Annotated in this window: 56 protein-coding genes and 2 pseudogenes (1 of these 58 cut by a window edge); 31 read left to right on the top strand and 27 right to left on the bottom strand. The window is 61.1% G+C overall.

All coding sequences use genetic code 11. The features are described from left to right. Positions 1–735, bottom strand: partial view of an adenylate/guanylate cyclase domain-containing protein gene (locus FJV77_RS05880; RefSeq protein WP_246691150.1) — the beginning only. Its footprint begins 1398 nt before the window's first position; the window shows 735 of its 2133 coding nt (coding positions 1–735); its start codon is at positions 733–735; its stop codon lies off the left edge, out of view. Between the two features lie 277 nt (positions 736–1012). On the opposite strand from FJV77_RS05880, the gene FJV77_RS05875 reads away from it, so the two are divergent. Continuing rightward, on the top strand, positions 1013–1321 hold the full coding sequence (locus FJV77_RS05875) for a metalloregulator ArsR/SmtB family transcription factor (RefSeq protein WP_246691149.1): 309 nt from the start codon (positions 1013–1015) through the stop codon (positions 1319–1321). Beyond that, positions 1318–1803, top strand: a complete 486-nt coding sequence (locus FJV77_RS05870; protein ID WP_142865914.1) for an SRPBCC family protein — start codon at positions 1318–1320, stop codon at positions 1801–1803. The genes FJV77_RS05875 and FJV77_RS05870 overlap by 4 nt, the downstream gene beginning before the upstream one ends. A gap of 81 nt (positions 1804–1884) precedes the next feature. On the opposite strand, the gene FJV77_RS05865 is transcribed toward FJV77_RS05870, so the two are convergent. Next, complete coding sequence (locus FJV77_RS05865; RefSeq protein WP_142865913.1) at positions 1885–2073, bottom strand: DUF1059 domain-containing protein; 189 nt, start codon at positions 2071–2073, stop codon at positions 1885–1887. A 161-nt stretch (positions 2074–2234) separates the two neighbouring features. On the opposite strand from FJV77_RS05865, the gene FJV77_RS05860 reads away from it, so the two are divergent. Together FJV77_RS05860 and FJV77_RS05855 are read left to right on the top strand one after the other, a co-directional pair. Further along, positions 2235–3356 carry a helix-turn-helix domain-containing protein gene (locus tag FJV77_RS05860; protein ID WP_185970204.1) on the top strand — a complete coding sequence of 374 codons (1122 nt, stop codon included), beginning with the start codon at positions 2235–2237 and terminating at the stop codon, positions 3354–3356. Positions 3357–3521: 165 nt separating this feature from the next. After that, positions 3522–4073 carry a class I SAM-dependent methyltransferase gene (locus FJV77_RS05855; RefSeq protein WP_185970203.1) on the top strand — a complete coding sequence of 184 codons (552 nt, stop codon included), beginning with the start codon at positions 3522–3524 and terminating at the stop codon, positions 4071–4073. A 53-nt stretch (positions 4074–4126) separates the two neighbouring features. Here FJV77_RS05855 and FJV77_RS05850 read toward each other — a convergent pair whose 3' ends face one another. Both FJV77_RS05850 and FJV77_RS05845 read right to left on the bottom strand, forming a co-directional pair. Then, a complete protein-coding gene (locus FJV77_RS05850) occupies positions 4127–4525 on the bottom strand; it encodes a rhodanese-like domain-containing protein (RefSeq protein ID WP_142865910.1) in 399 nt (132 codons plus the stop codon). Positions 4526–4542: 17 nt separating this feature from the next. Further along, a complete protein-coding gene (locus FJV77_RS05845; protein WP_142865909.1) occupies positions 4543–5208 on the bottom strand; it encodes a metalloregulator ArsR/SmtB family transcription factor in 666 nt (221 codons plus the stop codon). Positions 5209–5329: 121 nt separating this feature from the next. Between FJV77_RS05845 and FJV77_RS05840 the strand changes: the two genes are divergently transcribed. Both FJV77_RS05840 and FJV77_RS05835 read left to right on the top strand, forming a co-directional pair. After that, positions 5330–6061: an MBL fold metallo-hydrolase gene (locus FJV77_RS05840; protein WP_142866128.1), complete on the top strand. Its 732-nt coding sequence runs from the start codon at positions 5330–5332 to the stop codon at positions 6059–6061. Next, a complete protein-coding gene (locus FJV77_RS05835; RefSeq protein ID WP_142865908.1) occupies positions 6058–7344 on the top strand; it encodes an MFS transporter in 1287 nt (428 codons plus the stop codon). Before FJV77_RS05840 ends, FJV77_RS05835 begins: the two co-directional genes overlap by 4 nt. Positions 7345–8073: 729 nt before the next feature. Here FJV77_RS05835 and FJV77_RS05830 read toward each other — a convergent pair. Genes FJV77_RS05830 through FJV77_RS05820 form a run of 3 tightly spaced genes read right to left on the bottom strand, consistent with a single transcriptional unit; the run spans position 8074 to position 10874 of the window. Beyond that, positions 8074–8922: an alpha/beta hydrolase gene (locus FJV77_RS05830; protein ID WP_142865907.1), complete on the bottom strand. Its 849-nt coding sequence runs from the start codon at positions 8920–8922 to the stop codon at positions 8074–8076. A gap of 49 nt (positions 8923–8971) precedes the next feature. Next, positions 8972–10249, bottom strand: coding sequence for a beta-ketoacyl-ACP synthase II (gene fabF / locus FJV77_RS05825; protein ID WP_142865906.1), 1278 nt, complete (start codon positions 10247–10249; stop codon positions 8972–8974). A gap of 46 nt (positions 10250–10295) precedes the next feature. Beyond that, on the bottom strand, positions 10296–10874 hold the full coding sequence (locus FJV77_RS05820; RefSeq protein WP_142866127.1) for a TetR/AcrR family transcriptional regulator: 579 nt from the start codon (positions 10872–10874) through the stop codon (positions 10296–10298). A gap of 85 nt (positions 10875–10959) precedes the next feature. Between FJV77_RS05820 and FJV77_RS05815 the strand changes: the two genes are divergently transcribed. The 3 genes from FJV77_RS05815 to FJV77_RS05805 all read left to right on the top strand — a co-directional run bounded on the left by FJV77_RS05815 (position 10960) and on the right by FJV77_RS05805 (position 15945). Then, positions 10960–12066: an efflux RND transporter periplasmic adaptor subunit gene (locus FJV77_RS05815; protein WP_142865905.1), complete on the top strand. Its 1107-nt coding sequence runs from the start codon at positions 10960–10962 to the stop codon at positions 12064–12066. Next, on the top strand, positions 12066–15176 hold the full coding sequence (locus FJV77_RS05810) for an efflux RND transporter permease subunit (RefSeq protein WP_142865904.1): 3111 nt from the start codon (positions 12066–12068) through the stop codon (positions 15174–15176). Before FJV77_RS05815 ends, FJV77_RS05810 begins: the two co-directional genes overlap by 1 nt. Positions 15177–15321: 145 nt before the next feature. Further along, positions 15322–15945, top strand: coding sequence for a TetR family transcriptional regulator (locus FJV77_RS05805; protein ID WP_142865903.1), 624 nt, complete (start codon positions 15322–15324; stop codon positions 15943–15945). Positions 15946–16033: 88 nt separating this feature from the next. Here the strand turns inward: FJV77_RS05805 and FJV77_RS32215 are convergent, their stop codons facing one another. The 9 genes from FJV77_RS32215 to FJV77_RS05760 form a co-directional block, all read right to left on the bottom strand. Next, positions 16034–16489: a hypothetical protein gene (locus tag FJV77_RS32215; RefSeq protein WP_246691148.1), complete on the bottom strand. Its 456-nt coding sequence runs from the start codon at positions 16487–16489 to the stop codon at positions 16034–16036. Between the two features lie 114 nt (positions 16490–16603). Beyond that, positions 16604–16909: an RpiR family transcriptional regulator gene (locus FJV77_RS05795; protein WP_142865902.1), complete on the bottom strand. Its 306-nt coding sequence runs from the start codon at positions 16907–16909 to the stop codon at positions 16604–16606. 21 nt (positions 16910–16930) lie between these two features. Beyond that, complete coding sequence (locus FJV77_RS05790; RefSeq protein WP_142865901.1) at positions 16931–17953, bottom strand: Gfo/Idh/MocA family oxidoreductase; 1023 nt, start codon at positions 17951–17953, stop codon at positions 16931–16933. A gap of 40 nt (positions 17954–17993) precedes the next feature. Continuing rightward, on the bottom strand, positions 17994–18794 hold the full coding sequence (locus FJV77_RS05785; protein WP_142865900.1) for a TIM barrel protein: 801 nt from the start codon (positions 18792–18794) through the stop codon (positions 17994–17996). 35 nt (positions 18795–18829) lie between these two features. Next, entirely contained in the window at positions 18830–19789 is a 960-nt protein-coding gene (locus FJV77_RS05780; protein WP_142865899.1) for a sugar phosphate isomerase/epimerase, read from the bottom strand. Further along, on the bottom strand, positions 19786–20790 hold the full coding sequence (locus FJV77_RS05775) for a Gfo/Idh/MocA family oxidoreductase (RefSeq protein WP_142865898.1): 1005 nt from the start codon (positions 20788–20790) through the stop codon (positions 19786–19788). Before FJV77_RS05775 ends, FJV77_RS05780 begins: the two co-directional genes overlap by 4 nt. Before the next feature lie 194 nt (positions 20791–20984). Continuing rightward, positions 20985–21788 carry an ATP-binding cassette domain-containing protein gene (locus FJV77_RS05770; RefSeq protein ID WP_142865897.1) on the bottom strand — a complete coding sequence of 268 codons (804 nt, stop codon included), beginning with the start codon at positions 21786–21788 and terminating at the stop codon, positions 20985–20987. 8 nt (positions 21789–21796) lie between these two features. Beyond that, positions 21797–22852, bottom strand: coding sequence for an ABC transporter permease (locus tag FJV77_RS05765; protein ID WP_142865896.1), 1056 nt, complete (start codon positions 22850–22852; stop codon positions 21797–21799). Between the two features lie 69 nt (positions 22853–22921). Continuing rightward, entirely contained in the window at positions 22922–23887 is a 966-nt protein-coding gene (locus tag FJV77_RS05760; protein WP_142865895.1) for a substrate-binding domain-containing protein, read from the bottom strand. A gap of 316 nt (positions 23888–24203) precedes the next feature. Here FJV77_RS05760 and FJV77_RS05755 point away from each other — a divergent pair, with 316 nt between their 5' ends. From FJV77_RS05755 to FJV77_RS33360, 3 genes and pseudogenes are all read left to right on the top strand, one after another. After that, on the top strand, positions 24204–25247 hold the full coding sequence (locus FJV77_RS05755) for a LacI family DNA-binding transcriptional regulator (RefSeq protein WP_348643811.1): 1044 nt from the start codon (positions 24204–24206) through the stop codon (positions 25245–25247). Between the two features lie 217 nt (positions 25248–25464). After that, on the top strand, positions 25465–25836 hold the full coding sequence (locus tag FJV77_RS32625) for a hypothetical protein (RefSeq protein WP_210246347.1): 372 nt from the start codon (positions 25465–25467) through the stop codon (positions 25834–25836). Next, positions 25721–26092: pseudogene (locus tag FJV77_RS33360) on the top strand (GMC oxidoreductase); the annotation flags it as partial. The gene FJV77_RS32625 and the pseudogene FJV77_RS33360, both read left to right, overlap by 116 nt. A 55-nt stretch (positions 26093–26147) precedes the next feature. Here FJV77_RS33360 and FJV77_RS05745 read toward each other — a convergent pair. From FJV77_RS05745 to FJV77_RS05715, 7 genes are read right to left on the bottom strand one after another with little or no spacing between them, the layout of a single operon-like run. Further along, positions 26148–26687, bottom strand: coding sequence for an NADH-quinone oxidoreductase subunit B family protein (locus tag FJV77_RS05745; RefSeq protein WP_142865893.1), 540 nt, complete (start codon positions 26685–26687; stop codon positions 26148–26150). Positions 26688–26706: 19 nt separating this feature from the next. Further along, positions 26707–28224 carry a nickel-dependent hydrogenase large subunit gene (locus tag FJV77_RS05740; RefSeq protein WP_142865892.1) on the bottom strand — a complete coding sequence of 506 codons (1518 nt, stop codon included), beginning with the start codon at positions 28222–28224 and terminating at the stop codon, positions 26707–26709. 19 nt (positions 28225–28243) lie between these two features. Beyond that, a complete protein-coding gene (locus FJV77_RS05735; RefSeq protein WP_142865891.1) occupies positions 28244–29695 on the bottom strand; it encodes a hydrogenase 4 subunit F in 1452 nt (483 codons plus the stop codon). After that, positions 29692–30354, bottom strand: a complete 663-nt coding sequence (locus FJV77_RS05730) for a hydrogenase-4 component E (protein ID WP_142865890.1) — start codon at positions 30352–30354, stop codon at positions 29692–29694. Before FJV77_RS05730 ends, FJV77_RS05735 begins: the two co-directional genes overlap by 4 nt. Beyond that, positions 30354–31310 carry an NADH-quinone oxidoreductase subunit H gene (locus FJV77_RS05725; RefSeq protein WP_142865889.1) on the bottom strand — a complete coding sequence of 319 codons (957 nt, stop codon included), beginning with the start codon at positions 31308–31310 and terminating at the stop codon, positions 30354–30356. The genes FJV77_RS05730 and FJV77_RS05725 overlap by 1 nt, the downstream gene beginning before the upstream one ends. Continuing rightward, entirely contained in the window at positions 31301–33319 is a 2019-nt protein-coding gene (gene hyfB, locus FJV77_RS05720) for a hydrogenase 4 subunit B (protein ID WP_142866126.1), read from the bottom strand. The genes FJV77_RS05725 and hyfB overlap by 10 nt, the downstream gene beginning before the upstream one ends. After that, positions 33319–33633 carry a helix-turn-helix transcriptional regulator gene (locus tag FJV77_RS05715; protein WP_142865888.1) on the bottom strand — a complete coding sequence of 105 codons (315 nt, stop codon included), beginning with the start codon at positions 33631–33633 and terminating at the stop codon, positions 33319–33321. The genes hyfB and FJV77_RS05715 overlap by 1 nt, the downstream gene beginning before the upstream one ends. A gap of 289 nt (positions 33634–33922) precedes the next feature. Between FJV77_RS05715 and FJV77_RS05710 the strand changes: the two genes are divergently transcribed. Continuing rightward, entirely contained in the window at positions 33923–34666 is a 744-nt protein-coding gene (locus FJV77_RS05710; protein ID WP_142865887.1) for a fused MFS/spermidine synthase, read from the top strand. 236 nt (positions 34667–34902) lie between these two features. Here FJV77_RS05710 and FJV77_RS05705 read toward each other — a convergent pair. Together FJV77_RS05705 and FJV77_RS05700 are read right to left on the bottom strand one after the other, a co-directional pair. Continuing rightward, positions 34903–35664, bottom strand: a pseudogene (locus tag FJV77_RS05705) (YoaK family protein); the annotation flags it as partial. A gap of 115 nt (positions 35665–35779) precedes the next feature. After that, positions 35780–36052 (bottom strand): helix-turn-helix transcriptional regulator, encoded by a 273-nt coding sequence (locus FJV77_RS05700; protein ID WP_142865885.1) that lies wholly within the window; start codon positions 36050–36052, stop codon positions 35780–35782. A gap of 54 nt (positions 36053–36106) precedes the next feature. On the opposite strand from FJV77_RS05700, the gene FJV77_RS05695 reads away from it, so the two are divergent. The 3 genes from FJV77_RS05695 to FJV77_RS32210 all read left to right on the top strand — a co-directional run bounded on the left by FJV77_RS05695 (position 36107) and on the right by FJV77_RS32210 (position 37006). Next, positions 36107–36364, top strand: a complete 258-nt coding sequence (locus FJV77_RS05695) for a hypothetical protein (RefSeq protein ID WP_142865884.1) — start codon at positions 36107–36109, stop codon at positions 36362–36364. Next, the gene (locus FJV77_RS05690) at positions 36361–36573 is read left to right on the top strand and encodes an alkylphosphonate utilization protein (RefSeq protein WP_142865883.1); all 213 of its coding nucleotides are present in this window, start codon (positions 36361–36363) and stop codon (positions 36571–36573) included. The genes FJV77_RS05695 and FJV77_RS05690 overlap by 4 nt, the downstream gene beginning before the upstream one ends. Before the next feature lie 133 nt (positions 36574–36706). Continuing rightward, positions 36707–37006 carry a hypothetical protein gene (locus FJV77_RS32210; RefSeq protein WP_185970202.1) on the top strand — a complete coding sequence of 100 codons (300 nt, stop codon included), beginning with the start codon at positions 36707–36709 and terminating at the stop codon, positions 37004–37006. A 735-nt stretch (positions 37007–37741) separates the two neighbouring features. On the opposite strand, the gene FJV77_RS05680 is transcribed toward FJV77_RS32210, so the two are convergent. Continuing rightward, a complete protein-coding gene (locus FJV77_RS05680) occupies positions 37742–38770 on the bottom strand; it encodes a LacI family DNA-binding transcriptional regulator (RefSeq protein WP_142865882.1) in 1029 nt (342 codons plus the stop codon). Positions 38771–39123: 353 nt separating this feature from the next. Between FJV77_RS05680 and FJV77_RS05675 the strand changes: the two genes are divergently transcribed. The 14 genes from FJV77_RS05675 (at position 39124) to FJV77_RS05610 (ending at position 53235) form a co-directional block, all read left to right on the top strand. Next, complete coding sequence (locus FJV77_RS05675; protein WP_142865881.1) at positions 39124–40737, top strand: extracellular solute-binding protein; 1614 nt, start codon at positions 39124–39126, stop codon at positions 40735–40737. A gap of 81 nt (positions 40738–40818) precedes the next feature. Next, positions 40819–41679 (top strand): carbohydrate ABC transporter permease, encoded by an 861-nt coding sequence (locus FJV77_RS05670; RefSeq protein WP_142865880.1) that lies wholly within the window; start codon positions 40819–40821, stop codon positions 41677–41679. After that, on the top strand, positions 41676–42632 hold the full coding sequence (locus FJV77_RS05665) for a sugar ABC transporter permease (protein ID WP_142865879.1): 957 nt from the start codon (positions 41676–41678) through the stop codon (positions 42630–42632). The genes FJV77_RS05670 and FJV77_RS05665 overlap by 4 nt, the downstream gene beginning before the upstream one ends. Next, positions 42629–43714 (top strand): ABC transporter ATP-binding protein, encoded by a 1086-nt coding sequence (locus tag FJV77_RS05660; RefSeq protein WP_142865878.1) that lies wholly within the window; start codon positions 42629–42631, stop codon positions 43712–43714. Before FJV77_RS05665 ends, FJV77_RS05660 begins: the two co-directional genes overlap by 4 nt. Positions 43715–43717: 3 nt before the next feature. Then, the gene (locus tag FJV77_RS05655; RefSeq protein WP_142865877.1) at positions 43718–44788 is read left to right on the top strand and encodes an ABC transporter ATP-binding protein; all 1071 of its coding nucleotides are present in this window, start codon (positions 43718–43720) and stop codon (positions 44786–44788) included. Positions 44789–44823: 35 nt separating this feature from the next. Continuing rightward, positions 44824–45912, top strand: a complete 1089-nt coding sequence (locus tag FJV77_RS05650; RefSeq protein ID WP_142865876.1) for a Gfo/Idh/MocA family oxidoreductase — start codon at positions 44824–44826, stop codon at positions 45910–45912. A gap of 26 nt (positions 45913–45938) precedes the next feature. Next, positions 45939–46853, top strand: coding sequence for a sugar phosphate isomerase/epimerase (locus FJV77_RS05645; protein WP_142865875.1), 915 nt, complete (start codon positions 45939–45941; stop codon positions 46851–46853). A gap of 63 nt (positions 46854–46916) precedes the next feature. Further along, positions 46917–47861: a substrate-binding domain-containing protein gene (locus tag FJV77_RS05640; RefSeq protein WP_142865874.1), complete on the top strand. Its 945-nt coding sequence runs from the start codon at positions 46917–46919 to the stop codon at positions 47859–47861. A gap of 47 nt (positions 47862–47908) precedes the next feature. After that, positions 47909–48928: an ABC transporter permease gene (locus tag FJV77_RS05635; RefSeq protein WP_185970201.1), complete on the top strand. Its 1020-nt coding sequence runs from the start codon at positions 47909–47911 to the stop codon at positions 48926–48928. Between the two features lie 2 nt (positions 48929–48930). Then, positions 48931–49704, top strand: coding sequence for an ATP-binding cassette domain-containing protein (locus tag FJV77_RS05630; RefSeq protein ID WP_142865873.1), 774 nt, complete (start codon positions 48931–48933; stop codon positions 49702–49704). A 4-nt stretch (positions 49705–49708) separates the two neighbouring features. Then, entirely contained in the window at positions 49709–50890 is a 1182-nt protein-coding gene (locus FJV77_RS05625; protein ID WP_142865872.1) for an aldose 1-epimerase family protein, read from the top strand. 85 nt (positions 50891–50975) lie between these two features. Next, on the top strand, positions 50976–52061 hold the full coding sequence (locus FJV77_RS05620) for a fatty acid desaturase family protein (RefSeq protein WP_142866124.1): 1086 nt from the start codon (positions 50976–50978) through the stop codon (positions 52059–52061). Between the two features lie 28 nt (positions 52062–52089). Next, on the top strand, positions 52090–52404 hold the full coding sequence (locus tag FJV77_RS05615) for a MocE family 2Fe-2S type ferredoxin (protein ID WP_142865871.1): 315 nt from the start codon (positions 52090–52092) through the stop codon (positions 52402–52404). Between the two features lie 30 nt (positions 52405–52434). Then, the gene (locus FJV77_RS05610) at positions 52435–53235 is read left to right on the top strand and encodes a 3-methyl-2-oxobutanoate hydroxymethyltransferase (RefSeq protein WP_142865870.1); all 801 of its coding nucleotides are present in this window, start codon (positions 52435–52437) and stop codon (positions 53233–53235) included. Between the two features lie 547 nt (positions 53236–53782). Here FJV77_RS05610 and FJV77_RS05605 read toward each other — a convergent pair. Continuing rightward, entirely contained in the window at positions 53783–55453 is a 1671-nt protein-coding gene (locus FJV77_RS05605; RefSeq protein ID WP_142865869.1) for a winged helix-turn-helix domain-containing protein, read from the bottom strand. Positions 55454–55542: 89 nt separating this feature from the next. Here FJV77_RS05605 and FJV77_RS05600 point away from each other — a divergent pair, with 89 nt between their 5' ends. Further along, positions 55543–55896, top strand: a complete 354-nt coding sequence (locus tag FJV77_RS05600; RefSeq protein ID WP_142865868.1) for a hypothetical protein — start codon at positions 55543–55545, stop codon at positions 55894–55896. Positions 55897–56305 lie beyond the last annotated feature (409 nt).

Raw genomic sequence — 56305 nt, 5'->3', positions numbered from 1 at the left:
GTCTGCGATCTGCGAGCAGCGGGCGACGGCGGCCGCGACGTTGGTGCGGCGGTACGGACCCAACTGAAGAGACGTGGTGAAATCCACCTCCTTCTCGACCGTATAGATCAGGCGACCTGATTTGGGATCGGCAATCATGAGATCGAAAAAGCCGACCGTGGTAGCCGCAGCGCGCATCAATGGATGATATATGGCATGCAGCCTGGAGTATTCGCTTGCGTCGCCGGCGTCGTCGAGAAGGTAGCGCCGCTCCGCGGGGTTGGGATTGTCCACAATGTAGTGATACTGCAGATAGTAGGGGGCACCATCGACCGGCAGGTAGTCCGACAGAGCCGGTTCCCTGCCAAGGGTGCGCGTCATTCCGGGGATGAAGTTCTCAGCGTACCAATCGCCGACCTTCTGCCGCAGGTCAGGTGGCGCGCCTGCCCGGTCGAGTTGGTCGGCCGCGGTCCGGAACTCGCGTGTCGCATCGACCACCATCTTGGAAGTGGCAAGCAGGCGCAGTTCCGCCTGGATTGTGCGGAAGTAGGTTTCGACCTGGCGCGTCTTGGTCTGACGGGCGGCCGTGAGTTGGTCGAAGACTGCTTTTTCGAGAGCGTCGCGGGCACGGAAGTAACCCAGCGCCCCGGTGACCATGACTGCGATCGCGCCAAGAAGGACGAGGGTTGTAAAGAGCTTTGCAGCCAATCCCCAGCCCGCGGGGCTGGGTGAGCCGGTCACATCTGAAGAAGACATGAGATCTTACTTTGCTTTTGCATCAGGTCTTCGGAAACAGGAGCGTCCGCGTCGCGCCGGATGGCAAGCCAGGATCGTGTTTCATCTGTTTCCCCCTCTCCCTCGCATATACATACCAAATTTACTGCGAGACGTGTGCGGGAATGCGTTGTCGGGTTCCCCGTGGGAACGTACGGCGAAAACGGAATTCTCGGATCGCTCCATCCTCCATTCGTGCATTCGACATGGTTGACATCGCGACGCGTTAGTCTATTCTGACGCGTTAGTGGAGACTAACTTGAACAACGGCTGGACCGCGCTCGGTGACTCGACCAGACGGACGATCTTCGAGCTTCTGGTCGAGTCACCGCGCTCCGTTGGTGAGTTGGCTCGTACCATGCCGGTCACCCGAGGCGCGGTCTCGCAACACCTGAAGGTCCTCAAGGATGCAAGGCTCGTCGTAGACACACGGGCCGGCAAACACCGCATATACCGGGTCGATCCCGAAGGGCTTGCTGGCCTTCGCGCGGAGCTCGACCGGTTCTGGACAAAGACGCTGGCGGCCTACAAGGCGGCCGTTGAGCAACCGCCGGAGGAATCCCAATGAGCACACAGACAGCAGACACGTCCGTGAGACACTCGATCGTGGTCGAAGCACCGATGGACCGCGCATTCAAGGTTTTCACCGAAGACTTCGGCAAGTTCAAACCCGCCGAGCACAACATGCTCCCCGTCCAGATCGCCGAGACGGTGTTCGAGCCTCGCATCGGCGGCTACCTATATGACCGTGGCATCGATGGCAGCGAGTGCCGCTGGGCGCGAGTTCTGGCCTACGAGCCGCCCAATCGGTTGGTCCTGAGCTGGAACATCAGCCCCCAATGGCAGATCGAGGCCGATCCCGACAAGACCAGCGAGTGGGAAGTGCGGTTTATTGCCGAGACGGCGGACCGGACCCGCGTCGAGATCGAGCACCGAAATCTTGGACGCCATGGCGAGGGCTGGGAAAGCGTGCGCGATGGTGTTGACGGTGATCAAGGCTGGCCGCTCTACCTCCAGCGGTTCGCCGACCTGATGGCCCGCCAGGCCTGACGGTCGCACCGACGGCGTTGCGCTTATCGAGGCGAAGGAAGCCGAGAAGCCGACCGTACGCGGCAGTTACAAGAAGCGTGCCTAACTAGCGGCAATCAGCTTCTGGAGTTGGTCCCGGTCATCTTGTGACCACTGCTTCGGGTCTTCCCCGTGGGCGATCTCGGCATGAAGTTCAATATGCTTCATCACCTCTGATGCGCTCTCTGCCGTGAAGCTCGCCGGGCAAGCCTCCATCCCCGGATAGTCTCTACATCGATACGTGTGCGGCATCGCTGCCTCCGTATATTAGAGAACCCTGTAGCAAAGCGAGCGAACGCGAGTTTTGTCAACGAAATTTCAAAACTGACTCATTGCCGGCTTCTGGCAGTATGTGCTCGCACCGTTCCGATCCTAGGCCAACTACATGCCTGGTCGAGGCGGCGTGGCCAGCGATGTGCTACTTCATCAGCATGGACGATGCAAAACTACTCGAGGTTCTGACAAGGGGTGCTGCCGTCGGCGTATTCCTGGGGTTTGCTATCGTCATCGGTCGTGGACGTCTTTCGTCGGTCCGGATCACCGGCCTGCTGTTTTGTCTTGCCGCGGCAGCGCACACTTTGACGCAAATGCCATTGCTGGCAGGGGCGCTGGCCTGGCTATGGCCGGCGGTGTGGGCATTCTCCGCGATGGGGGCGGGGTTTCTCTGGGCCTTCGCAGTGGAATTATTCGAGGATCGGGGGCGCGCCTTCACTCTCCGCCTTATGCCTGCGGCTGGCTTGCTCATAGTTAGCCTAGCGGCGGCTTTGATGCCGCCAGGCGCATCGAAGCCCCTGTGGTTGCTGCAAAATCTGATCGCAGGCTCGCTGGCAGGCCACGCTCTCTTCGTCATAGGGGGCGGTTGGCGCAATGATCTCGTCGAAACGCGCCGCGGTTTGCGAGGTCCGATCCTCGCGATGGCAGCGCTGTACGCGGTAGCCGTCATTGGCATGCAGATTCTGGAGCTGGCAGGATATCGCGTCGAGGCTCTGTCGCCGGTCGCCGCCGCTGCCCTTCTCGCTTTGGGACTAGCCGGCATCGGAACCTTGCTGCAGGTCGAATCTGATCTTTTCGCTCCGATATCTGAGGCGCGGCGAGGCAGCATCGAGTCGATGGTCGTACCGGCAGGAGAGGAAGCAAGGATTGCTAAGCGTCTCGACAGGTTGATGCGGGAAGAGCGCGTCTATCGTGAGCCAGGCCTGTCGATCGCAGTCCTGGCCGTGCGGTTAGGCATTCCCGATCACAAGCTGCGGCGCGTCATCAACAGACAATTGGGTCACCGGAACTTCAGCGCCTTCCTGAACCAGTGGCGTCTGCAAGATACCAAACAGGCCTTGCTGGACCCCGACCAGTTCGGCGTGCCGATATCGACAATCGCGCTCGATGCAGGATTCCAGTCCATCGGGCCATTCAACCGCGCGTTCAGGCAGGAAACCGGACTGACACCAACGGCGTTTCGCGCAAAAGCGGCTGCCTCTCCAGGGAGCATCCCGCCGTTACACCGCGGGACCAGTCACTCGGCTTCCGGAATCGGCTAGCCGATTTCTGAAATCGGCGAGCCGACGCCGTCGACAACGAGCAACGTTCGGTTCCTTCGGATTGAACCACGTTGAGGACTCATTTGCAAAATGCGTAGACCACATTTCATCGCTGAGCAGGCGCGCCTTGCCAAAGGGCCGATAGGACGTCTTATCGCCTTCATCATGGCGCATGAGACATGGAGCGAAAACCAGCGAGCGATTGCGAGTTTAGCCATCGAATCCGGCGAAAGCGTCCTCGATATCGGCTGTGGCCATGGGCGCAGTCTTGGGGCACTTGCCTCATTGGCTCAAGGCGGGCGGGTCGTCGGTCTTGACCCATCTATGCTGATGGCCGAGATCGCCGTCAAACGGAACCGGGAACTCGTAAGATCGCGGCGCGTCGAGGTGGTCATCGGCGGTGTCGATGCCTTGCCGTTTGCCGACGCGACCTTCGACAAGGCTTTATGCGTTCACGTCATCTACTTCTGGGATGAACTGCAGCGTGCCTTTAGCGAGATCGCGCGGGTGTTGAGGCCCGGCGGGCGGCTGGTGCTGGTGTTCCGCACGAATGCCGACGAAAAGGCAAAGCAGGCGTTTCCGAGCGACGTTTACCGCTTCCCGGCACTGACGGACGTACTCTCTGTTCTAGCAAAGGCCGGATTGGTCGGAGAGTTGAGCGGGTCGCCCAATGGACCGCAGCCGGAGCTCGCTTTGCTGCTTGCCCGAAAGCCATAGGCCAACCATCAGGCCGGTTCCTTTCACTGATCGGTTTCAGGCAAAAGTGCACGCTACTTGTGCATTTCGAACGGCACGACCGGGAGGCCTTCCAACAGCCAACGTTGCATCCCGCCCTCGACGTCAGTGACATTGCCTAGACCAATGCGCACGAGGTTCGCTGCCGCAAAACTCGACTGATAGCCTTGGTTGCAGAGCACTATGATGCGCTGCTTGTAATCATCCTTGTTGATCATCTCGTGGCGCCACGGAGCACTTGGGTCGCAGCGCCACTCAAATTCGTTGCGGCTGATAATGGCCGCGTCGGGAATCTCGCCATCGCGGGCTCGTTGCTCAAGGTAACGGATGTCGACGATTACGGCCCCTCGTTGCATCTCTGCGTAGGCGTCGGTAGGCGACAGACGTGGTGTCAGCATCGCACGAGCCTCACTGAGCATTTCATCGACCGTCATCTCAGCCCCGACCGTTGCTACAACATGACCTCCACGGGTAGTCCCGCCGCTTTCCATTCCGGCAGCCCGTCTTCCAAGCGCCGCGCCTGGAACCCGCGTTTTCGGAGCGCGGCGACAGCTTCGAAAGACATCACGCACCAAGGTCCGCGGCAGTAGGCAATGACTTCGCGATCCGGGTCGATTTCCGGTGGACGTTCTTGAAGACAGGCGAGCGGCACGTTGATCGCACCTGGCACATGACCGAGCGCGAACTCGTCCGCCGGGCGGACGTCGATCACGGTCACCAGCCCATCGCGCATCCGAGTTGCCAGTTCCTCCCGCGTTACCGGCTCCATGGCATCGCGAGCATCGAAATAGCCCCGCACGATGCGGTCGACTTCGGCCAGGTGGCGCTCAGCGACAGATCGAACCGACGCGAACAACGACAGCACCGTGTTGTCGGCAAGCCGATAATTCACGAACTTGCCTTCGCGTTCGGCATGCACCAGTCCGGCTCGGCGAAGCGTCTGCAGGTGCTGGGAGACGTTGGCGATCGGCAGGCCGAGCTTCGTCGCCAGAAGGTCAACGCTGCGCGTACCCTGCGCCAGATGCTCGATCAGTTCCAGCCGCTGCGGATGGCCGAGCGCCTTCGCGACGATCGCGAACTGTTCATAGAGCGCTTGCTTCGGTTTGCGGATTGACATCGGCTTCGCGTTTACGATAAATCATTCAATCGAATTATTGAATGACAGCTTCCTGCTACCCTGTCAAGCGTCGGCTCACGCTCTGCCGGGACAGGCTGCTGCGCCGATCGGAGAAGACAAAATGATCCTTCGACAATTCCTGCACTCCGACCCCGTTGCCGTTTCCTACCTGTTTGGTTGTGGCGGCAAGGCCTCCGCGGCAGTGGTCGACCCGGTCGGCGACATCGCGCCCTATCTCGAGGCTGCCCACAGAACCGGTATGCGAATCCTTTACGTGATCGACACGCACATCCATGCCGACCACGTCTCCACGGGGCGGGCGCTTGCCGAGGCTGCCGGCGCCGAATATGTGCTCTTCGAAAATGCGAGCGCCGACTTTCCATTCCGCGCCGTTAAAGACGGCGAGGGACTGGAACTCGGCAATGTGGTGGCAACGGTTATTCACACACCCGGCCACACGCCGGAACACCTGTCGCTGCTGGTCACCGACCGAACCCGTGCCGCAGAGCCATGGTTCGTGCTGACAGGCCATACCCTGATGGTGGGCGATCTCGGCCGCACCGAACTCGCCTCCAGCGCCGAGGACGGGGCCCGTGCACTGTTTTCGAGCGTGCAGCGACTGAAGGAATTACCCGATCACATCGAAGTGCTGCCCGGCGCTTTCTCCGGCTCGGTCTGCGGGCGCTCGCTGAGTGGGAAGGCAACGTCGACGATCGGCTTCGAGCGTCGGTTCAACAAAGCGTTCCGGATTGAGGACGAGGCGGCATTCGTCGCTGCGATGACTGCGGACATTCCGCCTCCACCGCCGGAAGCCGCACGCACTCGCGCCATCAACGCAGGAACCGCCGCGTGACAGCGGCGACAGGTGCCCCGAACGTCACGCTTGGCCTCGCTGCAAACTGGCGCCAGTTCGCGCTGCTCGTGCTGATAAATGCCTTTGTCGGCGGCATGGTCGGGATCGAGCGCACCGTCGTGCCGCTGATCGGCTCGGAGGAGTTCGGCATCACTTCGACTACGCTGGTGGTGTCTTTTATCGTCAGCTTCGGTGTGGTGAAGGCGTTCGCCAACCTCGTCTCAGGCCAACTCGCCGACAAGTGGGGCCGCAAACGCGTACTGGTGCTCGGCTGGCTGTTCGGGCTACCCGTGCCGTTCATGATCATTTGGGCACCAAGCTGGAATTGGATCATCGCCGCAAATGCTTTGCTCGGCATCAGCCAAGGCTTTGCATGGTCGATGACCGTCCTTATGAAGATCGACCTCGTCGGCCCAAAGGGGCGTGGGCTCGCCGTTGGTCTCAACGAATTCGCCGGATATCTCGCGGTCGGTGTCACCGCCTTCCTGACCGGCTATCTCGCGGCCCAGTATGCTCTGCGTCCAGTGCCTATCTATCTTGGGATCGGCTATGCCGTCTTTGGCTCCCTCCTTTCGGTGCTGCTGGTGCGAGATACGCGCGAGCATGTGCAAATGGAACTGGCTAACCATCCGAAAGAGGCATCAAAGCTCGGTTTTCGGGAGGTGTTTGCACTGACCAGCTGGTGTGACCGGAACCTGTTCGCGGCCTCACAGGCCGGGTTGGTCAACAATCTCAACGACGGCATGAGCTGGGGAATTTTCCCGCTCTTCTTCGCGGCCCACGGTCTCGGCGTCGAGCGCATTGGTATACTGAAAGCAGTCTATCCGGCGGTCTGGGGGGTGCTGCAGATCGCTACCGGGCCACTCAGCGATCGCTGGGGTCGCAAGGGGCTGATCGTCGCGGGCATGTGGGTGCAGGCCGCTGCGCTCTTTCTCACCGCTCTCACCGTCGATTTCGGTTGGTGGCTCCTGGCGAGCCTGCTTTTGGGGCTCGGCACCGCCATGGTCTACCCGAGCCTGATCGCGGCAGTCTCCGATGCTTCGCACCCATCCTGGCGCGCCCGCTCGCTGAGCGTCTATCGCTTCTGGCGCGATCTCGGCTACGCCATCGGAGCGCTATCGGCGGGCATCATCTCCGACCTGTTCGGTCTTGCATGGGCGATTGGCTGCATTGCGGCGCTGACCTTTGTCTCGGGCACGCTGGTGGCGGCGCTGATGCGAGAACGTCCGCCGGGAACGGCGTCCTGGCCTCCAGTATCCGAGCCAAGAGGGGATACCGCGTAAAAAACGCCTTCGTCCTCACCTGCTCAGGCAATAAGGAATACCAGCCGTGACCGACGAAAAGCCGCCAATTCTCGCCAACGAACACCACGGTTCGCCCTCCGCCTCCACTCCAGAAAGCCTGATAAGCGAGACTGGCCGCCAGAAGCCCCCGATATCACACAGGCGATCCTCTTGGTGGAAGAAGTAAGTCGATGGCTCGGCATTGAAATTACTGATTAATTTCTGCCGGGGGGCTACCATCTAGCTGCCTTTGCCTTGTAATTTCAATACCTTAGGAAGATTTTGGTAGCGGGAGAACGCTACCGCCTTTCCCCCCGCTCGGAGAGCATGCGATATTTTCTACAGTGCCGGGCGTGATCGGCTTGTCTCGGTGCCTCAAACATCGGTGGGTAACGGGAGAGTCTGACCCGACAGCTATCCACGACGCGAACGGAAGGTTTGCGCCTTATATCGGACGTTGAGCGGACCTTCGCACTTGACTGAAAGCCAGCATGGCCGGCCCGGTATCGCGCCGGACTGAACGACCTGACTGGTGCCGGGCAGGATCCGGCCATGGGTTGGACCGCCGGCGTGGCAGCGAAGGTCGCCGCGACGGTCCAGACATGACAACGGAGGACTCGAATTGTCTTGCATCTCATGATGCAGCAAAGCTCATGTACGCGCCGCGTCGCCTGCTGGGCCAGCCTAGGCGTCGCCATCTCCCGTCATAAGGCGGTTGAGATTCTGCAGCTAGCTCCCGAGTATGATGCGTGCCAGTCCCAATGGATTCTCCACCGCTGAAAAGTGTCCGGTATCCTTGAGAGTGAACATGCGCGCGTCAGGGAGCAGTGCCCTGGTCCGCTCCCTTTCGTTGGGGCGCGACCAGTCACTGTCGCCATAGATGAGCGTTACGGGCGTTGAGACGTGCCGATACTGGTCCCGCGCCTCGCTCCAGGATCGCCAACCTGCCAGCACTTTGCGCGCGATGCGCTTATATCCAGGGCGTTGCGCCACCCGGCCGAACTCGGCCAGAAGCTCGGAAGGCAGTTTACGCGGATCGTGATATCCGCCACCCATGATCTTGCCGAGTACCATCTGGTTTTCCATCCACGCATTGAACGGACCAAGAATTGGGATCTGCAAACTTCCGATGATGAGGTTCGCGAACCAGTTGCCACGTCGCAGGCCATCGCCATAACGGGTTTCGTAGTCGTAAGGATTGCTGGCGAAGACGCGCTCGACCCGCCGCGGAATGGCGGCAGCGACCGTGAGAGCCAACGCACCCCCGATCGATTCGCCAACAAGCGTGACGCCGGTGAGGTTGAGCTTCTCGATGAAGCCGATGACGCTCTGCCTGAAATACGGCTCATCGAAGGACGCGAGCGGGTCGATCGGCGAATGGCCGTGTCCAGGCAGATCGATGGCATAGACCGTAAACGACTTGGCGAGGAGCGGCGCCAAACCGCGAAAATATTCAAGCTGTGTGCGGATCGTATGCACAAGGATCAATGGCGGCCCATTTCCGCTCTTTTCATAACGCAGACTGAGCGCGTCCGATATTTGCAAGAGGCTTGGCTGGGATTTGGTAGACGTTAGCATTTCATATCTCTTCTTTGTTTGTGACGGCAAATGAGGCAAGCGCTCTCAATCAACCGGCGCGCCAATCCCACCGTCGGAACAGCGCGCTGGCGTTGACGCCTCCGAAGCCAAAGCCGTTGGAGATTGCGTACTCCATCTCCATTGGCCGGGCCCGGTTTGCGACGAAGTCTATCCCTTCACCCGCTGGATCAGGGGTGTTCAAATTGAGGGTAGGCGGTGCCACCTGATCCCTGAGCGCCAGGATCGCGAAGATCGCGCCAAGCCCGCCGGCGGCTCCAAGCAGGTGTCCGGTGGCCGCCTTCGTGCCGCTGACCGCTATGCCGTAATCTTCCCCGAAGACGCTTTTGATCGCGGCGATTTCTCCCAGGTCGCCGACTGGCGTGGAAGTCGCATGCGCATTGAGGTGGCTGATCTCGCGCGCCGAAATGCCGGCTTGGGTAATCGCGATCTCCATGGCTCGACGCGCGCCATCGCCGTCTTCGGGACCGGAAGTGACGTGATGGGCGTCCGCCGTCGTGCCGTAGCCGACCAGTTCGGCGAGCGGTTTGGCGCCGCGCGCAAGCGCGTGGCTCAATTCTTCGATGACCAGAATGCCGGCGCCTTCGCCCATGACGAAGCCGTCGCGCGACATGTCGAACGGGCGGGAGGCCTCATCAGGACGGTGATTGAAGGAGGTCGAAAGAGAGCGTGCCGCGGCAAACCCACTGAGGCTGACGATATTCATGCATGCTTCGGTTCCGCCGCACACCGCGATGTCAGCTTCATTGGCGCGGATAATACGAGCCGCGTCGCCGATCGCTTGAATGCCGGCCGCGCACGCCGTCACCGGCGCGCCGAGCGGACCTTTGAAGCCGTGACGGATCGAAATGTGTCCTGCCGCCAGGTTGACCAGGAAGGATGGCACCGTGAACGGTGAAAGACGTCGAACACCGCGCTGATCGACCGTTCGCACCGCTTCGGTTATGGCGGGGAACCCCCCAATCCCCGAGGCGATGATTGTTGCGGTGCGGACCCTGTCATTTTCCGAGACCGGCTTCCAGTTCGCCTGGGCAATCGCCTCTTCCGCTGCCGCCAGTGCGAAGAGAATGAAGCGATCCACCTTGCGCTGGTCCTTCAGCGCCAGGACGGTATTGGGATCGAAGCCGGCCTCGGGATCCACTTCCAATGAAGGAACCGTGCCGCCGATCTTCGCCGGCAGCTCTCCCACGACATCGTCCGGCAGACTGCGGATGCCCGAGCGACCGGCCAGCAGACGCGACCAGGATGCTTCCACATGTGCGGCAAGGGGCGTGACCGCTCCCATGCCCGTAACAACGATTCGTCGCATCTATTCTCCTATCGCTTGGGTGCGTCGCCAGCGCTGCGTGAGGCTTTCAAGCCGCGACTGCTTCGCGAACTTGATCGGACGCCGCACCCAGAAAAGCCTTCGCGAGGTCGGGATCATTGACGGCGCGCGAGAGGACGACCGCACCGACCATTGTCGAGAGAACGGCCATGGCCTTACCGCCGGCCTCCTCGCCGCCGGCTTTGCCAACCCATGAGCCCAGCATCTCGAGGTATTCTCGGATGCCGGCCTCAAATGATGCCTTCACCTCGGCGCCTTGCCTGGCAGCATCCGAGCCAAGCGCAACCACCGGGCAGCCGTCCATCTTTTCCTCGCGATGCCCCGTGCTGAGATAGAAGTCGATCACGGCGCCAAGCGGATCCTCAGGGCTCGCCGCGGCCGCCGTCAACCATCGGTTCGCAGCGCTCTCCAATGCCCGTCTGGACGCCTGCGCGACCAAGTCGTCCTTGGACGCGAACTGCTTGTAGAACCCGCCTTGGGTCAGCCCGGCGCCCTCCATCAAATCCTTGACGCCGATGCCATCGAATCCGCGCTCCCGAAAAAGCCGGCTCGCTACATCGATCACGGTTTGCCGGTTCTGCTCAGCTTGGCTGCGAGTCACACGCATCATTCGTCTCCTTTTTTGATTGCGTTCATAATCTATATCAGTTATAGAGTATGAATGCAATCTATTTTCACAGGAGGCGATGGGCATGAAAAAGCGACTTGTTATTGGACTGGGGAGCATCTTGGTCGTGGGGCTGGGGGTGGCCGCATTCATTACGCTTCGCACGCACACGGCCGCTGCCGCGGCTGATCCGAGGCAGGAACCTCCGATGGTCAGACTGGTGACGGCAGCGGGGGTCGCCGGATCTGAACGCGGCTTCACGGGCACAATTGCGGCGAGGGTGCAGAGCAATCTTGGTTTTCGCGTCCCCGGCAAGATCATCGAGCGACTTGTGAACGTCGGCGAACAGGTCAAGGCAGGCCAACCGCTGCTGCGGATCGATGATACCGATCTCGTTCTTGCGCTCACCGCGAAGCGCAACGCTGTCGCCGCGGCACGCGCTGTCCTGGTTCAGACGAGCGCCGACGAAAAGCGCTATGCCGTCCTGGTCCAGAAGGAATTGGCTGCAACTCCGCAGCGTTACGAGCAGGCGAAGGCAGCACTTGATACCGCGACCGCACAGCTCGCGGCCGCGGAAGCGGAAGCGAAGGTCGCGCAGAACGAGGCGGCCTATTCCATTCTGGACGCGAACGCAAATGGAACGGTGGTCGAAACGCTTGGCGAGCCGGGACAGGTTGTCACCGCAGGACAGACCGTGGTTCGGATCGCGAACGCTGGCCCCCGCGAAGCGGTTGTCGCGCTTCCCGAAACGATCCGACCGGCGATCGGCTCGGTCGCCGATGCGGGCTTGTATGGGGCCGATGGGCAGCATTTTACGGCGCATCTGCGGCAGTTGTCGGACGCTGCCGATCCCCAGACCCGCACCTATGAGGCCCGCTATGTGCTCGACGGTGAGGCCGCGGCAGCACCGCTTGGCGCGACGGTAACCATTCGGCTTGCAAGCCAGGCGAGCGAACCGGAAGTCCAGGTGCCGCTGGGAGCCCTGCTGGATGATGGCCAGAAGACCGGCGTTTGGATTCTGGACGGCGCAACCTCGACCGTACATTTTCAGCCCGTCAAGCTTGTTCGTTTGACCAGCGAAACCGCCGTGATCTCTGGGCTGAGTTCCGGTGATTCGATTGTTGCGCTCGGCGCTCATCTCCTGCAGGAGGGCACCCGCGTCAGGACTGCTTCTGGAAGCGGGAGCAACTGATGAACCTCAATCTTTCCGCGATCGCCGTTCGCGAGCGAGCCGTAACCCTCTTCTTCATCATTCTGCTGGTCGCCGCCGGTGCTTACGCCTTCCTCATGCTTGGACGTGCCGAAGACCCCAACTTCACCATCAAGACCCTGACAGTCACGACGGTATGGCCGGGCGCAACGGCGCGCGAGATGCAGGACCTCGTCGCCGAACCGCTGGAGAAGCGGCTTCAGGAATTGACCTGGTACGACCGTGTCGAGACGACGACACGGCCAGGCTATGCCTATTTGACAGTTACGCTGAAGGACAGCACCCCGCCATCCAGCGTGCAGGAGGAGTTCTACCAGGCCCGCAAGAAGCTCGGGGATGAAGCCCGCAACCTGCCGCCCGGCGTGCTCGGTCCCTTCGTCAACGACGAGTATTCGGATGTGAGCTTCGCGCTTTATGCATTGAAGGCCCAAGGCATGCCGATGCGGGAACTCGCGAGGCAGGCCGAGACCATTCGCCAAGACCTTCTGCATGTGCCCGGCGTCAAGAAGATCAACATCCTCGGCGAACGTCCCGAGCAGATATTCGTCGAGTTTTCCTATGCCAAGCTGGCAACCCTCGGCGTGTCGGCACAAGACATCATTGCCGCCTTGCAGCGGCAGAACACCGTCACGCCGGCGGGCTCGATCGACACCGAGGGGCCACAGGTCTTCATCCGGGTCGCCGGCGCCTATGACAGTGTCCAGGCGATCGCCGACACGCCGATCGTCGCCGCGGGACGGACATTGAAGCTCTCCGACGTCGCCCAGGTTCGGCGCGGCTACGAGGATCCTCCCACCCACATCATCAGGCATCAGGGTGAGCCGACCATCATGCTCGCGGCGGTGATGCAGGAGGGCTGGAATGGTCTCGAGCTCGGCAAGGCGCTGGAGGAGAGATCGGCGGCGATTGCACAGACGCTGCCTCTCGGGATGACGCTGGCCAAGGTCAGCGATCAGGCCGTGAACATCGGCTCGTCGGTGAACGAGTTCATGCTCAAATTCGCGATGGCGCTCGGCGTGGTGCTTTTGGTGAGTCTGCTCAGCCTCGGTTGGCGCGTCGGCATCGTCGTGGCGGCCGCCGTCCCGCTGACGCTCGCTGTCGTGTTTCTCATCATGCTGGAAACCGGCCGGTTCTTCGACCGCATCACGCTCGGTGCTCTCATCCTGGCGCTTGGCCTCCTCGTTGACGACGCCATCATCGCCATCGAGGTGATGGTGGTGAAAATGGAAGAGGGCATGGACCGCATCAAGGCGGCGGCCTATGCATGGAGCCACACCGCGGCGCCGATGCTCTCAGGCACGCTGGTGACGATCGCCGGGTTCCTGCCGGTGGGCTTCGCGCGCTCGACGGCCGGCGAATACGCCGGCAACATCTTCTGGGTCGTGGGATTCGCCCTTATCGTCTCCTGGATCGTCGCTGTGATTTTCACCCCTTATATGGGCGTCAAGATGCTGCCCGCGATCAAACCAGTCGAAGGCGGCGTTCACGCCATATACGACACACCGAACTATCGGCGCCTTCGCCGGCTCATCACCTTTGCCGTGCGCCACAAGTTCGTGACCTGCGCTGCCGTCGGCATCGTGTTCGCGCTTTCGGTTGTCGGCATGAGCGGCCTCAAGCAGCAGTTCTTCCCGACATCCGATCGCCCCGAAGTGCTGGTCGAGGTTCGCCTGCCGGAAGGCACCAGCATCGGGACGACGACCGCCACGGTCGAGAAGCTGGAACACTGGCTTGGCAGCCAGCCCGAGGCCAAGATCGTGACGAGCTATGTCGGTCAGGGCGCTCCCCGCTTCTTCTTCGCCATGGCGCCCGAATTGCCTGATCCCGCCTTCGCCAAGATCGTCGTGCTGACACCTGACGCGGAGGCGCGCGAGGCTTTGAAGCACCGGCTCCGTGTAGCGGTCGCGACAGGGCTTGCCCCCGAAGCGAACGTCCGTGTCACGCAACTCGTGTTCGGACCCTACACGCCGTTCCCGGTCGAGTTCCGGGTCATGGGGCCAAACCCGCAGCAGCTGTACACCATCTCCGAAAAAGCCCTCGACATCATGCGCAGCGTGCCGGACGTGCGGCAGGCCAATCGCGAGTGGGGCAATCGCACGCCGGTACTGCGCTTCATCCCGGATCAGGATCGACTGAACCTCATCGGCCTGTCGCCGGCGGAGGTGGCCCAGCAACTCCAGTTCCTTCTCACCGGCATCCCCGTCACGCAGGTCCGCGAGGACATTCGCAATGTCCCCATCGTGGCACGCAGCGCCGGCGGCGAGCGGCTGAATCCGACGCGTCTGGCGGACTTCTCGCTGATGAGCCGGGATGGCCGCCAGATTCCACTCGACCAGATCGGTCACTCGGAAGTCCGCCTGGAAGAGCCGATCCTGAAGCGACGCGATCGCACGCCGGTCATCACGATCCGCTCGGACATCAATGAGGCGACCCAGCCTCCAGAGGTTTCCAAGCAGATCATGACGGCCCTTGAGCCCCTGATCAAATCCCTTCCGGCCGGCTATCGCATCGAAATGGGAGGATCGATCGAGGAGGCGGCTAAGGCCAACACCGCGCTGGGCAAAGTCTTCCCGGCCATGATCGCCGCCATGTTGATCGTCATCATACTGCAGGTGCGATCCTTCTCGACGATGGCGATGGTCGTGCTGACCGCACCGTTAGGCTTGGTTGGCGTCGTGCCTATGCTGCTCGCCTTCAACCAGCCCTTTGGATTCAACGCTATTCTGGGCCTCATAGGATTGGCCGGCATCCTGATGCGCAACACGCTGATCCTGACCGAACAGATCAAGGAGAACCGTGCCGCCGGCCTTGACGACTATCACGCCGTCATCGAGGCCACGGTGCAACGCACAAGGCCCGTGATCCTGACCGCACTTGCCGCCGTGCTGGCCTTCATCCCCCTCACGCACTCCGTCTTCTGGGGTTCGATGGCCTATACGCTGATCGGCGGCACGGCGGCGGGCACGGTGCTAATACTGCTGTTCCTTCCAGCGCTCTATGTCGCGTGGTTCCGGATCAAGCCGGCTGCGGATGAGGTCCAGGAGAATTCAACGGAGGGACCGGAAGTGCCAGCAGCAATGGCGGCCGAGTAGCTCTCCGTTATCGCAGGAGACGGTTCAAATTCTTGCCCGTTGGCGCTGCCTGGACACAGGCAGGGCCAACGGCACGAACTTGCCGCTTACAGACGATCGTCCACGCGAGTCCGGCCGGTTCGCTTCATCAATTCTGGAGACATGCATGAATCGTCCAGTTCGAACACGAACTGATCCCGACGAGATGCGCGCGCGCATCCTGGCTGTGGCGGACGAGCAGTTTCGCCGCCTCGGCACCCATAAGACATCGGTGGCTGATATCGCCTCCGAACTCGGCATGAGCACGGCAAATGTCTATCGTTTCTTCCCCTCCAAGGGTGCGATCATCGAGTCCATCTGTGGGCGGGTCGTGAACGAGGTCGCTGAGATCGCCTCTGCGATCGCATGCACGAGCGCGCCGGCTCCGGAGAAACTCGACCAACTCCTGACCGCGATGCACCACCACAGCAAGACCACACTGGTCAAGGAAAAGCGCATGCACGAGATGATTGTCGCCGCCATGCGAGAGAACTGCGCGATCATCAAGGCGCATACCGAGCGGGTGGTAACGATCCTCGAAGCGATTATCCGCGAGGGCATCCAAGCAGGGGAATTCAAGGTCGAAGATTCCGTGGAAGCAGCGCGCGCGGTCAAGACCGCCTTCACGCCGTTTTTCCACCCGATTCTGATCGAGCACCGCCTTCGACACGGCGAAGATAACGAAGCTGGCCTGCGCGAGCAGATTCGCTTTATCCTGAAAGCTCTGGGAAAGTCCGACATGCCATCCTAGACTTTTTGCTTCGCTAATAATGCTGAAGTCAAAAATATGTCTGGCTGATCGGCGTCAAGACGGAAGGTACCAGCGAATGGCGTCTTTCTCATTGCTTCATTCCAGAACCGACCGTCTGCGCAGCATGTCGCTTCGAATCAATTCGCCGAACTCCTGCAATCTCCCCATCTGCGTTCCGGTCAGACGCTCGATATGACCGCCGAAGTGGGGTTCGCCCGACGATCGCGATGCCCGCATCCTCGCATTCTCTCTTGAACATTATGCTGCGGAAATCTAGGCGGTTGTCGACGTGCAATGTATCGAGCAGGCTGGTGACAGGCCATGGTTCCGCGATTTCACGTTCTCTCAGCCATGCCGATTTGTCGAAGACGGAGTGCAGCAGACACAGGCTGGTCGACAGCCGGAACGGCGCTTCCATCGTGAGGTAGAATCCGGTCATGATCCGGCTGCAGATATGCAACCACGGGCGGCCGATAGGCCGTCGGGTTTCCTCGTCGACGACAGAGATATCGGCCTTCGTATGGTCGATCTGGATCAGTTCCAAGGGATTCGAGCCAGCCGCACTCGGACGGCGATGGACAAGCTTCGCCCACCGATGTGACGCTCAAGTTCCGCAAGATGAAATCGAGAAAAAGAAAGCCGTCCCTCGAGACGATGTTCAGCAATTTGGTCGCCCGGCGTTGATGTCATGGCGTCTTCGCAATTCCTCGCGAAAAACACGTCTTGCCTCCTTCAGGTTTCGATTGCCGAGAAGTCTGGCAAACCTGGCGACGGTTGCCTTTGATACGCCTGCGCGCGCGGCAATCTTGTCTGCGCTCTCAAATGCCAGAAGTTCGGGTCGCGCAAGGGCGGCAGCCGCTACCTTTTCGACTTGCGGCGGAAAAACAAGCTGACGACCCGCGACGCGTCTCTGCAGATCTGCAAAGGTCACAATTCGAGTTGCGCAATCGTTCGAAGCCGCCATGTCCTGCCTTCGCTTATTGCTTCAGATTTCGTTCATCGACACTGTGCGCCTCTCTTCCACCGACTTGATGCAGGCAAGAGCGATCGCAAGCGCGGTGCGCGCATCCTGACCGGTCGGTCCCGTGACCACGCCGCTGCGAACCGCGCCGACAAAGGCGGCGAGTTGCGCGGTGTAGCCGTGCACGAAATGATCGGTGTCGCGCCGCCAGGTATCGCTGGAGACGCCGTTGCTATCGAAGAGGGTCAGGCTCGAACGGCGCACGTCGCCCATGGTGATCATGCCGCCAGAGCCGAAGACTTCGCCGCGAATGTCATAGCCGTACATGGCGGAGAAATTGGCTTCGGCGACAGCAATCGAGCCATTGTCGAAGCGGATGGTGACGACAGCGGTGTCGTGGAAACCCTTGTCCTTGGAGTCGGGGCGCACCAGCGCATCGGCGATTGCCGTCACCTCGACGGGTCGGGCGTCGGGATTGAGCCAGACAAGCGTGTCGAAGTCGTGGATCAACGTTTCGTAGAAGATCGTCCAGCGCGGCGTTCTTTCCGGACTGCCGCTATAGGGGCCGGGGTCGCGGGTCAGCGACCGGATCAACTGCGGTGTTCCCACCTTGCCCGCATCGATCGCGGCGCGCCCTTCGGCGAAAGCCTGGTCCCAGCGCCGGTTGAAGCCGACCTGCAAGGGCACTCCGGCGCTAGACGCGGCGGCGATCACGCGATCGGCCTCTTCGAGGGTTAGCGCCATAGGCTTTTCGCAGAACACGGCCTTGCCGGCCTCGGCCGCCTGTACGGCGAGACTGGCGTGGAAGCGTGCCGGCGATGCGATGATGACCGCTTCGACCGCCGGGTCGGAGAGCACCGCCGAGATGTCGGTCACGGCGGTTGGTACGTCCAGCTTTCCGGCGAGCGCTTCCGCCGCGCTCTCGGCGGGATCGGCGATCGCGACCAGATTTGCGTCGACAAGCCGGCGCGCGACGGATTCGGCATGAAAGGAACCGATGCGACCTGCCCCGATCAGGGCGACGTTCACAGGGCGTTGGGCAGGCATTTGATGCTCCGAAATTCGAACGTTGGGAAAGTGGCTGACTTTAGACGGTGAAGGCCTGGCGGAAGCGGCTGAGCGCGAGTTCGTCGTCGCCCGACGGCCAGGCTTCCATGCCGACAACGCCGCGATAGCCCATCGCGTCAAGGGCGCGGGCGATGGCCGGATAGTTGATCTCTCCGGTACCGGGCTCTGTGCGCCCAGGAACGTCGGCCACCTGGATCTCGCCAATGTGGGGAAGCGCCAGGCGGCAGAGCCCGATCAGATTCCCTTCGCCGATCTGCGCATGGTAAAGATCGAGGTTGAGCTTGAGCGACGGCCGGTTGATGGACGACACCAACGCGATCGTGTCGGCGGCCCTGGCGAACGGCGTTTTCGGGTGGTCGACGGCCTCGTTGAGGTTTTCGAGAACGAAGGTCACGCCTTCCCGCTCGCCGAGGTCGGCGATGCGCTCGAGGGTGTCGCGGGCCTTGAGCCACATGGCGCCGGTCACCACCTCCGACTTGACGACCGGAAGACCTTGGCTGTCGAGCCCGGTGCCGTGCAGGTTGAGCCGCGGGCAGTTCAGTTGCTTGGCGACTGGGATCGAGAGTTTCGCCGTCCTGATCAACTCGTCCGCGCCCGCGTCATCGGCAAGCGTCCCCGTGACATAGCCGGTCATCGAGGAAAACGAGGCGCCGGACTTGGCCAACGCGGCGATGTCGTGCTTCGTCCAGTCCCAGATTTCGGCGACGAAGCCGAGTTCGGTGATCCGCTTGAGGCGGTCGAGCACGGGCAGCGAGCGGAACACCATTTCCGCGCAAACCGCCAAGGTAAAGGGTCCCGAGGTTGCTGGGGCCGTTGTCATCATCAATATCCTGTTTCGAGGTTAGATTGTTGGCCTCAAATATCTTGTGGTTTGTAGTCGGCCGGAGCGGCAGGCATGACACCCTTGAGCAGCGCGACGGATTTTTCGAGCCCTTCCAGCGAGTTGAGGACCACGTCCTCGTGCTCGATGGAGAGCCAGCCGTCGTAACCGGCCATTCTCAGCCGGTAGCAGAACTGCCGCCACCATTCCTCGCCATGGCCGAAGCCGAGCGTGATGTAGGACCAGGAGCGGGCGGGAATATCCATCAGGCTGCCGTTTTCGAGCAGGCTGGCAACCGCCTGCTTGGGAGCGTTGAGGAACGTATCCTTGGCGTGGACGTGATAGATGGCATTCCCTAGTGCGTCCGCCGCAATCAGCGGATCGGCGCCCATCCAGAAGAGATGCGAGGGATCGAGGTTTGCACCGATGATCGTGCCCACTTCGCTCCGTAGCTTGAAGAGCGATGGGACATTGTAGACGCACTGGTTGCCATGCAGCTCCAGCGCGATCTTCTCGACGCCGTTTTCCCTGGCCAGCGCGACAATCTCTCTCCAGAAGGGAAAGAGCTTCTCTTCCCACTGGTATTTCAGGATGGCTTGCGTTTCCGGCGGCCAGGAGGAGACGACCCAGTTCGGCATGGTATCGGTTGCGTTTCCAGCGGGAAGACCCGACATGGTACAGACGGTCCCGATGCCCATCTCACCCGCCACGCGAATGGTATCCTTCAAACCCTCGCCCTGTGCCGGATCGGTCGGGTGCAGCGTATTGCCATTGGCGTTGAGGCTGATCACCTGCAACCCGCGATCCGAAAAGGCCTTCAGAAAATCGCGCTGGGCGGCCTTGTTGCCAAGCATGGACTTGAGATCGAAATGTGGAGCGGTCGACCAGCCACAGGTATTGACCTCGACGCCGGAGACGCCCAAGCGCACCGCATGGTCGAGTAGTTCGTGGAAAGGGAGTTCGCCGAGGCTGTCGGATACGAAACCCAGTTTCATGCGTAGAACTCCGGTTTTTCAATCATGGAAACGAGCTGCCTGCGCCCTTCGATGAGGGCTCTGACGCCCGCTTCGGCCACCACGGCGGCGGCATAGCCTTCCCAGCTGCTCGACGCGATGGCGGGGAATTCGCCCGTCTCGACAAAGCGCAGGAAGGCGCGGTTCTGGCGGCGATAGGCTTCAAAATAGCGGCCGCGCCAGTCTGCCTCGTAAGCCGCATGGGTGCCGAGCGCTCGGTCCAGCCGGCTATAGGCCACATGGTTCGTCGCGATGCTGGCCTTCTCACCGACAAGTTCGGCGCGCACGTCATAGCCATAAGCGGCGTTATTGTTGATCTCGATATTGACGATCTGGCCATCGGTCGTTTCCAGAACCATGACGACCGGGGCGACCAGCCCATCAGAGCGCTTCGCCTGGAAGGCCGAGATTGCGACATATTCTGTGCCCAGCACGTGTCGCACCACATCGAATTCGTGGGGAGCGGAATTGGAAATCGCCATGGCGCCGGTGAAATCGGCGGCAGGCGTTTCCACATTGCGGTGGAAATTATGCATCATCAGCGGGCGGCCCAGCGTGCCATCGGCAATGGCGCGCCGCATCTCGACATAGGACTGGTCGAAGCGCCGCATGAAACCAACCTGCACGAAGCGCTGGCCGGCTTTCTGCTCGGCCTGCATGACCGCGAGGCATTCGGCGGACGATTGCGCAAGGGGCTTTTCGCAGAGCACCTTCTTGCCGACCCGGATGCAGGCGAGCGACAGCGGCGCATGGGTAAAATCGGGGCTTGCCACGATGACGGCATCCACATCGCTGCGGGCAATCACGCCTTCCGGATCGCTGGCAACATCCTCCGCGCCATAGGCATCAGCAACCTTCCGGGCACGGGCCCCATCCATGTCGCAGACGACCTGTAGGCTGGCGCCGGGAAGTTCCTCGGTGACGATCTTCGCGTGATCGGCTCCCATCAATCCTGCGCCGATGACGGCTATTCTCGTTGTCATGCTATTCGCCCTGAAACCGGGTTTGAGAGAATTTGCGAACGGACCGTTGCTTGCGACCCGGTCGCTTTGCTGCGGGGGAGTGTGGAGCACTCCCGTCCTGCGTTGCAGGTGGGCTTTGCAAAATACCCCCTGCGGGAGCTCAGGCCCGGCAACTGGCGGAGTGTTCCCGCCGGCCCATGAGTTGGCGGCGGCGGTTAACCACCTTGGGTTTCCATATTTCCTTCGATGCTTGCCTCAAGATCCGCCATGGATTCGCCACCCGCCATGAGGTCGGCAATATGCTCCCGCGTCTTCTCGCCCTTGCGGAAGTCGGCGGCGATGGCGCCACGGATAAGGACAGCGAAATGGTCCCCGACAGCCATGGCATGCATGACCTGATGGGTAATGAAGACAACGGCCAGGCCACGGCGCTTGGCCTCGTTGACTATGCGAAGCACATGCGCCGCCTGCTTGACACCGAGGGCTGCCGTTGGCTCGTCAAGGATCAGCACGCGAGCCCCGAAATAGACTGCCCTTGCTATGGCCAGCGACTGCCGTTCACCACCGGAAAGCCCGCCGACCAGGCGATCACCGTCGGTGATCCGTGTAATGCCCATCTTCTGGACTTCCTCAACGGCGACGCGGTTGGCTCTTTTGCGGTCGAACACCCTGAATGGGCCGAAACCCTTCGTCGGCTCGGAGCCCATGAAGAAGTTCCGCCCGATGGACATCAGGGGGTACGTGCCGCCAAACTGGTGAACCGTCGCGATGCCGCGCTCTTGCGCCTCGCGCGGGCGGGAGAAGACTGTTGTCTCGCCATCCATCAGGATTTCGCCGCGCGTGGGCTGACAGACACCAGACAGCGTCTTGATCAGGGTCGACTTACCGGCGCCGTTATCGCCGAGAAGGCACAGCACTTCGCCTTCACCCACTTTCAGACTAATACCGCTGAGAACGTCAATCGGACCGAAGGACTTGTCGACATTGCGCAGTTCGAGAACGGGTTTCTTATCGGACATTGTCGTTCTCACTTCTTCTTGGTCCCGGACCAGCTGGTCGCCAGATGACGGAAAGTGTCGTTTAGCAGAACCGCTATCAGAAGCATGACGCCGATAATGAGGAAGGACAGGTTCCGGTCGATCTCGGTAAAGCCGATTGCTTGAGTCACGATTGACAGGGTCAGCACGCCGAAGACGATGCCCATCACCGTTCCGAAGCCTCCAGTCAGCAAAACGCCGCCCACGACGACAGAGATGATTGTGTTGAAGATCAGCCCGAAGTTTGCCTGTGACGTGGCCGAACTGAAGGTCATGACCTGCAAGACGCCAGCAAAGGCGGCCGAGGTCGAGCACAGCATGAAGAGCGCAATCTTCAGCCGCGCGACCGGAATGCCAGCATTCCGTGCACTTTCCTGATCACCGCCCAAGGCGAAAACCCAGCTGCCCTTGGGCGAATAATGCAGGAAGAATGCGAAGGCGGCGATGAGGCCTGCCCACCAAAAGACTGAGGAATTGAAGCCATAGACCTTGCCGCCAAAGAGCGATTTCGCCCACTCCGGAGGATGGTGGAAAGAATTCGTGTTGTTGATAAAGAAAATAGACAGAAAAAGAGTCAAACCGGCGACGGCAAAGAGCGTAGCCAACGTCACGATGAACGACGGTACCCGGGTACGCGTGACGATAAAGCCGTTAATGAAGCCTATGAGCGCCCCAATGGCCAAGGCCGCCGCCACACCGATTACCTCCGGCATCTGATAGTGTTCACAAATGATGGCTACCGTCATCGTCGCGGCAGGCAGGACCGCGCCGGTCGAGATATCCAGCTCGCCGGCGATCATCAGAAATCCGACGGGGATTGCGATCATGCCGATAAGAGACGCAAAGTTCACCCAGGTCGTGATCCCTGCGACGGATAGGAAATTACGGCTGTACCCGAAGATCGAAAAGAGGATGAAAACAGCCACAAATCCCATGAGAGCACCGGCAGCAGGACTGCGGAAAAAGGCCTTGAATGAAGAACCGGCTGATGAGCCTGCAGCGCTTGTGGTGTTGACGGGATCATTGGTTGAGTTTGGTTCGGTCATCGGGCCTCAATCCTCATGTTGCTTTGAGTAGACCCGACCAACCGCGCGGCCGGGTCCTTACAAGCAGGCTCAGCGTGCGCCGAGCTTCACGCCCTCGATGGCCGAAGCGACATTGGAAGCATCGACGATAGCGGGACCGGTCAGAACCGGCTTCGTTGCAATCGCCGTACCAAACTTGAGGTTGGCGAACAGCATGGAGGTTGCAAGGAACCCTTGCAGGTAGGGCTGCTGGTCGATCGCGAAGGTCTGGGTACCCTTCGAGATGCGGTCCAGAACCGAGGCCGACATGTCGAAAGTTCCGAGCTGGATCTTGCGGCCCTGGCCCTGCTGTTCGATGGAATTGGCCGCAGCGTCGGCCGCCCATGCAGCCAGGGTAATGACAGCGTCGATCGAGGTATCCGCGATCAACTCGGACTTGATGGCTTCCGAGGTGCCGTTCATGTCCTGATCGAGGTTTGCAGGGACTCGCAGGATGAAGGTGTCGGCCCCAGCTGCCTTGGCACCGTCCTGAACGCCCTTGCAGCGGGTTTCCAAATTCACGGCGCCTGGGTTCTGAATATGGCAAAGGATCTTCTTGGCACCGTGTGAGGCAAGGTACTTGCCGCCTTCGACACCGGCGAGATACTCGTCCGAGCCGAAATAGTTCAGTGCGCCGTAGTTGCCCATTTCGCTTTGACCAGCGTTAAAGGGCACGATGACGACGCCTTTGTCTCGGGCAGCCTTAAGAGCCGGAGTTTCCGATTCCGGCAGCCAGTTCGGGATAGCAATTCCCTTCGCGCCCTGGGCCACGGCCTGCTCGATCAGCGAGGCCAGGTCCGGGCCAAAGTTGTCGTAATTCTGTGTCTGCATGAAGTTGACGGTGCCACCGTTCGCTTCAACCATAAGCTTCGCGTCATCGACCCCCTTCTTGACCATGTTCCAGAAGCCGTCCTGGGCCGAGCCCACGATGACAGCGATATCCTTGTCTCCGGCATAGGCGCTGGAAGCGAGCATTGCTGCCATAACCGCTGCCGCGATCTCTTTGGTGAAATTCATGTCGAAATCCTCCCTCAGGTCAAAGCCACATCATTGCGGCTCGAGATATGGTTTTTGCCGATCAGCCGTTTAGGCGTGCAGGCACTCACACTTCCGCAATCCCGGCGCAGAGGCGCTGGATTACATCCTTCAGTTTTTGCGATGGGCCTCCCCCAAAGCGTTGACGGCTTGAGATCGTCGAGCGCTGTCAACCACACTTGCATGCATTGTTGACATCTTTCAGGTCAACGCAGATCATAATAACTTCAAAAATTCGTCTCAAATCACTTCGCAATATTCAGATCATGAAATGATTTGATGGCACCTCCGCCCGAAAATGGAATTAATTGATATGAAGAGGCCGACCATCCCAGACCTTGCGAAGGCTGCAAGCGTGTCGGTGTCAACGGTAAACCGCGTTCTCTATCAGCCTGGGTCAGTCCGGACCCACACTCGGGAGCGCGTGTCGGCAGCTGCCGAAGAGATCGGGTTTTACGGTCTGGGTACGATCAAACATGCCGTTAAAGCGCCGCAAATTACGCACCGATTCGGCGTTCTCCTGCAGCGCAAGGAACGTACTTTCTATCGAATCTTGGGCGATGCGATCACCCTAGCCGCCGAGGCCTACTCGGGGGGCCGTATCGACTTGACGCTGGAGTTTCTTGAAGACTTAACTCCTGAAAAGGTCGCATCGCATATCATATCTTTGGGTGAACGGTGCGAAACCCTTGCAATCGTTGCGCCACAGCACCCGGTTGTCGCTGATGCCATCGACAGCGTTCTGGAGAAAGGAGTTCCGGTTGTTTCCCTCATCGGTCCACTGACAGCAAAAGGGAATATCAGTTTTGTTGGCCTCGATAACTGGAAGGTGGGACGTGCTGCGGCGTGGGCTTTCGACCGGATGGTGCGGTTTCCCGGAAAGATCGGCATCCTCGTCGGAAGCCATCGGCTGCGCAATCAAGAGATGAACGAAAGCGGGTTCCGCTCCTACTTCCGCGAACACAATTCTGGCTTCACGTTGCTTGAACCGCTGCCGACTTATGAATCCGCAGTGGTCGCGAGGGAGCACGTGGAAAAGCTACTGACAGACCATCCGGACATGTGTGGACTGTTTATTTCCGGCGGAGGTGTTACCGGCGCCATCGCTGCACTTCGTGCCACCCCCAAGCGAGACGACTTTGTCGTTGTGGGTTATGAACTTTTTGAAGATACGCGTGCCGCATTAATCGATGGCACGATCTCCCTGATCATATCGCATCCCATCGAGCGCTTCGCGTTCGAAACAATCGCAACTCTGATAAAGGCGAAAAGCGCCGGTCGCGACGCTGGCGTATTTCGGGTAACCTTCGGATTCGATATGCACAGTCCAGAGAGCGTTTGAAGATATTCGGGATATTCTCTTCACCCGAAAATGGTCGGTCTCAAATCCTTGCAGGGGATATTCTGTAAGCGCGAGCTTCTGGCTTGATATGGCTTTCAGGCGCGGCGCAAGAGGGACGGCTTTGCTTGGTTCCGGCGTTGCTGATCGATGGTTTTATGATGGCACAGTCGTTGGCATTCATCGAGAATCTAGCTGAACCAGAAAGCCGGCGTTGTTCTTGCCTGACGATCCCAGAGAAAGGCAACGTGTTCGCGCTCTTGCTGATGCCATTGCCATGGAGATCCACTCGATCTGTAACCTAGGCGTCAGTGCGGATGTGATGGAGCTCACAAGTGGAGGAGACGCCGCGCGAAGTGATTGGATGCAGAAATTCATCGGCGATGGGCTGCGGGCGTTTGAAGCGATGCTGGAGCATCTTTTGATCCACGCGCAGCAGCCTCAGATAATTCCTGATCCGCCGGTAGCTCGTGTCAATGAGGGGGTTGTTCAGGCTCGCGACGATGGAGCCGCAGCTCGCGCAGCCGGGGCTATCTCGAGCTTCGCTCGGCCGATCCCTACGAGCAGCCCAAAATTCAGCTCAACCTGCTGACGATCCCTACGACATCGAGACGTTGATGGCGGGCGGCCGGATCGCCCGGGCCGCGCTGAATTCGACGGTGTTCGCGCCTTTCGTCACGGGCGAACTCAAACCTGGAAAGGACGTGCAGACGGACGACGAATGGATCGCCTACATGCGTGAGAACGCCAGCGGCAGCTACCATCCGTGCGGCACATGCAAGATGGGCATCGATCCCATGGCGGTCGTGGCGCCGGACCTCAAGGTCATCGGCGTCGAAGGCCTGCGCGTCGTGGATTCTTCCATCATCCCACTAGTGGCGGAAAAGCCCTCCACATCGATAGTCAATTTCGGGCAACGCCGGCCTTTGAATTCACTCCCTCAAGCAAGGCGAGCAGGCCTTTCAGAATTTCGATGGGCGGTGGCGGGCAGCCTGGAATGTGCAGATCGACAGGCAACGCCTCCGACACTCCGCGCACCACGGCGTAGCTGCCGGCGAAACAGCCGCCGTTCTGGGCGCAATCGCCGAGCGCGACCACCCATTTGGGGTTGGGAGTTGCGTCGTAGGTCCGCTTCAATGCCTCGCGCATGTTTTTGGTCACCGGCCCAGTGACAAGCAGGACATCGGCATGGCGCGGCGATGCGACGAACCGGATTCCAAAACGCTCGATATCGTAGAAAGCGTTGTTGAGCGCGTGCATCTCGAGTTCGCAACCGTTGCAGGAACCGGCATCGACTGCCCGGATCGACAGGCTTCGCCCCAATCTTCTATGAGCAACCCCATTGAGGGCGCGTGCGAGCTCGTCAACCGCCGCGTCGCTCGCTCGCGGCGGACGTTCGGTCAGCGGCGGGCGTATCAGGCTTTCGAAGAGGAGCTTGCGCATGATGGCTTGCCTTGGACCCTTAGAGGTCGTGTCCTGAATACGAGCAGTTGAACGATTTGTTGCATAGTGGGAAGTCGGCGACGATGTTGCCTTCGATGGCCGCTTCCAGCAGCGGCCATTGAAACCATGACGGATCACGCAGGTGACAGCGCTCGACCAGGCCGCTTTTACCAATGCGCAGCCAGGCCAGAATGTCGCCCCGGAAACCCTCGACGAGCGCCATGCCTTCATGCGGGCCGCCTGTCTGTGCAAAGTCGACACAGATCGGTCCACCCGGCAGCTGGCGCAGGATTTGCTCGACCAGGGACAAGCTCTGCTCGACCTCGTGAATGCGAATCCAGACACGGGCGTTCACGTCGCCTTCCTGGAGGAGAGGCACATTGAAGTTGAGCGCGTCATAGGGAGGATAGGCCAGACTGCGTCGCGCATCAAAGTCCCGACCGGAGGCCCGGCCGACATACCCTCCGGCGCGATATTGTCGAGCGAGTTCCACCTTCAGCCGCCCCGTTGCGACTGTCCGATCCTGCAGCGACGCGGTGTTGTCGTAGAGTTCTACAAGCGCCGGAAACCGCTGTCTGATCTCTGCGATCAGAGCCCAGATCGCTGTTGTCCCCTCGTCGTTTAGGTAGGTCGCCACTCCTCCAGGCACGACGCGGTCGCGCATCAAACGATGGCCGAAGGCAGCATCGCTTGCCCGCAATACGCGCTCGCGCAGCACGCCGCAATGGGCATGCATGAGTGCGAAGGCGGCGTCGTTGCAGATGGCGCCGATGTCGCCCAGATGGTTGGCAAGACGCTCCAACTCGGCCATGAGCGCTCGCAGCCAGACCGCGCGCGGAGGAACCTCGATACCCAGGGCCGCTTCGACCGCGCGGGAAAAAGCAAGGGAGTATGCCACGGTACTGTCGCCAGAGGTTCTGCCCGCCAGCTTGGCGGCATGGTCGATATCGGATCCCGCCATCAAGCCTTCTATGCCCTTGTGCGTGTACCCTAGGCGTTCCTCCAGCCGGACGACCGTTTCGCCGCTCGCTGTAAATCGAAAATGCCCTGGCTCGATGATGCCGGCATGCACGGGCCCGACTGGGATCTGATGCAGGCTTTCCCCCTCGGCAGGCAGGAAATGGTAGGGGGGCGCCGTCGCAACAGAGGTCCGCGCGCGGGCACTCAACGGAAAGCTGATGCCCCAGTAGCCATGATCAAGCCACCGTCGCGTATCGGGCGCGCCTTGCGGCAAGAGCCCGAACAGGTCCGCGGCCGCACGTTCAAGGCGCAATGCGGGCGGATGCAGCAAGCCGACCGATGGGTAGCGGCCATCCGGACATAGCAGGCTGACAATGCCGATGTTCCCGACGGCCTCGTCGAGTAGTGCCATGTGGACGGTGCCTGGTTCGCCCCAAAGACCGAGCAAGCTCCAGTGACCCTCAGCCAGTTGCTCGACGGCAAAGCTCCATTTTTTCGAAGTCACCACTGCGCGCGACCACGGGAAATGGTTGTCGACACCCTTGCCAGCAAGGATGAGGTCGGTCAGTGCGGGCATGTTTTTTCTCCCATCCGCTTCATCCTAGAAGGTTGGCGACATGCTGGAACCATATGACCAGCGGTGGTGGCAGATAGATGCCGGCGGCAAACACAAGCGCTAGGTGGGAATACATCGGAACGTAGGACGCCTCGGCCGGCGCGGTGCTGCCTCGCGGTTCGCCGAAAGCGACGCCGGTCAACCGAAGCAGCAGGGCGCCGAAAGCGAGCAGAATCCCGAATACCAACGGCATCGCCAAAAGGGGCTGCCTTGCAAATGTCGAACTCACGACCAGGAATTCGCTCATGAAGATGCCGAGCGGAGGGAGGCCGGCAATGGCAACGACGCCGATGACGAGCGCCCAGCCAAGCCCCGGATGCGTTTCCGTCAGCCCCCGGATATCGGCGATGTTCTGTGTTCTCTTGATCTGGGCGATGTGGCCGACCGTGAAAAAGATCGCTGACTTGGTCAGGCTGTGCATGACCATGTGCAGCAGTCCGGCAAAATTGGCGAGCGGGCCACCCATGCCGAAAGCGAACACGATGATGCCCATGTGCTCGATGGAGGAGTACGCGAACAGACGTTTGATGTCGCGGCGGCGGTAGAGCATGAAGGCCGCGAAGATGAGGGAGGTGAGCCCCATCGTGATCATCAGCGGCCCAGGCGCGATCGCGTCCGGGCTAGCCGCGAGCAGCAGCTTGAAGCGCAGTACCGCATAGAGCGCGACGTTGAGGAGCAGTCCTGACAACACCGCTGAAATCGGCGTCGGGCCTTCCGCGTGCGCGTCGGGCAGCCAGGCATGCAAAGGCGCAAGACCAACCTTCGTCCCATAGCCGAGCAGCAGGAAGACGAAGGCGACGTTCAGCAACGCCGGGTCGAAGCGCGCTGCGTGCTCGATAAGCACTGTCCAGACCATGGCATTCGTGCCTTCGCCAACAATAGGCTGCGCGGCCATGTAGACGAGGATGGTGCCGAAGAGGGCAAGCGCAATGCCGACACTGCCGAGTATGAAATACTTCCAAGCCGCCTCCAGCGCCTCGTGCGTGCGGTAGATGCCGACCATGAGCACCGTAGTCAGCGTGGCAAGTTCCACCGCCACCCACATCAAGCCGATATTGTTCGACACGAACGCCAGGTTCATGCCGAACATCATGATCTGGTACATTGCATGATAAAATCGCAAATTCGCCGCCGTCAGCCGTCCGGTATCCAGTTCGTGCGCAATGTAGGAGGCGCTGAACACACTGGTCGTGAAGCCGACGAACGTGTTGAGCACGATGAAAACGATATTGAGATCGTCGACAAGCAAATACTGACCGGGCTGTGGCCGATCCGTGACGAGAAGCGACACCGCAGCGAGCAAGGTCAGCAAGCTCGCGGCGACATTGAGGCCAGCCGTTATCCGATAGTTGGGCAGGGTCGCCAGGAGTGCGGCCGCGCCGACCGGTATCAGCAAGACGGCGGCCACTGCATCGAGGGAAAACGCGGTCAACGGTGTTCCCCCCTGTAGTCGTCGAGCGCGCCGACATCGACCGTGTCGAATCTCTCGCGTATGCGAAACAGGAAGACGCCGATGACAATGAAGGCGATCAGAATCGAGAAGGCGACACTGATCTCGACAACCAGCGGCATACCCTTGGCGCCCGTGGCGGCCAGCACCAGGCCATTCTCGAGCGACATGAATCCGACAACCTGGCTGACGGCGTTCCGGCGGGTGACCATCACCAGGAGTCCAAGCAGTATGATGGACAGCGCAAAGGCAAGATCCTCGCGGGCGAGGGGGTCGGCGTCGGGAGTGACCCGCAGCATCAGCACCATGGACAGGGTCACCAGACCTATTCCGGCAAGCATGGTTGGACCGATCCCGACGGCGGTCTCGATGTCGCGATGGATGCCGAGCCGCTGGATGATGCGGTGCAGGCCAACAGGAATGATGATCGCCTTGAAGATGAGGGCGATCGCTGCCGTGACATAGAGGTGATGGGCGTCCTGGATGTAGGCCTGCCAGGCCACGGACAGGGCAAGCACGATTGCGTGAAGTGCAAAAACGTTGATCAGGGCGAAGAGGCGATCCTGGTACAGCATCATGAAGCTGACCAGCACTAGGCCGCCGGCAAGCAGATGAGCGATGTCGAAGGTGAGGCCGTTCATCAGAGGCTCCGCGAGACGAACAGCAAGAGCGTGCCGAGCAACGCCAGCATGAGGGCTGCGCCCAAAAAATCCGGGACGCGGAAAACGCGCATCTTGGCGATCGCAGTCTCAAACAAGGCGAGGAGAATGCCGCACAAGGCAAGCTTGCCAAGATAGGCCACGGCACCCAAAGCAAGTGATTTCGGCCCAGCCCCGACACCTGCTAGCCCCCAGGGGAGGAAGACGCAGGAAATCAGCGACACATAAAGCAGGAGTTTGAGGAAGGCTGCGAACTCGATCATCGCCAGATGACGACCGGAATATTCCAAGACCATCGCCTCGTGGACCATGGTGAGCTCCAGATGGGTCGATGGATTGTCCACTGGTATGCGGGCGTTTTCTGCGACCGCCACCATCACGAGAGCGATGAGCGACATTCCGAGCGATACCCGCAGGCCGACCTGCGGCGAGCCCATGAAGGCGGCGACCGTGGACAACTGTGTCGCTCCGGCGACCAGCGCCAGGCTGAACACAATGAGCAGCATGGCGGGCTCGGCCAACGAAGCGATCATCACTTCGCGGCTCGAGCCTATGCCGCCGAAGCTCGTGCCGACATCCATCCCTGCCAGCGCCAGGCAGAATCGGGCGCTTCCCAGCAGCGCGACAATAGCTATGAGATCCGCGGTCCAACTGAAAGTGAGCCCGGTTGCGAATGTCGGGATAAGCGCAGCCGCGACCCAGGTGGCGGCAAAGATCAGATAAGGTGTCACGCGAAACAGCCAGGATGCGTTGTCCGCCAGAACGACTTCCTTTCGCATCAGCCGCAGGAGATCTCGGTAGGGTTGGATCAGGGATGGACCCTGGCGGCGCAAGAGTCGTGCCTTCACCTTGCGCACAAACCCGGTCAGGAGTGGCGCCAGCAAAAGCACCAGCATCATCTGTGCGCCCTGAACGGCCAACTCAAGGATCAGGGCCATAGTGCGAGTACCAAAAGCAGGACAATGAGAAAGAGAAATACAAGGGTTAGGTAGCGTCTGATCGTCAGGAACTGCAGATGGTTCAGGTGGTCGGTCGCAAAGTCGATCGCCCTGCCGATAGGCAGGTAAAACGTTTCCCAGATCACATCGTGGATTTCGACAGTCAAACGAGCCGGGCCAGTTTCGCCAGGCGCCGGCAGTTCGACTTTTTCCCGCGCGCGGAATGCGAACGTGCCGAAGACGCGTCGAATGGGCTGTGCAAAGCTTACCGATGTATACTGCGCGGCAGGTGTTACGTCCGGGAAGCCGCAACCCCAGGCCGGGCCGCGGCGGAGCGCATGTGAGGCGAAGCGGTGAATGACGAATGCCGCGAACGATGCGGAGACTGCAATGAACAGGAACACCAGCAGGCCGTTGTAGGAGCTACGGCTTTCGGCAATCGGTACGATCGAAAGCCAAGGCTGCGCCATCTGCACCGGCATGCGGCTGCCGACGAGCGAAAGCGTCACAGGTGAAAGGCCATCTATGACTAAGCCGGGGAGAATGCCGGCAAGCAGACAAAATCCGGCGAGGGTGAACATTGCCGCCAACGAATAGCGATCAACTTCATGCGCACGTTCCACTGCCGAGGTCCGTGGTCGGCCCAGAAACGTGATTCCGAAGGCCTTTACGAAGCAGGCCGCTGCCAGCGCCGCCGACAACGCCAGCAGGCCGCCAACGGCGGGCACCATCACCTTCAAGCCCCATTGCGGCAGATCTGGGCTCTGCAGGACGGCCTGAAAGGCCAGCCATTCGGAGACGAAGCCGTTGAAGGGCGGAAGCGCCGAGATCGCCACGCAGCCGACGAGAAAGGCAAAACTGGTCAACGGCATACGGTGGATGAGACCGCCCAGTTTCTCCATGTCCCGCTCTCCGGTTGCCGTCAGTACGGCGCCCGCGCCGAAAAACAGCAGGCTCTTGAAAAAGGAATGGTTGAGGACGTGAAACAGCGCGGCGGTGAGCGCCAGCGCCGCGGCCGATGGCATGGCGTTCGCCTTGAAGGCCAGAGCAAGGCCAAGGCTGACGAAGATGACGCCGACGTTTTCGATGGTGCTATAGGCAAGAAGCCGCTTCAGGTCCTTTTCCATCAAGGCGTAAAGAATGCCGAGAACCGCCGTCAGGCCGCCCAGGAAAAGCACCACAACGCCCGACCACCATGCCGGCTCACCGAGCAGGTCGAAAATGACGCGTATGAAGCCGTAGATGGCGACCTTGGTCATGACGCCGCTCATCAGAGCCGAGACGTGGCTTGGCGCGGCCGGGTGAGCGAGTGGCAGCCATATGTGCAGCGGTATCAGGCCAGCCTTTGAGCCGGCGCCCAGCAGCATCAGAGCCAGGACGAAAGCAGCGACGAGCGGGGTGGAAGCGGCGGCACGCATCGCTTCGAACGTGTAGTTTCCGCTCGGGCCAGCCAGCAGTCCGAACGCAAGCAGCAGCGCGAGCGTGCCGAAGCTCGCCATCACGAGATAGATGTAGCCCGCTCTCGCATTGTCCTGCTCGCGATGGTGCGCCATGACGAGCGCCCAGGAAGCGAGCGACATGAATTCCCAGGAAAGCAGGAAAGTGAAGGCGTCGTCCGCCAGCACGACCAGATTCATCCCGGCGAGGAAGGTAGGGAAGAACGGCAGCACCCGATGCGGCGCAGACTCGTGCCTGCCGTAGCCGAGGCCGTAAAGACTGGCCATGGCGCCGCCGAAATCGACGACGACGAGGAAAAAGGTCGAGAGCGCGTCCAGACGGAAATGGGCGCCAATCCATGGTAGCCCAAGCGGCAGCGCGACAGTCGACGGGGTTACGGGATCATCGGCGATACGGCTCGCGAGAACCAGGAGCACGGCCGCCGATATGCCTAGCGTCAGGCTGTAGATCAGGCGTGTTCCCGAGCCCGATCCGTGGCTTGACGCAATCGCAAGCACCGCAGTTCCCAGGAGCGCAGCAACGCCCCACAGGAGGACCGCGGCCCCCGAAATCACGCCACGCTCCTCACAGGGAATTTGGCGTCCGCATCGACCCCGCCCAGAATTTTGGCGGGATCAAAATCTGCTTTCAGCCGCACGCCGCGCCCGCCGATTTGGCTGGAGGCGCCTTCAGCAATCAATTCGACGCCGGCGAGGTCAAGCGCCCCGATCAGCTTCACTAGGGAATCGACGTTGCCCCGGATAATCGACTCACTGGCTTCCATACGTTGAATTGTCGGCACCGAAAGGCCGGACAATTCGGCAAGCCTGCGCTGGTCGATGCCAAGGAGCGCCCTCGCGGCACGCAACTGTGGAGCAGTTATCACGGTCGCATCCCCTTTTCGATCAGCTTTGACATATTATCTCTAAGCGCTGCAGCATATATTAAAATGCGGTGCATTCAAATAATGATGCGTGACGCATCTGTCTCGAAGTTGTAGAAAACTGGGAGATACGAGTTGGGAGGCGCTGAGCCTCGCCGAATGGTTGCCCTGCAACTGCGAAGCTGAGCCCGCTGCAAAATGACGGGCGAACCCCTCGGCTCCGCATGAAGGGGCCAGCGAACGGAAAACCAGCCGAGCGGCGGATTTAGGAATTGGCTGTGATGACAAGGTCATGATCCGGGTTGCGAAATATCATACCGATTTCGGCAACATCGAAGTTCTGCGGGCCAAGGACTCCGGTTCGTTCATTTATCGCCAAGGTGGCTGCTATCAAAGCGAGTGCGATCCGAATGGCGTCAGCGTCGTGCCCTATATACACGCCATCTTTGGTCTCCTCGCACAAGCGCGAGTGTCCGATGTCCTGATCATCGGTTGTGGCGGTGGCAGCCTGGGCACGATGCTGGATAGGGTTGGTGTGCGTGTTACGATCGTCGACATCAATCCAAAGGCTTTCCAGATCGCCCGGAAGTACTTTGGGTTACCTCTTGGAGTTCACTGCCGCATCTCCGACGGGCGGGATTTTTTGCGCGCCGGCCGTCACCGCTACGACGCTATCGTTCTGGACGCATATTCCGGGCGGCGCATCCCAGATCACTTGTGCGCCGAGACATTCTTCGGCTTGGCGCAGACGCGTCTCAAGAATTCTTCCGGTATTCTGATCGGTAACGTTCATGCTCGTCACGACCTCGACATCATGCCGGATCGCGTTGCTGTAAAGCTCGCCAATATCTGGGCGGATGTGAGACTGCTCGATATCCGCGGCGCTCCGGATCGCAACGCACTCGTCATGGCAGGCAAGGTACGGAATCTCGTCCAGCCAGTGCTGCTGATACCGCCGTCAGTCGGAGCCGAGGAGATCGAACAGGAGCTTGGCCTCCTGGCGTTCAGGCCTTGGCATGTACTACGAGCTGCCTAAGGTGCGGCGCCACTGACAAAGCATGAGCCGAACGCCAAGTCATACGGGGTTCTCGATTGCTTCTCTCGCCAGCCAGTTGCGAAGGTGGCGCACTGCGGGCCGCTGCAACGCTTCGGAGGTGGCAACGGCATAATAGGCGAACCGTGTTGGCCATCAATCTTGTCGCCAGCCATCGCGAATGTGCCGCCAAATCCGGCATGTGGCAAAGCCCTGTCGCGCTACTACCAGAGCCGCTTCATGCGGATAGACACATCTTCCAGGACTGGCATGGAGGCCAGCACAAGGAGAATGGCGGCGAGAAACAATGTCGCCGCAAAGCCGATGTGTTTGAAACCCACAGCGCCGATGACGCCGCCGATAAAGAACAATGCTACGAGCGACGCAAGCAGTCTCAGCTTTCTCCGGTCTGCTTTCACGAACAGTCTGTCCGAGTCATTGCCTGAGATGTTCCAGTAAAGCAGCTTGCCGAGTTCGATGCCCATATCCGTCACCAGGCCGGTGACATGCGTCGTCCGGATTCTGGCTTCCGATAGCTTGGTGATGATGGCGTTCTGCAACCCCATGATGAAACAAAGCAGCATCACCGTTATTGGCACAAACAGCGCTTCATGACGCGCAAGATGGCCGCCGAGCAGACCGAAACAGATCAGCAGGATCGCTTCCAGGACAAGCGGGAATGCGTACTCGCCCTGTAGGCCCTGCCGCCTTCCCCAGTTGACCAGGACTGCCGAACAGGCCGCGCCTGTGACAAACGACAACAACGCCCCCAACCCGGAAAGCGCCAGTCCGACATCGCCGAGTGCCAAATGGTCCGCCATCGACGAAACGATGCCGGACATGTGGGACGTGTACTGCTGAACAGCCAGGAAGCCGCCAGCGTTGGCGGCTCCTGCGATGAACGTCAGGAAACGGGCGAGATGCCGGTCGGTTCTTTCGCTTCGTTCCTTTCCGGTCAACCGACGCAGATACAGGATCATGAGCGAACCTTGTCTTTCCATGCGGAAAAGCAGGACCGCAAGCTGATGTGCCGGGAAAGGCTCATTGAGTGTTTCTGGAGAAGGGAAGACAAAGGGGGCGGTGAATGCGTGGCGTCGACGCTGTGCTTTGCAGGGCCTAGTTTGGCTTGCCCGGCAGCGTGTCTGGATGGCGGAACCTGACACCACGGCCGCCATCGTCGCTGCGCACATGTTCGCTGAGAAGCTCGACGCCGGCGCGGTTCAGCGCGTTGATCACTTTCATCAAGCTATCGACAACGCCTCGCACATTGCCCTGGCTGGCTTCCATTCGTTGGATCGTCGGCAGCGAGATGCTCGCCATTTCCGCCAGGGTTTTCTGGTCGATGTTGAGAAGGGCGCGGGCAGCACGAAGCTGGGAAGCAGTGATCATTGGGTATCAGCGTCTGAATATGAGAAATGATATTCATCATGGTATCATTGACGTATGAAACATCAATACAAAGCGAAGAAATATTGGTCGGCCCTTGGCACGACGGGGCTCGGCAATTATCGTCTCCGCATGACTCAACGCTACGAACCTTTCCAGGAGCCGACCGGCACCTGGACCGTCAACGATGCTTGGACCGGACGGCCCGCCGAGATGGGCAGCCGAACCATCGTTGGAATGAACCAGCACGATGCCGAGGAACTCGCCGATCTCCTCAACGGATTGAATGCACAAAGGCAGGAAGCGAAATCATGAAGGTCAAAGACAGCAACGGCACTCCGCTGAGCGAAGGAGATTCCGTCACGCTCATTAAGGATCTCAAAGTCAAGGGGACGTCCGTCACCCTGAAACGCGGAACGCTGATCAAAAACATCCACCTCACGGGCAATGAAGATGAGGTCGAGGGTCGAGCCGAGAAGGTCAAGAACCTGGTTCTGCGGACAGAGTTTCTGAAAAAGGCGTAGGGAAGCGGATTTCCCCGCCGGCACACAACGTCCTATTCTCATCCTCATCCAACCCGGCCGCCGATACCCGCTACCTGCGGGTGATCGGTTTCTTCAAGATGCCATCCTCGGGTTCGATCACATCGAACGTGCCATGCAACGTGCCGGAGCTCTGCAGCGGGGCGAGCACGGTGAACTCACAGTTGGCGTCAGCGTGCCTTTTCATCCTATTGGCGCTGGAGTCTCGCGCGCTGATAAACAGCCCGGCAAAGCTATCGATCGCGTTGCCACCGACGTCGGAACCTTCCTCTCCGCCATCGAGGTTCCCATCAGAAAAAACTCCTCCCGCCAGCGGAAGGCCATGCTGGTGGTGATCCCCATGGCGCCGAACATCTTTGCTGATACCGGGCACATCGAGCGAGGCGCACTTGCGGGAGAACCTGGCCGCTGCTGATCTTTCGCTGCCGCGGGAGATGCTGTTGCGGATTGGCCAAGCGGTTCAGTAGGAGGTGAGCTAGGCGAAGTTGGTGAGAGTTTCTCATCACTCCACGGCGAAATGCGAGCTGTCGGCCCTGCAGTAACATCGGATGATCAACGTGAAGGTCGATCGCAAAACTCCGCCCGCTGACGATGGCCGCTTTCTAGCCATCCGTCCGTAAGGATGACCGTCCGGTTCCGGCCCCATTTCGGTCATTCACTAAGAGGGATTTCCGGGCGACCAGCGCCTACATCGTCTATATTTCCGAGCCGACGGATCATTCGCGTTCATTGTCTTTAGGTTCGCCAGACCATACGAGACGATAGGAAGGATATGGGTTGGCTAACCGTCCGCTAAACCATTGGTTTTCTTCAGGAACCTCACACCCTCCGGGCCTACCAAACGACTGCCTAAGCACCTGATTTTTATGTGTTTTTCAAATTTGGCCCAAGGCGTGGACTCGAACCCCCTGTTTTGACCAAGCAGTGATTGGTGTTTCGCCCGCTACACTGCGCTAAAGCCGGGGTACTTCCGCGGTTTGAATTGGACAATCCAATCAGGCAGTTGGGGCTGCTGAGAATGTGAATCAGGCGATCCTCAACTACTGATTCAAGTGAAGTGTGTGAAGTTTAGGGCGCTTCAAATCTGTTTTGAGAAGGTCCACGAGTGATCCTTCGAAAGCAAATAGCAACTTGCTGACATTGAGGAACTTCAAATCTCTGGGATGCTCTCCCTAAAAATCACCTGCAGCCGCGGCTGGTGGAGTTCGTAGGACAATCCCCGGACTGAGTGGGACAGAATGTTGAGCGCCTCTCTGGCTTCGACCCGCGGGTTCTGATCGATCACCGCATCCAGCGTGCCGTCGAGCAGCAGTTCCTTGGTGCCGTCCGTCACCTCATGGCCTAGGAACAGGGTGTTTTTCGCGCGGCCGCGCTCCTTGAGCGCGCGAGCGATGCCGGTGTTGCCGGCGCCGACATTGTAGATCGCGGCGAGGTCGGGATGGCGCTCGAGCAAAGCGCAGGCCTCCGAATAGGCCTTCTCGCGGTCGTCCAGCATTTCACGCATCTCGACGATCTCGAGATTGGGGGATTCCTCCGCGAGGATATGGCGGAACCCCATCTCGCGCTCCTCATGGCCGCGATAGGCGAGCGAGCCGGCGAACAGCGCGACCTTGCCCGGATGTCCGGCGCCCATGAAGCGATTGAGCAGATAGCCGGCGAGCCGCCCCGCGGCGCGGTTGTCGATGCCGATATAGGCGACGCGCGGCACATGCAGGATGTCCGAGGCGATGGTGACGACCTTGATGTCGCTCGCCGACAGCGAGCGGATCGCCTCGCGCACCGTCGGGTGGTCGAGCGCGATGACGCCGACGCCTTGCGTCTGGCCATGCAGGTCGTGCAGCAGGCGGGCGAGCCGGTCGGGGTTGAAGCCTTCGATCGTGGTCACGCGGACGTCGAGATCGGGACGCGCCGATGCCTGCGCCTCGATGTGCCGGTGCAGCAGCTTGATGAAGGAGTTGGTGCCGGCCGGCAGCGCGAAGTCGAGCCGGATCGTCTGGCCCGTCAAGGATCTTTGCGGAGTGGCGTTAGGGCTTTCCGCGATGTAGCCCAGGCGCTGCGCCATCTCGATGACGATCTCGCGCGTGCGGGCGCGCACGCCCGGGCGGTTGTTCAGCACACGGTCGACCGTGGCCGGTGAAACGCCGGCTTCCCGGGCTATGTCTGTCAGGGTTGACCGCAAGTTGACCACCTCATCGCAAGCATCAAAATCATTTCAGCCGCCAAGCCGTTCCAGAAAACCACTCAGCCGCTGCAGTGATTCTGATGTGAAATGATGTAACCGGCCTTGCCCTCTGCGCAAGCCGAGGCGTTACACAAGGCTGCGAAGGTCCGGCCAAGCCAGCTGGATCGAGGTGAAAACCCCTCAAATCCAAGCAATGGGTGTGAAGTGGCGGGTTCGGTGGACTGCATTCTCTCCCTCATTTGCGATCTTATGACGTGTTTTGAGTATTTATGATGTTGACAGGCTTCACGCACTGTCGTCAATATCCCTCACGTGGGCCATGGAGGAACAGGCCCCGAGGGAGGAATTCGATGTCTCAATTGATCCGCATCTCGCGGCGCCGCCTGCTGGCGTCTGGAGGAAAGGCGGCGGTGTTCGTCGCCGCGACTGGCATTGCACCGCAGTTCATTCGCCCCGGCCGCGCCTTCGCCGCGGACGCGCTGGCGCCCGGCATGATCGGCGGACCGACCGGCTTCGACGGTGCCGAGCGCTATCAGTATGGTCCCGATACGCCGGAAGGGCGCGCCGTCGAGGCGGCCAAGGCGCTCAAGGCGTCTGGCAAGGCGCCGGCTAAGATCGTGCTCGGACTGTCCGACGGCTCGATCGGCCAGCTGACGAAACCATTCCCAGCCGGCGCGCCGTCGATCAAGGACCTTTGGGAAAAGGAAACCGGCATCACGATCGAGATTGTCGGCCTGCCCAATGGCCAGGAATTCACCAAGACAATGCAGGACATCTCCACCAAGGGTGGGGCCTACGACATCTATTCGACCGAATGGAACCGCCTTGGCGATCTCGCCGAAACCGGCGGCATCGCCAAGCTCGACGACTTCGTCGCGCAGCACAAGCCGGAATGGGACGATCCCAAGACCGGTTACGTCAACGGCGCCAAGGGCGTGTCGCTGCTCAACCAGTATCGCGGCTCGACCTATGGCGTGTCGCTGGACGGCGACTTCCAGACCTGGGTCTACCGTACCGATCTGTTCGGCGACGCCGCCGAGCAGAAGGCGTTCAAGGACAAATACGGCTACGATCTGGCCCCGCCGAAGACCTGGAAGCAGCACGGCGACGTAGCGGCCTTCTTCCAGCGGCCGGACAAGGGCCTGTTCGGCTCGACCGACCTGCGCAACCAGGGCTGGGGCTACACCAACTGGTATCAGCGCTATGTCTCGATGGCGTCGCCCAACCAGTTCCTTTTCGGCGACGACGGCAAGCCGCTGATCAATTCCGAGCAGGGCGTCGCGGCCACCAAGGAATACGTGGAGTCGCTAGCCCATCACTCGCCGGATGCGATCTCGTGGGGTTGGCCGGAGCAATACGGCAATTTCGCTAAGGGCGGAGCGGCGATGACCTGCGCCTTCTCCAACCTGCCGAAATTCCTCGACAATGCCGGCAACAAGGATTCCGCCGTCACCGGCAAGATCGGCTCGATGCTGCCTCCAGGGCGCGAGATCGACGGCAAGCTGATTAGCCGCTCGGTTCTGTGGTTCTCGCTGACCGGCATGGTATCGTCGCAGTCGAAGAATCCGGAAGCTGCCTATCTCCTGCTGCAGTGGCTGGGCTCGGCGCGCATCTATGCGTGGATGAGCGCCAATCCCGGCGGCTATCTCGATCCGTTCCGGCTCTCGGACTTCTCCGATCCGCTGGTCCGCCAGACCTACCATGCCTACCATATGGACGTGGTGCGCGAGACGGTGGCGCGCACGGTGCCGACCATCAACTATCCCGGCGCAACGGCCTTCCACAACGCGCTCGACGAGAACCTGATGGCCTCGTTGACCAAAGCCAAGACGCCGGAGCAGGCGATGGCCGACACCGAGCGCGAGTGGAAGAAGATCGCGCGCCGCACCGGCGAGGAGAAATTGCTCGAAGCCATCAAGACCAACAAGGAGGCCTGGCCGACGGTTCTAGACCCGATCAGCTGATCCACCTCCCTGGATCAGGACCCGGAGGGGAGGGGCGCCAGCTCTTCCCCTCCGCCCTAACGCCACAAGCAAAGCAGCCAGATGAAGCGTTCCGTTCCCTTCGAGATTTTTCGTTACGCCGCGATCCTCGCGGCGATGGCGGTGACGGTGGTGCCGATCCTGTGGATGGTGTCGATGGCGTTCAAGCCGATCGGCGAATGGTCGGCGACCGGCGCCGAGCTGACATGGTGGCCGAAGCAGCCGACGCTCGCCAATTTCGAGTTCGTCTTCGGCCATTCCACCAACGACCTGATCGTCGCGCTCGACCACACGGCGCTGAAGCCGATCCTGTCGTCACTACTTTCGGCGGTGTTCGGGACGGCAATCGCCATGTCGGCGGGCACCGCCGCGGCCTACGGCCTGTCGCGCTTCGGCTCCGGCCAGAACCTGCCGCTGGCGCTGATCCAGCTCAGGCTGTTTCCGCCGATGGCGGTGATGATCCCAGTGATGATCATGTGGGCCTTCCTCAACCTCAACGACACATGGTGGGGGCTGGCGCTGATCTACGGCATCGTCACGCTGCCCTTCGCCTTCTGGCTGATGAAGACTTTTTTCGACGATATGCCACGCGAGATCGAAGAGGCGGCCCTCGTCGAGGGCTGCTCGCGGCTGCGCGTCTTCACCCGCATCACGCTGCCGATGATGCGGGCGCCGTTGGCGAGTGCAGCGCTCTTCGTCTTCATCCTCAACTGGTCGGATTATCTCATCGCGCTGCTGCTCACCACGCGTGAATGGGTGACGATCCCGGTTTACATGGCCTCGCTGTCCTCCTCGATGACCGGCCAGCTCTACGGCGCCAAGGCGGCGCTCGGCCTGATCGCGGCGATGCCGCCGGTAATCATGGGCATCGCCATCCAGCGCCATCTGGTGCGCGGGCTGACGTTCGGGGCGCTCAAGCAATGAGCGCGGCGATGGCGACGATTGCGGAGGGCGAGATGGACGCGCGGACAAAGCCCGCCACGCGGGACGAAGGCGCGCGGCTTGGCTTCCGGCTGACCCTGCCGGCGCAGATCCTGGTGCTGTTCATCTCGGCCTTCCCGCTGCTGATGCAGCTCTACATCAGCGTCACCGACTGGTCGCCACTCTCGGGCGTCGGTTGGTGGAACGCCTGGGAGATGTGGAACAGTTTTGCCAACTACACCGACCTCGCGGCCGACACCCGCTTCTGGAGCGCCCTACAGCGCACGGCGATCGTCATGCTGGTCTGCGTACCGGCGGAGTTCCTGCTCGGCCTGGCACTGGCGACGCTGTTCGCCGATGATTTTCCCGGCAAGCGCATCTTCTATTCGATCCTGCTGATGCCGATGATGGTGGTGCCGGCGGTGGCCGGCTACATGTTCTTCATGCTGTTCCAGTCGGGCGGGCCGGTGAACGACATCCTGTCTTCGCTTACCGGTTCGCCCGTTACTATCGCCTGGCTGTCGGACCCGACCCTGGCGCTGATCGCGGTGATGGTCGCCGATATCTGGCAGTGGACGCCGCTGATGTTCCTGATCCTGCTGGCCGGCCTGGTCGGCGTGCCGGAGGACCAGATCAAGGCCGCGACGCTGCTTGGCGCCAATCCCTGGCAGCGCTTCGTCACCATCGTGCTGCCGAAGATGAAGACGATCATCATCATCGCGCTGGCGATCCGGGTGATCGAGAACTTCAAGATCTTCGACACGCTCTACATCATGACCGGCGGCGGCCCCGGCGTCGCCACCGAAACGATCTCCGTCTACATCTACAAGGTCACCACGCAGGACCTGATCTGGGGCTATGTCGCGGCGATCGCGCTGGCCATCCTGATCGTGCTCTCCATCGTCGCCGTCTTCGCCATGAAGCGCATGGCGCGGGCGAGGGAGGTGGCGGCATGAGCGCGATCCATCTCCAGAACCTCACCAAGTCCTTCGGCGACTTCGCGGCGCTGAAGACGATGGACCTCGAGATCGCCGATGGCGAGTTCATGGCGCTGCTCGGGCCGTCGGGCTGCGGCAAGTCGACGACGATGAACATGATCGCCGGCATGGAAGAGCCGACCAGCGGAAAAATCCTGTTCGGCGAGCGCAACATGGCGGGCGTGCCTATGGGCCGGCGCGGCGTCGGCTTCGTCTTCCAGAACTATGCGATCTTCACCCATATGAGTGTGCGGCAGAACCTGGCCTACGGGCCAAGGATGCGCGGCGCGGCCAAGGCCGAGATCGACCGCCGCGTCGGCGCGATCGCCGAGATGCTGCAGCTTTCGCCGCTGCTCGACCGCAAGGCGGACCGGCTGTCGGTCAACATCCTGCAGCGCGTGGCGATCGGCCGCTCGGCGATCATGGAGCCGGCGATCTTCCTGCTCGATGAGCCGCTGTCCAATGTCGATGCGGCGTTCCGGGCGGTGATGCGCACCGAGCTGAAACAGCTGCAACGCCAGTTCAGGCAGACCATGGTCTATGTCACGCATGACCAGCTCGAAGCGATGACCATGGCCGACCGCATCGCGGTGATGGACCATGGCGTGCTGCAGCAGGTCGGCACGCCGCTCGAAGTCTACAACAACCCCGCCAATGTCTTCGTCGCCCGCTTCATCGGCGCGCCAGGCATGAACCTGCTGAAGGGCAGGCCATCGGAGAGCGATCGCGGACTGGTCGTGGATCTCGGACCGCTTGGCGTCACGCCGCCTTTGCCGGGTGAACTGGCTTCGGCTGTGAGAGCGGTGCGCGGTGACGTGCTCTACGGCTTCCGGCCGGAGCAGGTGGCCCTGGCCAAACGCGGGCTGGCGGTGCCGGTGAGCTTCGTCGAGCGGATCGGCGCGCGCACCATTGTCCATCTCGGCGACGGCGAGAGCGCGGTGAAGGCGGTGTTCGAGAACGATGTCGGGCTGTCGGTCGGGCAGACGGCAATCGTGGCGCCGCCGGCCTCGTCAGTGCGCGTCTTCGACGCCGCCTCCGGCCATGCAGTGAAGGCGGGCTGAGCCATGGCCGATATCGTTTTCCGCAATGTCACCAAGCGCTACGGCAAAACGCTCGCTGTCGACGATGCCTCTTTCACCGTCAACGACAACGAGTTTTTCTGCTTCTTCGGCCCGCCGTTATCAGGCAAGTCGACGATCCTGCGCCTGGTGCTCGGGCTGGAAGCGCCGGATCAAGGCGAGATACTGATCGGTGGCAAGCCGGTCAACAATATCTCGCCGGCCGACCGAAACGTCGCCATGGTGTTCCAGAACCTGGCGCTGTTCCCGCATATGAGCGCGCTCGACAATGTCCGCTTCCCGCTGGTCGAGCGCCGGATCGCCGAGCTCGATATCAAGAAACGTGTCGCGGACGTCGCGGCCAAGCTGCATATCGGCCACATCCTGCACAAGCCGCCGGCGCAGCTTTCCGGCGGCGAGCGGCAGCGTGTGGCGATCGCGCGCGCTTTGGTGCGCGACCCGGCCGCCTATCTGATGGACGATCCGATCTCGGCGCTCGATGCGCGGCTGCGCGAGGAGACGCGCGTCGAGCTGAAGCGCATCCAGCGCGACCTCGGCAAGACGCTGATCTATGTCACACATGACCAGGAAGAGGCGATGTCAGTCGCCGACCGCATCGCCATACTGGAGAGCGGGCGGATCCGGCAGGTCGGCGCGCCAGCCGAGATCTATGACCGTCCGGCCAGCGCCTATGTGGCGCGCATGCTGGGATCGCCGATCATGAACATCCTGCCGTCGGTGCGCGGCGCCGGCGGTGTCGAGGCCGCCGAAGGCGTAATCCGCATCGCCGATGCCAAGGCGCCGGCCGAGGCGATCGAGATCGGGCTCAGGCCCGAAGACATCAAGGTCCGGCCCTGGACGGAAAGTGAGAAGGCGGAAGGGGGCTCGGGCCGCCCGGCGCGGGTGTTCGAGGTCGAGCCGCTCGGGGGCTACACTGTGGTGACACTCGCTGCCGGGCAGGCGCGGCTGAGGGCACTGCTGCGCGGCCAGCCTGACATCAGGCCGGACGCCATGGTGGCGATATCCTGCGAGCCGGCCCGCGTGCATTATTTCGGTCAGGACGGAGGCGCGTTGTGACAGCGGCCGCGAAGAAAGAATTTCGGGAGGAAAACATGGCAGGCAAAGGCTTCGAGCCGGACGTCAAGGTTCGCACCAAGGAATACCGGATTGGCTGCGTCGGCGCCGGCATGATCATGGCCGAGTGCCATCTCGCCGCCTACAAGGAGGCTGGCTTTCCGGTGGTGGCAATCGCCTCGCGCACACCTGCGAATGCGCAAAAAGTTGCCACACGCTGGGGCATCCCGACTGTGCACGACACGCCGGAACAGCTGATCGAGGACCAACAAGTCGAGATCATCGATCTTGCGTTCCCGCCGGATCAACAGCCGGCGCTGATCCGCCATGCGCTGAAGCAGAAGCACATCAAGGCGATCCTGGCGCAGAAGCCCCTGGCGCTGTCGGTTGAGGAAGCCGTTAAGCTGCGCGATGAGGCGGCGAAGGCCGGCAAGATCCTCTCGGTCAACCAGAACATGCGCTACGACCAGTCGATGCGTGTCTTGAAGCAGATCATCGACAGCGGCGCGCTGGGCGAGATCGTCTTTGCTCAGATCGACATGCATGCGATCCCGCACTGGCAGACTTTCCTCGCGGACTACGACCGACTGACGCTTGCCAATATGAGCGTGCACCATCTCGATGTGCTGCGCTTCCTGTTCGGCGATCCCTCGGAGATCACCACGCTGACGCGCAAGGATCCGCGCACGACATTCGACCATTCCGACGGGATTACCGTGTCAACACTGCGCTTTCCCTCCGGCGTGCTCGCCGTGTCGCTGGAGGATGTTTGGTCCGGTCCGCGCCAGGAAGGCTACGAGGACGATCAGCACATCAACTGGCGCGTCGACGGCACCAAGGGTGTCGCCAAAGGAACGATCGGCTGGCCGAAGGGCGTTGCCTCGACCCTGACCTATGCCTCGACCGAGACGACCGGCGGCAAGTGGGTCAGCCCGAGCTGGGAGACGATGTGGTTCCCGCATGCTTTCATCGGCGTGATGGAACAATTGCAGCATGCGGTGAAGACCGGCACGCCGCCCGCGCTGTCGGTCGCCGACAACGTCAAGACGATGGCGCTGGTGGAAGCCGGCTACCGCTCGATGGCCGCGGGCCGCACGGTCAAGCTTTCCGAAATCTCAACCAATTGAATCGCTTACAGGGAGGAATTAACACTATGATGCAGGCAGGCATTTTCACGGGCTATTTCCCGTATGGCCTCGAAGAGACGGCCCAAAAAATCCGCGGGCTCGGTTTCAACACGGTGCAGCTCGACCTGCATTTCAAGGATGTCGACCTGTCGGCCGGGCAGATCACGAGGGATAAGGCGAGGACGGTGCGCGACACGTTCCGCGACCACAATCTGCCGGTCTGCTGCGTGTCGGGCTACACCAACATCATCCACCCCGATAAGGCGGAGCGGGACAAGCGCGTCGGCTATCTCAAGGAGATCATCCGCAACGCCCGCCATTTCGGCTCGCCTTACGTTATCTCGGAAACCGGCACCTACAACACCGAGTCCGACTGGGTGCATCACCCGAAGAACAAGACCGAGGAGGGGTTCGAGGAGTGCCGCAAAGTGATCGCCGACCTTGCCCAGACGGCTTACGACCATGGCGCGGTCTTCCTGCTCGAAACCTACGTCAACAATGTTGTCGGCTCGGTCGAGGAGACGGTCAAGATGTTCGCGCAGGTCGACCATCCCGGTCTCGGCCTGCTGATGGATCCGACCAACTATTTCGAGACCCACAACATCGACCGGATGGACCAGATCCTCAACCAGGTCTTCGACACGCTGACCGACAAGATCCGGATTGCGCACGCTAAGGACGTCAAGCGTTCGGGCGACGACAAGTCGGAGAAGCACGCCGATATCGGCGACGCCGATGCGATGGAAAGCCACACCTTCCGCGGTGTGGGCGAGATCGAGTTGCCGGCGCCGGGTCTCGGCTCGCTGAACTACGACCTCTATCTCAAGCGGCTCGCCGAGAAGCACCCGAACATCCCGGTGATCATCGAGCATCTGTCGGAAGACGACGTGCCGCGCGCCAAGAAGTTCCTCGACGGGAAGTTTCGCGCCAACGGGCTGTGAGATCGCGAGGCGCCGGCGGTTCCCGGCGGCGCCATCCGACATGAACAGAGTGGAGGAAACGAGATGTTGAAGTTTGGATTGAAGCTGGCGGCCGCGGCGACCGTGCTTGCCGGCGTTGCGTTTGGTTCGGCCGCGCAGGCGCAGGACGGCCAGAAGACCTTTTATCTCCTGTCGCATGGCGGACCTTCCGATGCCTTCTGGATCGACTGGAACGCCGGCGCGACCAAGGCCTGCGACCAGCTCAAGGTGACCTGCAAGATCTCCTTCAGCGGAGGTGACATGGCGGCGCAGAAGGAGGCCTTCAACTCGGCGCTCGCCGCCAAGCCCGACGGCATCGCCACCACCTCGGCGCAGCCCGGCCTGTGGACCGAGGAAGTGAAGGCGGCCAAGGCCGCCGGCATCCCGATCGTGTTCTTCAACACCGACGATCCGGCGACGGGACGCCAGGCCTATGTCGGCGCCGACCTCAAGGAAGCGGGCGCGATATGGGCGAAGTATCTCGTCGACCACAAGATGGTGAAGCAGGGCGACAAGGTGTTCCTGCCGGTCGAGGTCCCCGGCGCCAGCTACCAGCAACTCGAGACGGAAGGCATCGCCGGCGTCTTCGATCCGCTCGGCATCAAATATGACGTGGTCGATTGCGGCACCGATCCGGCCGGCATTATCGCCAAGATGACCGACTATATGGTCGCCAACAATCCGCCGGCGATCATCGCACTCGGCGATTCCGTGGCGGCCAGCGTCAAGCGGGTGTTCGACGGCGCCGGCATTCCGGCGGGAAAAATCCCGGTCGTCGGCTGGGGCAATTCGAAAGAGACGGCGCAAGCGGTCAAGGACGGCTTCGTCAACGCGGCGGCCTGGCAGTATCCGTCGGCGCAAGGCTTCATGCCCGTCGCGCTGCTCGGTCTCGCGGCCTCGGGTGAGCCGATCGGCTACGACATCCACACATTAGGCCTCTACGACGCCTCCAGCGTCGAACCGATCCTGAAAGTCTACGACAAGAAGTGAGGAAATCGGCGGCCGCCGCGTCAGTGGCGGGCGCTGTGTAAAGCAGCATGGTTCAGACCGTTATGGCAGTCACCGCGGAAGACGGCGCAGGAAGGGCGAAAAGCAGGTCGAGCCTGATGCGCTCGCCGCAATTCTCGTCCTTCGTCATCCTCGTCGTGCTTCTCGTGGTGTTCGGTATCGCCGACAGCAATTTCCTGTCGCCGCTCAACATCTCCAACATGATGGCGTTCCTGCCGGAACTCGGCATCATCGCGCTCGGCATGACGCTGCTTCTGACTGCGGGCGAATTCGACCTGTCGGTCGGCGCGGTGTTCGGGCTGGCGCCTGTGGTCGCCATGCTGCTGGTGCAGAATGCCGGGCTCGATATCGGCGTGGCGCTGCTCGCAGGATTGCTGCTTTGCATCGCGATCGGCGCGATCAATGGCGTTATCGTCACCAAGATCGGCATCTCGTCCTTCCTGGTCACGCTGTCGATGCTGTTAATCGTGCGCGGCGCCGCGCTCTACATCACACAGGGCTTTCCGTTGAAGTCGTGGGACCAGCCGGGCTTCTTCGTCACGCTGCTCGCCGGCAGCTTCAACATCGGTGCGTTCCGCTTCTACACCTCGCTCTGGTGGTTCATCGGGCTGTCGCTGCTCGCGGTCTACATCCTTCGCTACGCCAAGCTCGGCAACTGGATCAGCGCCATCGGTTCCAACCGCAACGCCGCGGTGGCGCGCGGCGTGCCGGCCGACGCGGTCAAGATCTGGCTATTCATCCTGACCTCGGTGCTGGCTGGGCTCGCCGGCATGATCAGCGCCTTTCGCATCTCGGCGGCCTCGCCGGTAGCGGGAACCGGCTACGAGCTCGAAGTGATCGCCATGGTCGTGGTTGGCGGCACGGCGCTGACCGGCGGGCGCGGCACAATCCTCGGCACCGTCGTCGGCGCGCTGATGCTGCGGGCGATCCGCAACGGCATCGTGCTGGTCGGCGTTCCTGGCCTCGCCTACAACATCTTCGTCGGCGTCATCATCCTCGCCATGCTCATCCTGCACGCTCTGCTGCAGAAAAACGCCGCAAGGAGCTGACGATGCAGGAAGTGCTCCGTCTGCAGAATCTGCAAAAATCCTTCGGTAGCGTGCGCGCGCTGAAGAAGGCCTCGCTGACGCTCAAGGAGGGCGAGGTGGTTGCGCTGCTCGGCGACAACGGCGCCGGCAAGTCGACGCTGATCAAGGCGATTTCGGGAGTCTTCCCGATCGATCGCGGCGACATCTATGTGCGCGGCGAGAAGGTCTCGATCCGCACGACGCGCGAGGCGATGGATCTCGGCATCGAGACCATCCACCAGGATACATCGCTGGCGCCCGACCTCAGCATCGCGCGCAACCTGTTCCTCGGCCGCGAGCCGGTCAATCTGAAATGGCTCGGGGTCTTCGCGCCGCTCGATCGCGCCAAGCTGCGCAATGCCGCTTCCGAACTGCTGAAACGTGTCGGCATCTCGAAGAAGCTCGACGCCGATGCGCTGGTCTCGACACTTTCCGGCGGCGAGCGTCAGTCGATCGCGATCTCGCGCGCCATGCAGTTCGCCGCCAAGGTGATCATCCTCGACGAGCCGACCAACAATCTCGGCGTCGAGGAGACGCATGGCGTGCTTCGTTTCGTCAAGGAGATGCGGGAAGCCGGACATTCGGTGCTCTTGATCACCCACAACATCCACCACGTCTTCGAGGTCGCCGACCGCATCATCGTCATGCGCCGCGGCGAGATCGTCGCCGAGCAGACGGTAGCCGACACAGACCTCCTGACGGTGGAAAGCCTGATAACCGGCGCCGACCTGTCGGCCCTGATGAAAAGGGCGCAGTGACGGCATGGTGAAGCTCTATGGACAGACGCTTTCGCGCCGGCAGGTCGCCGAACGCTCCGGCATGCTGTCGCAATTCGCCGGCGTGCGGCTGATGACGCTCGGCGACGGCGTCGAGCGCGGCATCCGCATGCTCGAATTCCGCACCGGCTCGGGCCTGCGCTTCACCGCGCTGGTCGACCGGGCGCTCGACATCGCCGATTTCGAGTATAAGGGCCAGGCGATCGGCTGGCATTCGCCGAGCGGTTTTCGCAACCCGGGCCTGCATGACTATGAGGGCGAGAACGGGTTTGCCTGGGGGCGGTCCTTTTCCGGCCTGCTGGTCACCTGCGGCCTCGATCATATCCTCGGCCGCAACGAGGTGCCGGCCGAGAACTACAATTATCCCGGACGCAAGACGGTGACGCATTCGCTGCATGGGCGGGTCGGCACCATCCCGGCGCGGCTCGCGGGTTATGGCGAAAGCTGGGACGGCGACCGTTGCGTTTTGTGGGCGGAAGGGATCGTCCAGCAGGCCAGCGTGTTCGGCGAGGACCTGCATCTCATCCGCCGCATCGAGGCCGATGTCGGCGGCAGCGAGATCCGGCTCTCGGACCGCGTGATCAATCACGGTTTTCATCGCACGCCGCATATGTATTTCTACCATGTCAATGTCGGGCATCCGCTGCTCGACGAAGGTTCGCGCTACCTGGCGCCGATCCGCGACGTGGTCTGGGCCGCGCATGAAGGCGAGCGCTACGAAGCGCAGAAGGTCGGCTACCGCAGCGTGCCTGAGCCACAGCTCGGCTTCAGCGAACAGGTCTGGCAGCACGAGCTTGGTGCCGACGCCAGGGGCGAGGTGCCGGTGGCGGTCGTCAACGACCGCCTTGGCATCGGCTTCGAGGTCGTCACCCGCAAGGACCAGCTGCCCTGTTGTTACGAGTGGCAGAATTTCCAGGCCGGCCAGTATGCGCTCGGCATCGAGCCTTCGACGCACCATGTGCTTGGCAATCTCGCGGCGCGCGAGCGCGGCGAGATGATCTGGCTGGAGCATGGCGAGGCGCGTGCCTACGATGCGGTGTTCCGGGTGCTCGACGGTGCAGGTGAGATTGCCGCGGCCGAAGACAGGATCGCGGCCATCGCCCGCCAGCCCGAGCAGGATTATCCTCAAGCCTCCGGCAATTTTCCAAGATTGGCGGGCAGGGCGTGAGCGCGACATCTATCCAAAGCGAGCCCTCCGGCCGGCGGACCGGATTGCCAGCGGTGCACGAGGATTGGAGATCAAAGTGACGACGATGGCAAACAAGCGCGACTACAGCCTTGTCGGCGAAAGCACGCGCCGGGCAATCGAGATCGGGCTCGCCTCGGCCGAGTGGTACCACACCGACGTGGTGCGCAAGACGATGAAGGAGTTGATGCAGCGCTCGGATGGGCCGGCTATCCGCGACACCATCATCTGGATCGCGGCAATCCTGGGCTCGGCCGCCGGCATCGTCTGGTTCTGGGGTACGTGGTGGGTGGTGCCGTTCCTGTTGGTCTATGGCGTGCTTTACGGCTCGTCGAGCGACTCGCGCTGGCACGAATGCGGCCACGGCACTGCTTTCCGCACGCGCTGGATGAACGACGTCGTCTACCACATCGCTTCCTTCATGCTGATGCGCAATCCGGTGCAGTGGCGCTGGAGCCACGCCCGCCACCATACCGACACCATCATTGTGGGTCGCGACGCCGAGATCGCGGTGATGCGGCCACCGGATCTCCTAAAGGCAGCTCTGGCCTTCACCGGCATTCTCGACTTCCGCTATTCGCTGCCGACGCTGGTGCGGCAGGCGTTCGGCAGATTGTCGGACGACGAGAAGAGCTATATTCCGGAGATGGAGCAGCGCAAAGCCGTGGCCTCGGCGCGCTGGCATATGATCGTGTACGTCGCGACCATCGCTGCCGCGATCGCGCTCAAATCGTGGATACCGCTGGTGCTGATCGGCCTGCCGCGGCTCTACGGCACCTGGCACATGGTGACGACGGGCCTCTTGCAGCATATCGGGCTCGCCGACAACGTCATCGACCATCGGCTGAACACGCGCACCGTCTACATGAACCCGATCAGCCGGTTCATCTACTGGAACATGAACTACCATGTCGAGCACCACATGTTCCCGATGGTTCCTTATCACGCGCTGCCGAAGCTGCATGAGTTGATCAAGCACGATTTGCCGGTGCCGAACCCGTCAATGTGGCATGCCTATCGCGAAGTTTGGCCGGTGCTCATCAGGCAGCTCAAATATGAGGATTTTTACCTCAAGCGCGAATTGCCGCCGACGGCCAAGCCCTATCGCGGCGAGTTCCACGATCTCGAAATCACGGCCGCGGCCGCCGAATAGGCGGTGCGGTGCAAGCTGGAGACAGACGATGGCGGAGTGGGTCGAAGCGTGCGCGGTCGACGACGTGGACGAGGAGGATGTGATCCGCTTCGACCATGGCGACTGCAGCTTCGCGATCTACCGCTCGCCGGACGACGAGTTCTTCGCCACCGACGGATTCTGCACGCATGAGAAAACGCATTTGGCCGATGGGCTGGTGATGGACGACATCATCGAATGCCCGAAGCACAATGGCCGCTTCAACTACAAGACCGGCCAGGCCAAGGGGGCGCCGGTCTGCGTGAACCTGAAGACCTATCCGGTCAAGGTTGACGCCGGCAAGGTGATGATCGAGATCGGCTGAGAGCCGCAGCTAACCAGACAAGGATTCAAGATGAGCCGAAAGAGACCGACCGTTGCCGATCTGCGCGCCATGAAGGGCAAACGGCAATTGACCATGCTGCGCGTGCTGACGCTGGACGAGGCGGAGGCCGCCGAGCAGGCCGGCATTGACATCGTCTCGGTGCCGCCAGAGCTGGTGCTCAATCCGCAATATCGCGATGCCGCGCCCAGCCTCTTCACCATGCCGGGCGACAATTTTTTCGAGATCGGCACGGCGGATGATTTTGTGCGCTGGTCGTTCCGGCTCTACAAGGCCGGCGCCGATGCCGTCTATTGCAGCGCCGGCTACGCCACGATCAAGCGCATGGCCGACGACGCCATTCCGGTCATTGGCCATGTCGGGTTGATCCCCTCGCGCGCCACCTGGACCGGCGGCTTCAAGGCGGTCGGCAAGACCGCGGACACCGCCATGCAGGTGTTCGAGGCGGTCAAGCAGTTGGAAGCCGCCGGCGCGATCGGGGCCGAGATCGAGGTGGTACCGGTGGAAGTGGCGAAGGCGATCTCGGAGCGCACGCCGCTGATCATGCTGTCGATGGGTGCTGGTGCCGGCTGCGATGCGCAATATCTGTTCGCCGAGGATATACTCGGCACCAATCGCGGTCACATGCCGCGCCATTCGAAAGTCTACCGCAACTTTGCCGCCGAATATGACCGGCTGCAGCAGGAGCGCATCGCGGCGTTTTCCGAATATGTCGCCGACGTCAACAGCGGCGCCTATCCGGAGGACAGGCATATCGTGCACATGGATCCGGACGAGTTTGCGCTGCTTATACAAAAAGTCGATCGCAATTAGCGACTCTTCCTTCTAACTGCAGACAGTCCGCTTCCGGCCCAAAGGCGACATCAGAACATCTGCTCTGCAAAGACCGCTTCTGGCGCCCTCTGCGACGTTCGTTGGCACCACAGGGTTGCAGGCTCGGCCCTGAAATCATTGAAGATTTTTTGGACTGGGCGCTACCAAAGGTTCATGTTTTTGTTGTGATTTCAACAGCTTATAGGTAGGTTGGTAGCGGGAGAGCGCTACCGCCTTTCCCCCCACTCGGAGAGCATGCGATATTTTCTACAGTGTCGGGCGTGATGGGCCTGTCTCGGTGCTGCAAAGACCGGTAGGGAGCGGGAGAGTCTGATCCGAAAGCTATCCACGACGCGAACGGCAGCTTTGCGCCGATCTAGGTCATTGAGGGCGCGCATGCCGTTTCCTGAAAGCTGACGTTCCCAGGGCCAGGCTGGTGGTCGCGGTTGCGCCAACTCCTGACATTTGCGTTGGTGCAGCGAAGGTCGTTTTCAGAGCTTCCGGGACATTACTCGTGTCGCACGGTAGGGCTGCACACGAATAGGTCTCACTCCGGCATGCCCGCAATCCGCATGTGATTGAGCCAGCGTTCGAGGCCTCCGGGGGCGGTATATACCTTCTCCCATTGCTTGCGTAATTTGTGGATGGATTCGCCCGGCGAGTCTTTGAGGGAAACCGCAAGCGCTTCCTTTGCCTCCCGCTCGTTTCCCAGACAAGCGTGGATCTCCGCAAGCGTTCGGTATGCTCCGTTCGGGATTCTGGACATTTTCAGCATCCACGCCAGCGCAGCCCCGCAATCGTTCTTTGCGTAGAGCGCCCAGCCCATCTGCCAGTTGAACCACTCAGGGTAGAAAGGATCGATGCCCATAGCCTGCTTGATCCGATCGATCGCTTCGTCTGTACGGCCAACCCAGACCAGCGGATCCGTACTGCTAACGAGGATCATCGAGTTGCTGGGATTCAGGGCGATCGCCTGATCGAACCGCGCAAGAGCCTGCTCGACCTCGCCGGCATCAGCATGCACGCGGGCGCGGGCCCACTGTGACTCGGGATCGTCCGGAGCGAGCAGGATGGCCTTGTCGGCGTATTCGGCGGCACGCTTCAACCCCTCGTCACCGTCCTCCTCGTGCCACCCGTAATCCGCGTCGATGCGATAGGAGTGGGCCAGCCCGATATAGCCGAACTGCGAGTTCGGATCCGCTTCGATCGCCTTGAGGCTATACTGCCGCAGCAACGCGGTCCCCGCGGCAGAGAAATCCTTGTCGATCTCGGCAAACCCCATCAGGTAATAGTGGAGCGCGCTGACCCGGGCAGCATCGCTCTGTGGCCAGGGTCGCTCGATCTTGTGCCAGACCCGTTCCGCAACGGTGCGGATGATTTCCTCCTGGACGACGAAAAGATCGCCGATCTCCCGGTTGTAGGTGTTGGCCCAGAGATGCGATCCGTCATGCGCATTCAGCAGTTGGGCCGTCACTTTCAGCCGATCTCCGATCTTCTGCTGGCTGCCTTCGAGCAGGTAGTCGACGCCGAGTTCATCGCCAATCTGCCTGGCGTCGGCCGGGTTGTCGCGGTACCTGAAGCTCGAGTTTCGGGCGATGACGGCATAAGTCTTGCTCCTCGCCAACTCGGTGATGATCCCTTCGGCAACGGCATCGCTGAGATATCCCTTGTCCGCACCAGTACTGAAGTCCTCGAAGGGAAGGACGGCAATCCTCGGCATGTCGCTCGAAGGAACCGGAGCGGATTGCCACATGTCCATGCGGTAGTACGCGCCGATCGCCGCGACGACGAAAACGATCGCTGCGAGAATGAAGCCGCGTCGAGGGAAGCGTGACTTGGCTCGTTCCGTACCGGCTGCGGCGTTTGGGTTCGTCGCCTCCGACCGATCGGCATTCAGCCGGTAGCCCCTCTTGGGGAAAGTTTCCACGATCGCGTGCGCGTCGTCGCCCAACGCGCGGCGAATGTCGGCAATGCATTGCGTAAGGCTGTCTTCGGTAACGAAGGTATCGGGCCAGACTGCCCGCATCAGCGCGTCCTTGGACACGATCTCGCCCGCTTGCGCCGCGAGTGTTGAGAGCACCTCTGCGGACTGGCTGCGAAGATCGATCGCTTTGCCTTCAGCGGTCCGGAGCTCTCTCCTTTTCGTCAGGAAGATAAAACCGCCGAACGTGATCGTTTCAGCAGATTTCGGGTCAATTTCAGGAGACTTTCGGGACATTTCACGCCCCTGACGCGCTTTGTCAGTCTAGCCAATTCGGCCGTCGCATCCAAGCGATTCCAGCAGCACCGGATTGGAAGGAGGACGACATGAAACCCATCAGGCTCATCATCTCTCTTGCCCTTCTTGTGACAGCGCAAGCGGCTGCAGCGGCGGATCCCGACATCCCGAGACTCTGTGGCCCCGGCCATGTCAATGAGGTTGCCTCAAGCGACGACGTCCGTCCCAACCCCCGCGGTTATTACGTCATCAGCCTCCGGGAGCAGGTCTATGAAGGCGATCCTCGCATCTTCCTGACCACGAACGAAAATTTCTATCTCTGCACCCGACCGGCCGCGACCCCCGATATGAGCTCCACAAAGGCGCTTTTGCTGATGCACGAACGCATCGTGAAGTACCTCTTCGTGCCAGTCATCCGGCGCGACACACGTAAGCCATCCTAAGCCGCCGACAACCATCGAGAGGAGGACTCACCCGCAAGTCGCGATCGGCCAACGCACGCCGTATCGGCATGCGTTCGTTCTCACTGGGCGCTCTTGGCCTGATGACGTCAGCCTCGAGAGGCGCCAGGCATAGTGGCCATTCAGTCGAAGGCCTGCAAACCATCCTCTGCGGACCTAGGCCCGACAGAGAGCGACTGACTGCAAAGGGTCAGGTCACGACTATGTTCCCGTTCAACCGAACGTCCGCATTTGAACAACCGCCGCCTGAACCTGCCAGTCCGCTGTCGGGTTGTGTGCGTCAAGTTCTGCAAAAAGGGGCGGCCATGTCGCTGGTCATGCGGCTTGGCGCAGAGCGAGCTTCTTGTGCTCGCGCAGGTCGTCCATGTTGATGTAGCGGTTGGCCTCCATC

Source organism: Mesorhizobium sp. WSM4306 (genome assembly GCF_007003975.1).
Classification (GTDB): Bacteria; Pseudomonadota; Alphaproteobacteria; order Rhizobiales; family Rhizobiaceae; genus Mesorhizobium.
The sequence above is the reverse complement of the archived record's forward strand: the minus strand, read 5'-3'. Positions and strand labels throughout refer to the sequence as shown.

Coding starts and splice junctions, on each gene's coding strand:
- FJV77_RS05815 (WP_142865905.1), top strand. CDS start 10,960: ATGAAAAAGCGACTTGTTATTGGACTGGGGAGCATCTTGGTCGTGGGG.
- FJV77_RS05775 (WP_142865898.1), bottom strand. CDS start 20,790: ATGACAACGAGAATAGCCGTCATCGGCGCAGGATTGATGGGAGCCGAT.
- FJV77_RS05620 (WP_142866124.1), top strand. CDS start 50,976: ATGGCAAACAAGCGCGACTACAGCCTTGTCGGCGAAAGCACGCGCCGG.
- FJV77_RS05610 (WP_142865870.1), top strand. CDS start 52,435: ATGAGCCGAAAGAGACCGACCGTTGCCGATCTGCGCGCCATGAAGGGC.
- FJV77_RS05810 (WP_142865904.1), top strand. CDS start 12,066: ATGAACCTCAATCTTTCCGCGATCGCCGTTCGCGAGCGAGCCGTAACC.
- FJV77_RS05640 (WP_142865874.1), top strand. CDS start 46,917: ATGTTGAAGTTTGGATTGAAGCTGGCGGCCGCGGCGACCGTGCTTGCC.
- FJV77_RS05600 (WP_142865868.1), top strand. CDS start 55,543: ATGAAACCCATCAGGCTCATCATCTCTCTTGCCCTTCTTGTGACAGCG.
- FJV77_RS05630 (WP_142865873.1), top strand. CDS start 48,931: ATGCAGGAAGTGCTCCGTCTGCAGAATCTGCAAAAATCCTTCGGTAGC.
- FJV77_RS05740 (WP_142865892.1), bottom strand. CDS start 28,224: ATGCCCGCACTGACCGACCTCATCCTTGCTGGCAAGGGTGTCGACAAC.
- fabF (WP_142865906.1), bottom strand. CDS start 10,249: ATGCGACGAATCGTTGTTACGGGCATGGGAGCGGTCACGCCCCTTGCC.
- FJV77_RS05730 (WP_142865890.1), bottom strand. CDS start 30,354: ATGAACGGCCTCACCTTCGACATCGCTCATCTGCTTGCCGGCGGCCTA.
- FJV77_RS05695 (WP_142865884.1), top strand. CDS start 36,107: ATGAAACATCAATACAAAGCGAAGAAATATTGGTCGGCCCTTGGCACG.
- FJV77_RS05870 (WP_142865914.1), top strand. CDS start 1,318: ATGAGCACACAGACAGCAGACACGTCCGTGAGACACTCGATCGTGGTC.
- FJV77_RS05790 (WP_142865901.1), bottom strand. CDS start 17,953: ATGCCTGCCCAACGCCCTGTGAACGTCGCCCTGATCGGGGCAGGTCGC.
- FJV77_RS05675 (WP_142865881.1), top strand. CDS start 39,124: ATGTCTCAATTGATCCGCATCTCGCGGCGCCGCCTGCTGGCGTCTGGA.
- FJV77_RS05860 (WP_185970204.1), top strand. CDS start 2,235: ATGTGCTACTTCATCAGCATGGACGATGCAAAACTACTCGAGGTTCTG.
- FJV77_RS05605 (WP_142865869.1), bottom strand. CDS start 55,453: ATGTCCCGAAAGTCTCCTGAAATTGACCCGAAATCTGCTGAAACGATC.
- FJV77_RS05710 (WP_142865887.1), top strand. CDS start 33,923: ATGATCCGGGTTGCGAAATATCATACCGATTTCGGCAACATCGAAGTT.
- FJV77_RS05745 (WP_142865893.1), bottom strand. CDS start 26,687: ATGCGCAAGCTCCTCTTCGAAAGCCTGATACGCCCGCCGCTGACCGAA.
- FJV77_RS05865 (WP_142865913.1), bottom strand. CDS start 2,073: ATGCCGCACACGTATCGATGTAGAGACTATCCGGGGATGGAGGCTTGC.
- FJV77_RS05840 (WP_142866128.1), top strand. CDS start 5,330: ATGATCCTTCGACAATTCCTGCACTCCGACCCCGTTGCCGTTTCCTAC.
- FJV77_RS05820 (WP_142866127.1), bottom strand. CDS start 10,874: ATGCGTGTGACTCGCAGCCAAGCTGAGCAGAACCGGCAAACCGTGATC.
- FJV77_RS05700 (WP_142865885.1), bottom strand. CDS start 36,052: ATGATCACTGCTTCCCAGCTTCGTGCTGCCCGCGCCCTTCTCAACATC.
- FJV77_RS05780 (WP_142865899.1), bottom strand. CDS start 19,789: ATGAAACTGGGTTTCGTATCCGACAGCCTCGGCGAACTCCCTTTCCAC.
- FJV77_RS05650 (WP_142865876.1), top strand. CDS start 44,824: ATGGCAGGCAAAGGCTTCGAGCCGGACGTCAAGGTTCGCACCAAGGAA.
- FJV77_RS05855 (WP_185970203.1), top strand. CDS start 3,522: ATGGCGCATGAGACATGGAGCGAAAACCAGCGAGCGATTGCGAGTTTA.
- FJV77_RS05635 (WP_185970201.1), top strand. CDS start 47,909: ATGGTTCAGACCGTTATGGCAGTCACCGCGGAAGACGGCGCAGGAAGG.
- FJV77_RS05655 (WP_142865877.1), top strand. CDS start 43,718: ATGGCCGATATCGTTTTCCGCAATGTCACCAAGCGCTACGGCAAAACG.
- FJV77_RS05660 (WP_142865878.1), top strand. CDS start 42,629: ATGAGCGCGATCCATCTCCAGAACCTCACCAAGTCCTTCGGCGACTTC.
- FJV77_RS05770 (WP_142865897.1), bottom strand. CDS start 21,788: ATGTCCGATAAGAAACCCGTTCTCGAACTGCGCAATGTCGACAAGTCC.
- FJV77_RS05845 (WP_142865909.1), bottom strand. CDS start 5,208: ATGTCAATCCGCAAACCGAAGCAAGCGCTCTATGAACAGTTCGCGATC.
- FJV77_RS32210 (WP_185970202.1), top strand. CDS start 36,707: ATGCAACGTGCCGGAGCTCTGCAGCGGGGCGAGCACGGTGAACTCACA.
- FJV77_RS05625 (WP_142865872.1), top strand. CDS start 49,709: ATGGTGAAGCTCTATGGACAGACGCTTTCGCGCCGGCAGGTCGCCGAA.
- FJV77_RS05765 (WP_142865896.1), bottom strand. CDS start 22,852: ATGACCGAACCAAACTCAACCAATGATCCCGTCAACACCACAAGCGCT.
- FJV77_RS05670 (WP_142865880.1), top strand. CDS start 40,819: ATGAAGCGTTCCGTTCCCTTCGAGATTTTTCGTTACGCCGCGATCCTC.
- FJV77_RS05755 (WP_348643811.1), top strand. CDS start 24,204: ATGGAATTAATTGATATGAAGAGGCCGACCATCCCAGACCTTGCGAAG.
- FJV77_RS05615 (WP_142865871.1), top strand. CDS start 52,090: ATGGCGGAGTGGGTCGAAGCGTGCGCGGTCGACGACGTGGACGAGGAG.
- FJV77_RS05690 (WP_142865883.1), top strand. CDS start 36,361: ATGAAGGTCAAAGACAGCAACGGCACTCCGCTGAGCGAAGGAGATTCC.
- FJV77_RS05805 (WP_142865903.1), top strand. CDS start 15,322: ATGAATCGTCCAGTTCGAACACGAACTGATCCCGACGAGATGCGCGCG.
- FJV77_RS05830 (WP_142865907.1), bottom strand. CDS start 8,922: ATGCTAACGTCTACCAAATCCCAGCCAAGCCTCTTGCAAATATCGGAC.
- FJV77_RS05795 (WP_142865902.1), bottom strand. CDS start 16,909: ATGGCGGCTTCGAACGATTGCGCAACTCGAATTGTGACCTTTGCAGAT.
- FJV77_RS05850 (WP_142865910.1), bottom strand. CDS start 4,525: ATGACGGTCGATGAAATGCTCAGTGAGGCTCGTGCGATGCTGACACCA.
- FJV77_RS05645 (WP_142865875.1), top strand. CDS start 45,939: ATGATGCAGGCAGGCATTTTCACGGGCTATTTCCCGTATGGCCTCGAA.
- FJV77_RS05760 (WP_142865895.1), bottom strand. CDS start 23,887: ATGAATTTCACCAAAGAGATCGCGGCAGCGGTTATGGCAGCAATGCTC.
- FJV77_RS05725 (WP_142865889.1), bottom strand. CDS start 31,310: ATGGCCCTGATCCTTGAGTTGGCCGTTCAGGGCGCACAGATGATGCTG.
- FJV77_RS05665 (WP_142865879.1), top strand. CDS start 41,676: ATGAGCGCGGCGATGGCGACGATTGCGGAGGGCGAGATGGACGCGCGG.
- FJV77_RS05785 (WP_142865900.1), bottom strand. CDS start 18,794: ATGACAACGGCCCCAGCAACCTCGGGACCCTTTACCTTGGCGGTTTGC.